Origin of the sequence: Bradyrhizobium sp. 521_C7_N1_3 (assembly GCF_052075975.1) — a bacterium.
Lineage (GTDB): Bacteria > Pseudomonadota > Alphaproteobacteria > Rhizobiales > Xanthobacteraceae > Bradyrhizobium > Bradyrhizobium japonicum.
This window is the reverse complement of sequence record NZ_CP197232.1, coordinates 5,466,405-5,520,767: the sequence shown is the minus strand read 5'-3', so window position 1 is coordinate 5,520,767 and position 54,363 is coordinate 5,466,405. Positions and strand designations below refer to the sequence as shown.

General features: G+C 65.1%; 56 protein-coding genes and 2 tRNA genes (1 of these 58 cut by a window edge). 22 read left to right on the top strand and 36 right to left on the bottom strand.

From position 1 onward, the window contains the following. Window positions 1-1,136, bottom strand: the 5' portion of a protein-coding gene (locus AB7008_RS25695; protein ID WP_244464147.1) for an efflux transporter outer membrane subunit. It extends 316 nt beyond the left edge of the window; only the first 1,136 of its 1,452 coding nucleotides appear in the window; its start codon is at window positions 1,134-1,136; the stop codon falls past the left edge of the window. A gap of 648 nt (window positions 1,137-1,784) precedes the next feature. On the opposite strand from AB7008_RS25695, the gene AB7008_RS25690 reads away from it, so the two are divergent. Both AB7008_RS25690 and AB7008_RS25685 read left to right on the top strand, forming a co-directional pair. Continuing rightward, on the top strand, window positions 1,785-3,014 hold the full coding sequence (locus AB7008_RS25690; protein ID WP_304489741.1) for an SAM-dependent methyltransferase: 1,230 nt from the start codon (window positions 1,785-1,787) through the stop codon (window positions 3,012-3,014). Window positions 3,015-3,110: 96 nt separating this feature from the next. Continuing rightward, window positions 3,111-4,145 carry a cysteine synthase A gene (locus AB7008_RS25685; protein WP_304489740.1) on the top strand — a complete coding sequence of 345 codons (1,035 nt, stop codon included), beginning with the start codon at window positions 3,111-3,113 and terminating at the stop codon, window positions 4,143-4,145. 102 nt (window positions 4,146-4,247) lie between these two features. Here AB7008_RS25685 and AB7008_RS25680 read toward each other — a convergent pair whose 3' ends face one another. Genes AB7008_RS25680 through AB7008_RS25665 form a run of 4 tightly spaced genes read right to left on the bottom strand, consistent with a single transcriptional unit; the run spans window position 4,248 to window position 8,755 of the window. Then, window positions 4,248-4,985 (bottom strand): amino acid ABC transporter ATP-binding protein, encoded by a 738-nt coding sequence (locus AB7008_RS25680; RefSeq protein ID WP_014495414.1) that lies wholly within the window; start codon window positions 4,983-4,985, stop codon window positions 4,248-4,250. 11 nt (window positions 4,986-4,996) lie between these two features. Then, window positions 4,997-6,517 (bottom strand): amino acid ABC transporter permease, encoded by a 1,521-nt coding sequence (locus AB7008_RS25675; protein WP_304489739.1) that lies wholly within the window; start codon window positions 6,515-6,517, stop codon window positions 4,997-4,999. Continuing rightward, entirely contained in the window at window positions 6,514-7,719 is a 1,206-nt protein-coding gene (locus AB7008_RS25670; protein ID WP_304489738.1) for an amino acid ABC transporter permease, read from the bottom strand. The genes AB7008_RS25675 and AB7008_RS25670 overlap by 4 nt, the downstream gene beginning before the upstream one ends. A 19-nt stretch (window positions 7,720-7,738) precedes the next feature. After that, on the bottom strand, window positions 7,739-8,755 hold the full coding sequence (locus AB7008_RS25665) for an amino acid ABC transporter substrate-binding protein (RefSeq protein WP_014495417.1): 1,017 nt from the start codon (window positions 8,753-8,755) through the stop codon (window positions 7,739-7,741). A 393-nt stretch (window positions 8,756-9,148) separates the two neighbouring features. On the opposite strand from AB7008_RS25665, the gene metC reads away from it, so the two are divergent. Both metC and AB7008_RS25655 read left to right on the top strand, forming a co-directional pair. Then, window positions 9,149-10,333, top strand: coding sequence for a cystathionine beta-lyase (gene metC / locus AB7008_RS25660; protein WP_304489737.1), 1,185 nt, complete (start codon window positions 9,149-9,151; stop codon window positions 10,331-10,333). 177 nt (window positions 10,334-10,510) lie between these two features. Further along, window positions 10,511-12,199, top strand: coding sequence for a Na/Pi cotransporter family protein (locus AB7008_RS25655; RefSeq protein WP_304489736.1), 1,689 nt, complete (start codon window positions 10,511-10,513; stop codon window positions 12,197-12,199). A 9-nt stretch (window positions 12,200-12,208) separates the two neighbouring features. Here the strand turns inward: AB7008_RS25655 and AB7008_RS25650 are convergent, their stop codons facing one another. The 7 genes from AB7008_RS25650 to AB7008_RS25620 all read right to left on the bottom strand — a co-directional run bounded on the left by AB7008_RS25650 (window position 12,209) and on the right by AB7008_RS25620 (window position 23,628). After that, window positions 12,209-12,547: a lipid-A-disaccharide synthase N-terminal domain-containing protein gene (locus tag AB7008_RS25650; protein WP_248883263.1), complete on the bottom strand. Its 339-nt coding sequence runs from the start codon at window positions 12,545-12,547 to the stop codon at window positions 12,209-12,211. Next, complete coding sequence (locus AB7008_RS25645; protein WP_014495421.1) at window positions 12,544-13,281, bottom strand: glycosyltransferase family 2 protein; 738 nt, start codon at window positions 13,279-13,281, stop codon at window positions 12,544-12,546. The genes AB7008_RS25650 and AB7008_RS25645 overlap by 4 nt, the downstream gene beginning before the upstream one ends. Before the next feature lie 65 nt (window positions 13,282-13,346). Then, window positions 13,347-14,192 carry a phosphatase PAP2 family protein gene (locus AB7008_RS25640; protein WP_304489735.1) on the bottom strand — a complete coding sequence of 282 codons (846 nt, stop codon included), beginning with the start codon at window positions 14,190-14,192 and terminating at the stop codon, window positions 13,347-13,349. Window position 14,193: 1 nt separating this feature from the next. Then, window positions 14,194-15,936: an ArnT family glycosyltransferase gene (locus AB7008_RS25635; RefSeq protein WP_028151725.1), complete on the bottom strand. Its 1,743-nt coding sequence runs from the start codon at window positions 15,934-15,936 to the stop codon at window positions 14,194-14,196. Window positions 15,937-15,986: 50 nt separating this feature from the next. Further along, entirely contained in the window at window positions 15,987-18,176 is a 2,190-nt protein-coding gene (pbpC, locus tag AB7008_RS25630) for a penicillin-binding protein 1C (RefSeq protein WP_441259723.1), read from the bottom strand. A gap of 8 nt (window positions 18,177-18,184) precedes the next feature. Further along, entirely contained in the window at window positions 18,185-23,389 is a 5,205-nt protein-coding gene (locus tag AB7008_RS25625; RefSeq protein ID WP_441259722.1) for an alpha-2-macroglobulin family protein, read from the bottom strand. Further along, window positions 23,386-23,628 (bottom strand): hypothetical protein, encoded by a 243-nt coding sequence (locus AB7008_RS25620; RefSeq protein WP_248883257.1) that lies wholly within the window; start codon window positions 23,626-23,628, stop codon window positions 23,386-23,388. Before AB7008_RS25620 ends, AB7008_RS25625 begins: the two co-directional genes overlap by 4 nt. Before the next feature lie 163 nt (window positions 23,629-23,791). Here AB7008_RS25620 and AB7008_RS25615 point away from each other — a divergent pair. Both AB7008_RS25615 and AB7008_RS25610 read left to right on the top strand, forming a co-directional pair. Then, window positions 23,792-23,868, top strand: a tRNA-Arg gene (locus AB7008_RS25615). 272 nt (window positions 23,869-24,140) lie between these two features. Then, window positions 24,141-24,395, top strand: coding sequence for a hypothetical protein (locus tag AB7008_RS25610; RefSeq protein ID WP_441259721.1), 255 nt, complete (start codon window positions 24,141-24,143; stop codon window positions 24,393-24,395). 128 nt (window positions 24,396-24,523) lie between these two features. Here the strand turns inward: AB7008_RS25610 and AB7008_RS25605 are convergent, their stop codons facing one another. Together AB7008_RS25605 and AB7008_RS25600 are read right to left on the bottom strand one after the other, a co-directional pair. Beyond that, complete coding sequence (locus AB7008_RS25605) at window positions 24,524-24,742, bottom strand: hypothetical protein (RefSeq protein ID WP_304489731.1); 219 nt, start codon at window positions 24,740-24,742, stop codon at window positions 24,524-24,526. A 268-nt stretch (window positions 24,743-25,010) separates the two neighbouring features. Beyond that, a complete protein-coding gene (locus AB7008_RS25600) occupies window positions 25,011-25,163 on the bottom strand; it encodes a hypothetical protein (protein WP_014495428.1) in 153 nt (50 codons plus the stop codon). A gap of 189 nt (window positions 25,164-25,352) precedes the next feature. On the opposite strand from AB7008_RS25600, the gene AB7008_RS25595 reads away from it, so the two are divergent. Continuing rightward, window positions 25,353-25,511: a hypothetical protein gene (locus AB7008_RS25595; protein WP_028161343.1), complete on the top strand. Its 159-nt coding sequence runs from the start codon at window positions 25,353-25,355 to the stop codon at window positions 25,509-25,511. 100 nt (window positions 25,512-25,611) lie between these two features. Here AB7008_RS25595 and AB7008_RS25590 read toward each other — a convergent pair whose 3' ends face one another. The 3 genes from AB7008_RS25590 to AB7008_RS25580 form a co-directional block, all read right to left on the bottom strand. Then, complete coding sequence (locus tag AB7008_RS25590) at window positions 25,612-26,394, bottom strand: hypothetical protein (protein WP_304489730.1); 783 nt, start codon at window positions 26,392-26,394, stop codon at window positions 25,612-25,614. A gap of 173 nt (window positions 26,395-26,567) precedes the next feature. Further along, entirely contained in the window at window positions 26,568-26,804 is a 237-nt protein-coding gene (locus AB7008_RS25585) for a hypothetical protein (protein WP_441259720.1), read from the bottom strand. Window positions 26,805-26,874: 70 nt separating this feature from the next. Further along, entirely contained in the window at window positions 26,875-27,102 is a 228-nt protein-coding gene (locus AB7008_RS25580) for a hypothetical protein (RefSeq protein ID WP_028161340.1), read from the bottom strand. Between the two features lie 267 nt (window positions 27,103-27,369). Here AB7008_RS25580 and AB7008_RS25575 point away from each other — a divergent pair, with 267 nt between their 5' ends. Then, window positions 27,370-27,717: a DUF6481 family protein gene (locus AB7008_RS25575; RefSeq protein WP_028161339.1), complete on the top strand. Its 348-nt coding sequence runs from the start codon at window positions 27,370-27,372 to the stop codon at window positions 27,715-27,717. A gap of 152 nt (window positions 27,718-27,869) precedes the next feature. On the opposite strand, the gene AB7008_RS25570 is transcribed toward AB7008_RS25575, so the two are convergent. Beyond that, window positions 27,870-28,112, bottom strand: coding sequence for a pentapeptide MXKDX repeat protein (locus tag AB7008_RS25570; protein WP_441259719.1), 243 nt, complete (start codon window positions 28,110-28,112; stop codon window positions 27,870-27,872). A 296-nt stretch (window positions 28,113-28,408) separates the two neighbouring features. Between AB7008_RS25570 and AB7008_RS25565 the strand changes: the two genes are divergently transcribed. The 3 genes from AB7008_RS25565 to AB7008_RS25555 are packed head-to-tail and all read left to right on the top strand — an operon-like array spanning window position 28,409 to window position 31,337. Next, a complete protein-coding gene (locus tag AB7008_RS25565; protein WP_028161338.1) occupies window positions 28,409-29,431 on the top strand; it encodes a TRAP transporter substrate-binding protein in 1,023 nt (340 codons plus the stop codon). Then, the gene (locus AB7008_RS25560; protein WP_304489727.1) at window positions 29,428-29,982 is read left to right on the top strand and encodes a TRAP transporter small permease; all 555 of its coding nucleotides are present in this window, start codon (window positions 29,428-29,430) and stop codon (window positions 29,980-29,982) included. The genes AB7008_RS25565 and AB7008_RS25560 overlap by 4 nt, the downstream gene beginning before the upstream one ends. Next, a complete protein-coding gene (locus AB7008_RS25555; RefSeq protein WP_014495436.1) occupies window positions 29,979-31,337 on the top strand; it encodes a TRAP transporter large permease in 1,359 nt (452 codons plus the stop codon). Before AB7008_RS25560 ends, AB7008_RS25555 begins: the two co-directional genes overlap by 4 nt. Window positions 31,338-31,478: 141 nt before the next feature. On the opposite strand, the gene AB7008_RS25550 is transcribed toward AB7008_RS25555, so the two are convergent. Further along, window positions 31,479-32,168: a GntR family transcriptional regulator gene (locus AB7008_RS25550; RefSeq protein ID WP_304489726.1), complete on the bottom strand. Its 690-nt coding sequence runs from the start codon at window positions 32,166-32,168 to the stop codon at window positions 31,479-31,481. A 213-nt stretch (window positions 32,169-32,381) separates the two neighbouring features. On the opposite strand from AB7008_RS25550, the gene AB7008_RS25545 reads away from it, so the two are divergent. From AB7008_RS25545 to AB7008_RS25530, 4 genes are all read left to right on the top strand, one after another. Then, window positions 32,382-32,990 carry a TRAP transporter small permease gene (locus tag AB7008_RS25545; RefSeq protein ID WP_304494194.1) on the top strand — a complete coding sequence of 203 codons (609 nt, stop codon included), beginning with the start codon at window positions 32,382-32,384 and terminating at the stop codon, window positions 32,988-32,990. After that, entirely contained in the window at window positions 32,990-34,255 is a 1,266-nt protein-coding gene (locus AB7008_RS25540; RefSeq protein ID WP_441259718.1) for a TRAP transporter large permease, read from the top strand. Before AB7008_RS25545 ends, AB7008_RS25540 begins: the two co-directional genes overlap by 1 nt. 24 nt (window positions 34,256-34,279) lie before the next feature. Continuing rightward, window positions 34,280-35,263: a TRAP transporter substrate-binding protein gene (locus AB7008_RS25535; protein WP_441259717.1), complete on the top strand. Its 984-nt coding sequence runs from the start codon at window positions 34,280-34,282 to the stop codon at window positions 35,261-35,263. A gap of 73 nt (window positions 35,264-35,336) precedes the next feature. Beyond that, window positions 35,337-36,263, top strand: coding sequence for a dihydrodipicolinate synthase family protein (locus AB7008_RS25530; RefSeq protein ID WP_041958197.1), 927 nt, complete (start codon window positions 35,337-35,339; stop codon window positions 36,261-36,263). 127 nt (window positions 36,264-36,390) lie between these two features. On the opposite strand, the gene AB7008_RS25525 is transcribed toward AB7008_RS25530, so the two are convergent. Genes AB7008_RS25525 through AB7008_RS25510 form a run of 4 tightly spaced genes read right to left on the bottom strand, consistent with a single transcriptional unit; the run spans window position 36,391 to window position 42,068 of the window. After that, window positions 36,391-37,302: a hydroxymethylglutaryl-CoA lyase gene (locus tag AB7008_RS25525; protein ID WP_304489725.1), complete on the bottom strand. Its 912-nt coding sequence runs from the start codon at window positions 37,300-37,302 to the stop codon at window positions 36,391-36,393. 1 nt (window position 37,303) lies between these two features. Continuing rightward, complete coding sequence (locus AB7008_RS25520; RefSeq protein ID WP_441259716.1) at window positions 37,304-39,307, bottom strand: acetyl/propionyl/methylcrotonyl-CoA carboxylase subunit alpha; 2,004 nt, start codon at window positions 39,305-39,307, stop codon at window positions 37,304-37,306. Window positions 39,308-39,311: 4 nt separating this feature from the next. Continuing rightward, entirely contained in the window at window positions 39,312-40,916 is a 1,605-nt protein-coding gene (locus AB7008_RS25515; RefSeq protein ID WP_014495444.1) for a carboxyl transferase domain-containing protein, read from the bottom strand. 24 nt (window positions 40,917-40,940) lie between these two features. Further along, window positions 40,941-42,068, bottom strand: coding sequence for an isovaleryl-CoA dehydrogenase (locus tag AB7008_RS25510; protein ID WP_085971460.1), 1,128 nt, complete (start codon window positions 42,066-42,068; stop codon window positions 40,941-40,943). A 147-nt stretch (window positions 42,069-42,215) separates the two neighbouring features. On the opposite strand from AB7008_RS25510, the gene AB7008_RS25505 reads away from it, so the two are divergent. Beyond that, window positions 42,216-43,244, top strand: coding sequence for an AraC family transcriptional regulator (locus AB7008_RS25505; protein ID WP_304489723.1), 1,029 nt, complete (start codon window positions 42,216-42,218; stop codon window positions 43,242-43,244). 75 nt (window positions 43,245-43,319) lie between these two features. Here the strand turns inward: AB7008_RS25505 and AB7008_RS25500 are convergent, their stop codons facing one another. The 3 genes from AB7008_RS25500 to AB7008_RS25490 form a co-directional block, all read right to left on the bottom strand. Further along, window positions 43,320-43,619, bottom strand: coding sequence for a DUF3551 domain-containing protein (locus AB7008_RS25500; protein ID WP_028161328.1), 300 nt, complete (start codon window positions 43,617-43,619; stop codon window positions 43,320-43,322). Window positions 43,620-43,916: 297 nt separating this feature from the next. Next, window positions 43,917-44,408, bottom strand: coding sequence for an Lrp/AsnC family transcriptional regulator (locus AB7008_RS25495; protein WP_304489722.1), 492 nt, complete (start codon window positions 44,406-44,408; stop codon window positions 43,917-43,919). Between the two features lie 312 nt (window positions 44,409-44,720). Then, the gene (locus tag AB7008_RS25490; RefSeq protein WP_014495449.1) at window positions 44,721-45,026 is read right to left on the bottom strand and encodes an ETC complex I subunit; all 306 of its coding nucleotides are present in this window, start codon (window positions 45,024-45,026) and stop codon (window positions 44,721-44,723) included. Between the two features lie 257 nt (window positions 45,027-45,283). On the opposite strand from AB7008_RS25490, the gene AB7008_RS25485 reads away from it, so the two are divergent. Then, window positions 45,284-46,459 (top strand): OpgC domain-containing protein, encoded by a 1,176-nt coding sequence (locus AB7008_RS25485; protein ID WP_028161326.1) that lies wholly within the window; start codon window positions 45,284-45,286, stop codon window positions 46,457-46,459. A gap of 43 nt (window positions 46,460-46,502) precedes the next feature. On the opposite strand, the gene AB7008_RS25480 is transcribed toward AB7008_RS25485, so the two are convergent. Continuing rightward, on the bottom strand, window positions 46,503-46,694 hold the full coding sequence (locus AB7008_RS25480) for a hypothetical protein (RefSeq protein ID WP_441259715.1): 192 nt from the start codon (window positions 46,692-46,694) through the stop codon (window positions 46,503-46,505). Window positions 46,695-46,998: 304 nt separating this feature from the next. On the opposite strand from AB7008_RS25480, the gene AB7008_RS25475 reads away from it, so the two are divergent. Continuing rightward, entirely contained in the window at window positions 46,999-47,157 is a 159-nt protein-coding gene (locus tag AB7008_RS25475) for a hypothetical protein (protein ID WP_196236629.1), read from the top strand. A gap of 601 nt (window positions 47,158-47,758) precedes the next feature. Further along, entirely contained in the window at window positions 47,759-47,920 is a 162-nt protein-coding gene (locus AB7008_RS25470) for a hypothetical protein (protein ID WP_014495453.1), read from the top strand. A gap of 52 nt (window positions 47,921-47,972) precedes the next feature. On the opposite strand, the gene AB7008_RS25465 is transcribed toward AB7008_RS25470, so the two are convergent. The 5 genes from AB7008_RS25465 to AB7008_RS25445 form a co-directional block, all read right to left on the bottom strand. Continuing rightward, entirely contained in the window at window positions 47,973-48,701 is a 729-nt protein-coding gene (locus AB7008_RS25465; protein ID WP_441259714.1) for an outer membrane protein, read from the bottom strand. 371 nt (window positions 48,702-49,072) lie between these two features. Further along, window positions 49,073-49,149: transfer RNA gene (locus AB7008_RS25460), tRNA-Pro, on the bottom strand. 92 nt (window positions 49,150-49,241) lie between these two features. Next, complete coding sequence (locus AB7008_RS25455) at window positions 49,242-49,724, bottom strand: DUF192 domain-containing protein (protein WP_441259713.1); 483 nt, start codon at window positions 49,722-49,724, stop codon at window positions 49,242-49,244. A gap of 147 nt (window positions 49,725-49,871) precedes the next feature. Beyond that, window positions 49,872-50,504, bottom strand: a complete 633-nt coding sequence (locus tag AB7008_RS25450) for a cold-shock protein (RefSeq protein WP_028161321.1) — start codon at window positions 50,502-50,504, stop codon at window positions 49,872-49,874. A 199-nt stretch (window positions 50,505-50,703) separates the two neighbouring features. Beyond that, window positions 50,704-51,465 carry an SIR2 family NAD-dependent protein deacylase gene (locus AB7008_RS25445; protein ID WP_441259712.1) on the bottom strand — a complete coding sequence of 254 codons (762 nt, stop codon included), beginning with the start codon at window positions 51,463-51,465 and terminating at the stop codon, window positions 50,704-50,706. A 285-nt stretch (window positions 51,466-51,750) separates the two neighbouring features. Between AB7008_RS25445 and AB7008_RS25440 the strand changes: the two genes are divergently transcribed. After that, a complete protein-coding gene (locus tag AB7008_RS25440) occupies window positions 51,751-51,915 on the top strand; it encodes a hypothetical protein (RefSeq protein ID WP_166096472.1) in 165 nt (54 codons plus the stop codon). 69 nt (window positions 51,916-51,984) lie between these two features. Here the strand turns inward: AB7008_RS25440 and AB7008_RS25435 are convergent, their stop codons facing one another. Next, window positions 51,985-52,272, bottom strand: a complete 288-nt coding sequence (locus AB7008_RS25435; RefSeq protein ID WP_014495458.1) for a hypothetical protein — start codon at window positions 52,270-52,272, stop codon at window positions 51,985-51,987. Window positions 52,273-52,516: 244 nt separating this feature from the next. Here AB7008_RS25435 and AB7008_RS25430 point away from each other — a divergent pair, with 244 nt between their 5' ends. Both AB7008_RS25430 and AB7008_RS25425 read left to right on the top strand, forming a co-directional pair. After that, the gene (locus AB7008_RS25430; RefSeq protein WP_253571044.1) at window positions 52,517-52,783 is read left to right on the top strand and encodes a hypothetical protein; all 267 of its coding nucleotides are present in this window, start codon (window positions 52,517-52,519) and stop codon (window positions 52,781-52,783) included. A gap of 78 nt (window positions 52,784-52,861) precedes the next feature. Then, on the top strand, window positions 52,862-52,987 hold the full coding sequence (locus tag AB7008_RS25425; RefSeq protein WP_135213555.1) for a hypothetical protein: 126 nt from the start codon (window positions 52,862-52,864) through the stop codon (window positions 52,985-52,987). On the opposite strand, the gene AB7008_RS25420 is transcribed toward AB7008_RS25425, so the two are convergent. From AB7008_RS25420 to AB7008_RS25410, 3 genes are all read right to left on the bottom strand, one after another. After that, window positions 52,984-53,181, bottom strand: a complete 198-nt coding sequence (locus tag AB7008_RS25420; RefSeq protein ID WP_304489677.1) for a hypothetical protein — start codon at window positions 53,179-53,181, stop codon at window positions 52,984-52,986. The two genes, AB7008_RS25425 and AB7008_RS25420, sit on opposite strands and share 4 nt — an antisense overlap. A gap of 334 nt (window positions 53,182-53,515) precedes the next feature. Then, window positions 53,516-53,644, bottom strand: coding sequence for a hypothetical protein (locus AB7008_RS25415; RefSeq protein ID WP_283842825.1), 129 nt, complete (start codon window positions 53,642-53,644; stop codon window positions 53,516-53,518). Between the two features lie 289 nt (window positions 53,645-53,933). Further along, the gene (locus AB7008_RS25410) at window positions 53,934-54,071 is read right to left on the bottom strand and encodes a hypothetical protein (protein ID WP_014495463.1); all 138 of its coding nucleotides are present in this window, start codon (window positions 54,069-54,071) and stop codon (window positions 53,934-53,936) included. Window positions 54,072-54,363 lie beyond the last annotated feature (292 nt).

Sequence of the window (54,363 nt, the reverse complement as noted above, 5' to 3'; positions counted from 1 at the left end):
GTCTGAAGCAACTCGTCCTGCCGCGCCTTGGCGAATTCGAAATTGCCGAGGATCTTGCCGCCGTCGAAGATCGGCTGCGTGGCGCTGCCGACGAGCTGGAAGAAGGCCGCATGCGGCTGGAACAGCGAGACCAGCGCCGAGCTCTGATAGCCGCCATTGCCGGTGAGCTGGATGGTCGGAAAGAACTGCGCGCGGGCATTGCCGATGTTCGCGGTCGCCGAGGCGAGCTGTGCCTCCTGCCGGCGGATGTCGGGCCGCTGCGTCAAAAGCTCCGACGGCAGGCCGGGCGTGACGCGCGGGATGGCGATCTTGTTCAGTGAGCCGCCGAGCACGCGGACGCTCTCCGGCGGCCGCGACACCAGCACGGCGAGTGCGTTGACGTTCTGGTCGAGCGTCTGGCGCAGCGGCGGCACCAGTGCCTTCTGGTTGGCGACCACGCTCTCCTGCTGGGCGACGTCGAGGTCGGTGCCGGTGCCGGCCTTGCGGCGCTCGCGGATCGCATCGAGGATGCGCTGCGCGCTGGCGATGTTGCTCTGGGCGGTCCGCAGGCGATCCTGCGAGGCCAGCACCTGGAAATAGGCGTTGGCGACGCCGGCGAGCGTCGTCAGGGCGACGACGTCACGATCGAAACGGTTGGCATTCGCCGTCTCTTCCGCCGTTTGCAGCGCATCGCGGTTCTGGCCCCAGAAGTCGAGCTGGTAGCTCGCGCTCAGCGACGCCGAATAGTTGACGACCTCGCGGCCGCCGATGGACAGGCCCGAGGCGCTCGAACCCGAAGTGCGTGAATAGGTTTCCGATCCGCCGCCCGACAGGCTCGGCAGCAGCGCCGCGCCCGCCTGCCGCGCCTGGGCGTCGGCCTGGACGATGCGCGAGACGGCGGCGGCGATGTCAAGATTGACGGTCTGCGCCTCCTCCATCAGTTGCGTCAGCTCCGCGGAGCGAAAGCCGCGCCACCAATCCAGCGACGGCGGCGCATCCGGCTTGCCCGCGTATTTGTACTGCGCGGGAACATCGAGTGCGGGATCGGGCAAATCCTGCGTCAGAACGCAGGCGCCTGAACTGGCGGCAAGGCAGGCCACGGCAGCCCATCGCGCCGCACGCGACGCCCGGAACGTAAGGCCGGGAGATCGCCCCATGGCGACCGCAGGACCATCCTGTGTCACATCCACCCCCCGCCGGGCAGATCGATCCGCCACCGCAGAGCCGGATTAACCGATTCGTGGCGGGACGGCCGGGGGCGTTTGTGTAACTCGTTCACAGCCGTGATGCTTTCTGCGGAACCTGAAGTTCATACTAGCGGGGCGCGGAACAGGGGGACAGTCCCGCACCTGCGAAATGCCGCCCCGAATGCGCCGATGTCGAACTCACGAAAATACAAAATATGCCTGTCTCACAAGGGCTTTTTGTATTCCAACCTTGCTCCGCGGCGCATTCAAGCTTACCAAGATTTCATGTGATATTGCTGCCACGCCGACGCCAGCGCCACCGGTCCCGGCGGGCGCTCCACCGAAACCTGCGCCGCGGCGCACCGCAGCTTTCCCGGCCTTGGCTGAGCGCACGGCGCGCTATGATCGGGGGCTGGCCTGCAATTGCGCTGTGCACACGGCGGTGGACTGCCGGAGGTACCCCGCCAGCACCTTGGCGACCGGCGCAGCGCGCACCTATATCATTCAAATGATTCGACGCTGACCGTTTGCGGGGCGCCCTCGGGTCCAGCGATATGAGGCGTAGGGGGGCGCCTGGCTCGCGGTCGGACTGCATCCGTTCAGGTGATGGATCCGCCGATGTCGCATACCATTTCGGTGACGTCAGACACCATAGACACAGTGCTTGCCGATCTGCCGCGCATTGTTCGGCTCGCGCTCAGTTTTGGCGCGCGGCTGCGGCGAGGCACGCTCGACGTCACCCTGCCCGACGGACGCGTGATCCGCCTCGGCGGCCAGGAGCCGGGCCCGAATGCGGCGATGCGGCTGCATAATTACGGTTTCGCTTCGCGCCTCATCAACGGCGGCGACATCGGTATCGCTGAGGCCTATCTCGCCGGCGACTGGGACACGCCGGACCTGACGCAATTCCTCTACCTGTTCTGCGTCAATCACGATCTGATCCAGGCCATGCTGAACGACAAGCCGCTGATGCGGTTCGTCCAGCTGCTGCAGCACTGGTTCAACCGCAACACCCGCCGTCAGGCGCGGCGCAACATCCACGCCCATTACGACATCGGCAATGCGTTCTATTCGGCCTGGCTCGATCCCGGCATGACCTATTCCTCGGCGCTGTTCGAGGAGAGCACTTCCGATCTCACGGCAGCCCAGACCAACAAATACCGCCGGCTCGCCGAGGCGCTCGACCTGAAGCCTGGCCAGACGCTGCTCGAGATCGGCTGCGGCTGGGGCGGCTTCGCCGAGTTTGCCGCAAAGACCTTCGGCACGCGCGTGGTTGGCCTCACGATCTCGACCGAGCAGCGCGATTTTGCGCAGAAGCGCATTCACGAGGCGGGTCTTGCCGAGAAGGTTGATATCCGTCTTCAGGATTATCGCGACGAACGCGACCGCTACGACCGCATCGCCTCGATCGAGATGATCGAAGCCGTCGGCGAGCGGTTCTGGCCGAAATATTTCGCCCAGTTGCGGGACCGGCTGCTGCCCGGCGGACTCGCCGGCATCCAGGCGATCACCATCCAGGACGGGCTGTTCCAGGGCTACCGGCGCGAGGTGGACTTCATCCAGCGCTACGTCTTTCCCGGCGGCATGCTGCCCTCGCCCGCCGTCCTCAAGTCGCTCGGCGACAGGTTCGGCCTGCCCGTCGTTCGCGAGCGCATCTTCGGGCAGGATTATGCCAAGACGCTGGCCACCTGGCGGAATAACTTCCAGACGGCCTGGCCGGGCCTCGTGCCGCTCGGCTTCGACGACCGGTTCCGGCGGCTGTGGGAGTATTACCTGTCCTATTGCGAGGCCGGATTCCTGTCCGGAAATATCGACGTCCGGCAAGTCATCTTCGCAAAGCAGCAATAAGGGTTTGCGGGGGCGGCCTGTAAGGGTCGCTTGTAAGGCCCGCCACCCTACTTTAGGGTCGCGCCCACCCTATGATCCAGCCGGTAATTGCCTGACATGACCATCAAAAATGACGTTGTCGAAGCCATCGGCAACACCCCGCTCATCAAGCTCAAGCGCGCCTCCGAACTGACCGGCTGCACCATTCTGGGCAAGGCCGAGTTCATGAATCCGGGCCAGTCGGTGAAGGACCGCGCCGGCAAATGGATGATCTTGGAGGCCGAGAAGCGCGGCGAGCTCAAGCCGGGCGGTCTCGTGGTGGAGGCGACCGCCGGCAACACCGGAATCGGCCTCGCGGTCGTGGCGAGCGCGCGCGGCTACCGCACGCTGATCGTGATCCCAGAGACGCAGAGCCAGGAGAAGAAGGATTTTCTGAAGCTGTGCGGCGCCGAGCTGATCGAGGTGCCGGCCCTGCCCTATGCCAATCCCAACAATTATCAGCATGTCGGCCGCCGGCTCGCCGACGAGCTGCGCAAGACCGAGCCCAATGGCGTCCTGTTCGCCGACCAGTGGAATAACCTCGACAACGCCAAGGCGCACTACGAATCGACGGGTCCCGAGATCTGGGAGCAGACCGGCGGCAAGGTCGACGGCTTCGTCTGCTCGGTCGGCAGCGGCGGCACGCTCGCCGGCGTCAGCCGCTATCTGAAAGAAAAGAACAAGGGCGTCCGGATCGCCTGCGCCGATCCGCATGGTGCCGGCATGTTCGAATATTTCCGGAGCGGCGACGCCAAGGCGACGCCGGGCGGCTCGATCACGGAAGGAATCGGCCTCAACCGTGCGACCGCAATCGTCGAGAGCGCCAAGGTGGATGACGCCTATCTCGTTCCCGACGCGGAAGCCGTCACGATGATCTACGAGCTGCTCCAGCACGAAGGCCTGTGCCTCGGCGGTTCCACCGGCATCAACATCGCCGGCGCGATACGGCTCGCGAAACAGCTCGGGCCCGGCAAGACGATCGTCACCGTGCTCTGCGATTCCGGCAGCCGCTATCAGTCGAAGCTGTTCAACGCGGATTTCATGCGCGCCAAGAACCTGCCGGTGCCGGAATGGCTGGAGAAGCGCAGCAACATCAAGCCGCCGTTCGTTTAGCTGCCTTGTAGGGTGGGCAAAGCGAAGCGTGCCCACCACAACTGTCTCGATCGCGGAAAGACGGTGGGCATAGCGCAAATGCGCCTTTGCCCACCTACGAGATCACCGCAGGATCTGGCTCAGGAACAGCTTCGTCCGCGCGTGCTGGGGAGCGGCGAAGAATTCGTTCGGCGTATTGGCCTCGATGATCTGGCCGGCGTCCATGAACACGACGCGGTTGGCGACCTCGCGGGCGAAGCCCATTTCGTGGGTGACAACCAGCATGGTCATGCCCTCCTCGGCGAGGTCGACCATGGTGTCGAGCACTTCCTTGACCATTTCGGGGTCGAGCGCCGAGGTCGGCTCGTCGAACAGCATCACCTTGGGGTTCATCGTCAGCGCGCGTGCGATCGCGACGCGCTGCTGCTGGCCGCCGGACATCTGCCCGGGAAACTTGTTGGCCTGGTGCGGGATCTTGACCCGCTCCAAAAACTTCATCGCGGTCGCCTCAGCGTCCCTTTTGGGGATGTTGCGCACCCAGATCGGCGCCAGCGTGCAATTGTCCAGCACTGTCAGATGCGGGAACAGATTAAAGCTCTGGAACACCATGCCGACTTCGCGACGCACCGCGTCGATGTGCTTGAGGTTGGGCCCGAGCTCGATGCCGTCGACGACGATCTCGCCCTCCTGAAACTCCTCCAGCGCATTGATGCAGCGGATCAGCGTCGACTTGCCGGAGCCCGAGGGGCCGCAGATCACGATGCGCTCGCCCTTGCGGACCTCGAGGTCGATGTCGCGCAGGACGTGGAACTCGCCGTACCATTTGTTGAGGCCGGAAATCTTGACGATGGGGTCGGACATGATGAGCTCGATCAGTTGCGACGGTGGGCGTTGAGGCGATGCTCGACGAAGAGCGAGTAGCGCGACATTCCAAAGCAGAAGATGAAGTAGATGATCCCGGCGAAGGCAAAGCCGGTGAACGCGGTCGACGGCGTCGACCATTTCGGATCCGAGAACGACGCCCGGAGCGAGCCCAGCAGGTCGAACAGCGCCACGATCGAGACCAGCGACGTGTCCTTGAACAGCGAGATGAAGCTGTTGACGAGGTTCGGAATGACGTGGCGCAAGGCCTGCGGCAGCACGATCAGCGAGGTCGTCTTCCACCAGGACAGGCCCAGGGCGGCCGCCGCCTCGCCCTGCCCGCGCGGGATCGCGGCCAACCCGCCGCGGACGTTCTCGGCCTGATAGGCGCCCGTGAACAGCGCAATGCCGATCAGCGCGCGCACCAGTCCGTCGACCGTGAAATTGCCCGGCAGGAACAAAGGCAGCATGTAGGTCGCGAAGAACAGCACGGTGATCAGCGGCACACCGCGCCAGAACTCGATGAAGGCGATCGAGAAGATCCGGATCAGCGGAATGGTCGAGCGGCGGCCGAGCGCCAGCGCGATGCCGATCGGCAGCGAGGTGACGATGCCGGTCACGGAGACCACCAGCGTCACCAGGAGCCCGCCCCACAGATTCGTGGTCACGACCGGCAGGCCGCCGTGATCGAGCTTCATCAGCTTGATCACGACCGCGATGGCGATGAAGGTGCCGATGCTGGATGTCAACGCCCGGCCGCCGGTGCGAACGCCGCCACCGACGACGAAGGCGATCAGGGAGACGATCGCCGCCGTGATGGCGAAATCGGCCCAGACCGACTGGCCCGTTCCCTGGAGCTGGTCACGGAGCCAGGTCAGCGGAAAGATCAGCCAGTAGATCGCAGTGCCGACCAGCACGATGAGATTGCCGGCAACCCAGAAGAGCGGTGCGATGGCCGAGGTCTTGGCGAGACTGAGCAGAGCCTGCCCGGCGCCGATGATGCTGTCGTCGAACAATTGCAGCAGGCCGGCCGTCCAGCTCAGGCCGAACCCGGTGATGCCGCCGCCGTGCAGCAGAAAGAACGCCACCACGGGAAAGGCGAAGAAGAAGAGACTTGCGTTCAGTCCTTTCGCCGGCAGGCGCGGAATGAGCAGCGGCAGGAGCAGAACCGCCGCCAGGATCAGCGAGAGGTTGACCCGCCAGCGCTCGGCCTCGGGATAGAAGCCGTAGATCAGCTGCGGCAGCTTGGCCTGGATGTAGGGCCAGCAGGCGCCGACCGTAAAGCCGGCATTCTCGGTCAGGCACGCCGTGCGATCCTTGCCGGTCCAGACCGCATCGACCATCAGGAACCTGACGGAGGGAACGATGGTGAACCAGAGCAGCAAGGCGCCGACGATCGTGAGCAGGATGTTGGTCGGTGAATTGAACAGGCGGGTGCGCACGAGGCCAATGAAGCCCGTGGTCTTCACGGGCGCGGGACGCTCGGTGAGCAGGTCCCGGCGGACGTAGGCGGACGAGGTAATGTCGCTCATGCGCCGAGGCTCCGGCTGACGCGCCAACCGTACACGCTCATGATGGCGCTCGTGAGCAAGGAGATCAGGAGGTAGACGCCCATCGTCATGGCAATGATCTCGATCGCCTGCCCGGTCTGGCTCAGCGACGTGCCGGCGAACACCGACACCAGGTCAGGATAGCCGATCGCGACCGCTAGCGAGGAATTCTTGGTGAGGTTGAGGTACTGGTTGGTCAGCGGCGGCACGATGACGCGCATCGCCTGCGGCACGACGATCAGGCGGAGCGTGGTGCCGCGGCTTAGGCCAAGCGAGGAGCCCGCCTCCATCTGCCCCTTGTGGACGGACAGGATGCCGGCGCGCACGATCTCGGCGATGAAGGCGGCGGTGTAGGTCGAGAGCGCCAGCGCCAGCGCCACGAATTCCGGGATGATCCGCGAGCCGCCGGCGAAATTGAAGCCCTTGAGCTGCGGCACCTCGAAGGTAAAGGGCACACCTGTTACCAGCATGGTGGCGAGCGGCAGGGCGAACAACAGGCCCAGCACATAGGGCCAGATCCGGATCATCTGCCCCCGCTGAAACAACGCGCGCCGCGCGTAGACACGCAAGGCCAGCGAAGCCACGATTCCGAACGCCAGCACCGCCAGGAACGCCTCGAAGCCGCTCTCGCCGATCGGGCGCGGAATGACAAGGCCGCGATTGCTGACGAAGGCGAGGCCGAGCAGCGAGATGCTCTGCCGCGGATTTGGCAAGGCCGCGAGCACCGCCAGGTACCAGAACAAGATCTGGAACAGCAGCGGCAGGTTGCGGATGATCTCGACATAGATCTCGCCGACGCGCGACAACAGCCAGTTGGGCGACAGCCGGCACAGCGCGACGATGAAGCCGATCACGGTGGCGAAGAAGATGCCCACCACCGAGACCACGAGCGTGTTCAAAAGCCCGACCACGAACACGCGCAGGAACGTGTCCGAGCCGGTGTAGGAGATCAGCGTCTGGTTGACGTCGAAGCCGGCATTGTTCCGCAAGAAGCCGAAGCCGGCGGCAATGTGCTGGTTTTCGAGGTTGGCCCGGGCGTTGGAGACGATCTCATAGCCAATCCAGCCCAGGATCGCCGCGAAGGCAAACTGGACCGCGACGCCGTTCCAGCCTGCCTTGCCGCCCAGAATGCGCCTGATCTTCAGCGCGATCTGGGCCGGCGGTTTTCGAGCCTCGGTGCTCATCGCCGCGGATCAGGCGGGATCAGCGGATCGGCGGCGCGTACTGAAGACCGCCCTTGTTCCAGAGATTGTTGAGGCCACGGTTGATGCCAAGCGGCGAACCGGCGCCGACGTTGCGGTCGAACACCTCGCCGTAATTGCCGACGGCCTTCACGATCCGCACCACCCAGTCCTTGGTCAGGCCGAGCTGTTCGCCGAAATTGCCGTCGCTGCCGAGCACGCGCTTCAGCTCCGGATTTTCCAGTTTCGCCTTCTCGTCGACGTTCTTCGAGGTCACGCCGAGCTCTTCGGTGGTGACCAGGGCGAACAGCGTCCATTTCACGATGTCGAACCACTGGTCGTCGCCGTGGCGCACCATCGGCCCGAGCGGCTCCTTCGAGATGATTTCGGGGAGCACCATATGGTCGTTGGGATTGGCAAGCTTGAGGCGGTTGGCGTACAGGCCCGACTGGTCGGTGGTGAAGACGTCGCAACGCCCGGCTTCATAGGCCTTGACCGTTTCGTCGTTGGTGCCGAACGCGATCACCTCGTACTTCATGTTGTTGGCCTTGAAGTAGTCGGCGAGGTTCTGCTCGGTGGTGGTGCCGGTCTGGACGCAAACCGAGGCGCTGTTGAGCTCGAGCGCCGAATTCACTTTGAGCGACTTCTTCACCATGAAGCCCTGCCCGTCATAATAGGTCACGCCGGTGAAGTTGGCGCCGAGCGAGGTGTCGCGCGAGATCGTCCAGGTGGTGTTGCGCGAGAGCACGTCGATTTCGCCGGATTGCAGCGCCGTGAAACGATCCTTGGCGGACAACGGCACATACTTGACCTTGGTCGCATCGTTGAAGATCGCGCCAGCGATCGCGCGGCAAAGGTCGACGTCAAGCCCGGTCCAGTTGCCCTTGTCGTCGGGCGAGGAGAAGCCGGGCAGGCCCTGGCTGACGCCGCAGGACAGCATGCCCCGGTCCTTGATTGTCTTGAGCGTTTGCGCATCGGCGGCCTGGGCGGAGAGGCCGGCGGCGAGAGCGAGGGTGAGAGCCAGAGTTACGCGTTTCATGGGCTGAAGGCCTTTCAAAGTCGTCTCAAGGTCAGGAATGGCGTCTTTGGGATCGTCTCCGCCAGGGCTAGCCGCATCAAGACTAGCCTTGCAAGAGTCATGCTGGAAAACCTTGCCGAACACTCGCCCATCCCGGGAGGCCATACCTTAATCCCCGCCGCAGGCGCCCGCCGTTATGGCTGTGACGCAAGGTTCGGTCAGACGATGGATCGAAGGTCGCGGCAGCCCCTCAACATGCGGCGACTGAATAGCACCCGCGCATCTCAGAACGACTGGCGTGCCGGGTCAAGGGGTTGACGGGACTCTTCTGTGTTCTGTTATTAACGGCAGCGGCCTTCGGCCGGCCCGCGGGCGCGGCGCGCCCGGTGGAAACGCGGTTTTGAAAGCAGACGCATGGATTCCTCGCACCCCTCCCAACAGCACGCCGAAACCCGGCTGGTGACCTCCGGCCGCGACACCAAGGCGCAGAAGGGGTTCGTCAATCCGCCGGTGTTTCACGGTTCGACCGTGCTCTATCCGACCGCCGAGGACCTGCACGCCCATCGCGGCGAGTTCCAGTACGGCCGCCACGGCACCCCCACCACCAGGGCGTTCCAGGAGACGCTGATGGCGCTGGAGGGGCCGCAATGCGCCGGCGTCGGCATCGTGCCGTCAGGCCTGTCGGCGATCTCCACCACCCTGCTCTCGGTGCTGAAGACCGGCGACCATCTGCTCGTCTGCGACAACGTCTATCGGCCCTCGCGCAATTTCTGCAACGGCATGCTCGCGCGCCTTGGCATCGAGACCACCTATTTCGATCCGCTGATCGGCGCGGGCATCGACAAGCTCTTCAAGCCCAACACCCGCGCGGTGCTGGTGGAGGCGCCGGGCTCGCAGTCGTTCGAGATGCCTGACATCCGCGCCATCGCCGAGGTCGCGCACGCGCGCGACGCGCTCGTCATCGACGACAACACCTGGGCGACGCCGCTCTATCATCGCTCGCTCGACCAGGGCGTCGACATCAGCATGCAGGCCGCCACCAAATATATCGGCGGCCATTCCGACATCATGTTCGGCACCATCTCGGCCAACGCCAAGGCCTGGCCGCAGATCGCCGAAGGCATCCGCCTGCTCGGCGTCTGCGCCGGCCCCGACGACGTCTTCCTCGCGCTGCGCGGCCTGCGCACGCTGTCGGTGCGATTGGCGCAGCATCATCGCTCGGGGCTCGACATGGCGCGCTGGCTCGCGGCCCGACCCGAGGTCGCGCGCGTGCTGCATCCGGCGCTCGAAACCGATCCGGGCCATGCCATCTGGAAGCGCGATTTCACCGGCGCGTCGGGCCTGTTCAGCATCGTGTTGAAGCCGGCACCGCAGAAGGCCGTCGACACCATGCTCGACACGCTCAAGCTCTTCGGCATGGGCTTCTCCTGGGGCGGCTTCGAGAGCCTCGTGATTCCCTTCGATTGTGACGCCTATCGCACCGCCACCAAATGGTCGCCGGGCGGCCCGACCCTGCGTCTCCACATCGGCCTCGAGAGCACCGACGACCTCAAGTCCGATCTCGATCGCGGCTTCGCTGCCCTCAAGGCGGCAATGTGAGCCTGCTCACAAGGCATCGCGCCTCGGGACGCGGCAATCGCGCCGGCGGACGCGCAAAACGCGCGCCGCGGGAACGTGCAGCCGCAGCAAACGTTAACGCCGATGCGCCAACAAAGGGTTTGAACCGCTGACGTTTGGCGCTAGCCTCACCAATCGACTCCAATCCGGACGCGGAGCATGGGAACGTTGGTTCTGCTCGATCTGATGGGCGGCGTGGCGCTGTTGCTGTGGGGCCTGCACATGGTCCACAGCGGGATTCTGCGCGCCTTCGGCCCGGACCTGCGGCGGCTGCTCGGCAAGGCGCTCGGCAACCGATTCAACGCGTTCGCCGCCGGGCTAGGCCTCACCGCGCTGCTCCAGAGCAGCACGGCGACGGCGCTGATCACCAGCTCATTCGCAGCAGAAGGCCTCGTCAGCCTGGCCGCCGCGCTCGCCATCATGTTGGGGGCCAATGTCGGCACGACGCTGATCGTGCAGGTGCTGTCGTTCAACATCGCAGCCGTTGCGCCTGTCCTGTTCGTGCTGGGGCTCGTCGCCTTCCGCTCCGGACCGCGGTCGCGGATCAAGGATATCGGCCGCGTCTTCATCGGGCTCGGCTTGATGCTGCTGTCGCTGCACATCCTGCTCGACACGCTGGCTCCGGCGGAGAACGCGCCGGGTGTTCGCGTCATGATGTCGGCGATCACGGGCGATCCCGTGCTCTGCATCGTCATCGCCGCGCTCGTCACCTGGGCGGTGCATTCGAGCGTCGCCAGCGTGCTGCTGATCATGTCGCTGGCCTATTCGCAGTTCATCACGCCTTACGCAGCGCTTGCGCTGGTGTTGGGGGCCAATCTCGGCAGCGCCATCAATCCCATGTTCGAGGGCGCCCGGCGCGACGATCCCGCGAGCTACCGCCTGCCGCTCGGCAATCTCGTCAACCGCGTGATCGGGATCGCGCTGGTGCTCCCGTTCCTGAGCGCGATCGCCGAGCACATGCACACCTGGCAGCCCGATCTCGCCAGGATGACGGCGGCCTTCCACATCGCCTTCAACGTGGGCACGGCCGTCATCTTCATCGGCCTGCTCGACATCATGTCCCGGCTCCTGACCCGGCTGCTGCCTGATCGCGTCCGGGAAGACGATCCGGCCCGGCCGCGCTATCTCGACGAGAGCGCGCTGGAGACGCCGTCACTGGCGCTCGCCGACGCCGCGCGCGAGACCTTGCGCATGGGCGATCTCGTCGAGGTCATGCTGCGCAAGGTGATGGCGGCGATGATGACCGGCGACCGCGCGCTGGTCGACCAGGTCACGAAGATGGACAATGTCGTCGACAGCCTCGACGAAGCCATCAAGCTCTATGTGACGAAGCTGATGCGGGGCAGCCTCGACGAGAGCGAGGGGCGGCGCGCGATGGAGATCATCTCCTTCGCCATCAACCTCGAGCATATCGGCGACATCATCGACAAGAGCCTGAGCGAGCTCGCGACCAAGAAGATCAAGCGCCGCTTCCAGTTCTCGGCCGAAGGCGCCGAGGAGCTCGCCGCCTTCCACAAGCGCACGATGGACTCGCTGCGGATCGCCTTCGGCGTCTTCATGTCGGGCGATGCCAACGAAGCGCGCAAGCTGCTGGTGGAGAAGACCACGCTGAAGAACACCGAGCTCGCCGCCGTCGAGCGTCATCTCGACCGCCTGCGCGAGGGCCGCCCCGAGACCATCGAGACCACCTCGCTGCATCTCGACGTGCTGCGCGACCTGCGCCGCATCCACTCGCATATCTGCTCGGTCGCCTATCCCGTGCTCGATGCCGCCGGCGAGCCATATCGCAGGAGCGAGGCGGATACCGCCCTGCCCGCCTCCGGCGCGGCCTCGGCGTTGCCGCGCTAGCGGCGTGCCTCAGCGCTCCAACGTCTTCGAGGCGCGGCTGCGGTTCTTGATGATCAGCATGATGTTGCGGATATAGATGATGGTCGCGAGCGCCTGTCCGAGGATGATGACGGGCTCGCGCTTCACGACGCCGTAGACCAGCGTCATCAGGCCGCCGCCCATCGAGCAGAACCAGAACGCCATCGGCACCACGCTGTTGCCGGCCCGCTCGCTCGCGATCCACTGCACCAGGAAGCGCGCGGTGAAGAACAGCTGCGCGACGAGGCCGAACGCCAGCCAGAAATCAAACTTGGCGACGAAGACGTCGTAGAGATAGTTGCTCAGCGCCTGACCGTATTGGATGATCATGCCTTCACCTCAGTCACATCTGGTGTCGGCTTCTTGCGGCGGATCAGCCACCATACGCCGACGAGATCCATGATGCCGATCCACAGCCGGTCGAAGAAGCCATAGTTTGACACGCCGGAATGGCGCGGCCGGTCGATCACGTCGACATAGGCGATGTCGTAGCCCTCCCGGCGCACCAGCGCCGGCAGGAAGCGATGCAACCCGTCGAAATAGGGCATCATCAGGAACACGTCGCGCCGGAACGCCTTCAGGCCGCAACCGGTATCGCGCGTTCCGTCCTTCAGGATCGCATTGCGGACGCCGTTCGCCACCCGCGACTGGAATTTCTTGAAGCCGGTGTCCTTGCGTCCGACGCGCTGACCGGCCGCGAGACCGACGCGCCCTGCCCCCTTCTCGACTGCCGCGATCAGGTCAGGCAGGAAGGCGGGATTGTTCTGCCCGTCGCCGTCGAGCGTCGCCACGATCGTGCCCCGCGCTGCGCGCACGCCACTGCGCACTGCTGCCGACTGGCCCCCTGATCTGGCATGGCGAAGCTGCCGGAGATTGTCGCGCTGCTGCATGACCGCGCCGAGCCGTTCGCCGGTCGCGTCCGTCGAGCCGTCATTGACGTAGATGATTTCATAGGCCCAGCGGCCGTCGAGCGCCGCGCCGATCTCCTCGATCAGCGGCGCGATGTTGTCGGCTTCGTTGCGCACGGGAACGACGATGGAAACCGAAGGCTGGGACGACGACAAATCGAAAGCTCGTGGTTGGAATTGGCCTGCCCCGGGGAACCGGCGGTCCCGGCAGGCAGCCGCTTTTATGGGGCGGATGCCCCGTGGGCAACCCTTTTGAGGCGGCCCGAGACCGCCCCCGCAAGAGGCACAATGGTGCCGTCGGCGCGAATGGCGAAGCCGAGCCTCCGGGCCGCGAACCAGTAGCGCACCGCCATGGCGCCGACCATCCCGACCAGAGCGCCGGCCACGACGTCGCTCGGATGATGCGCGAGCAGCACCAGCCGGGTCAGCAGGATCACGATTGCGTAAGTGAACATGAACACGCGCAGGCGCGGCCACAGCGCCGAGACCGCAAACGCCAGCGCAAACGCCGTCACCGCATGACCCGACGGCAGGCTGGCATAAGCCCCCGTTCCCTCGAACGGGATGAAGTTGAACGGATCGGCCTTGCCGCCCACGAACGGACGTCCGCGACCGATGAGATATTTGAGGATCTCGGCAACGAACACGGACAGGGCGACAGACAGAAACATGAACTGCAGCCGCGTACCGAGGCCGAGCAGCAGCCCACGACGGGTGCCGTGCAATCCCGCTGCAACGAACGCCAGGACCACCAGCGTCCCCCCGAGCACCGAGAGCACATACTCGTCCTTGCCGAAATCGGTGAGGATGCGGATCGGCCACAGGCTCGGCGTGCCGCGCGCCGGCATCAGCTGGATCTCGGTCTGATCGAACGCGAGCATCAGCGCGATAATCAAGGCCGCACCGGTCGCGCTGAGCCACAGCGAATGCCGCGCCAGCTTTCGCGCGGCTTCGGCGCGGCGCGAATGCGAAGGCGTACGAACGAGCTGCGCCAGGGCATGGCCCGACACCGCGAGCAATTGCGCGGGATAGCCCGGGCGCGGCGTGACGTCGGCTGGCGCCGGCATCCTACTCAGTGCCTTCGGAGCGGAAGATCGAGATCGAGATCGCGCGCCCTTGCGAGAAATTATAGCCGTCGATGCGCGTACCGACCTTGTAGCGCAGCCCGATCGCCTCGGCGCGCTGCACGAAGCTGCGCTCCGAGCGCTGCTCGATCAGCGCGAAGCGACAGCTCCCCTGCCGCAGGAAATCCGCCGCGCCCGAGCCGTCGGTGAGCAGCGTCTGCGTGCCCGTCAGGAACACAAGGCTCGGCTCGTGATAGCCGGCGGCGGCTGCCTTCGGCCCGACGCAGGTGACGTTGCGAAGCGCGCGCGCGATCTCGATGCTCGGAAACAGCGGTGTCAGCGACGGCAGCACGATGCCGTAGACCACGACCGCGAGCATCAGCGCTGCGACCAGTGCGTTGAGTAGCGAGCGCTCGGCGCGATTGGTGTCGAACAGCCACCAGGCGAACAGACCGAAAATGAGCGAGGCCGCAATGAACGGCCAGGCCACGAAGGCCGGTTGCCGCGTCAGCATGACCGCGCCGACCACGGCGATGATCGAGGCGGCCGCGGGAATCGCGAACCACCAGGCCGAGCCGCGCGCGAGCCACGAGCGCGACAGGACGTTGCGCTCCAGCGCACCGACGGTGAGGATCGCGATCGCCGGATACAGCGGCAACACGTAATGCGGCAGCTTGGTCAGCACCGCCTCGAACACGATCCAGGACGGGATCAGCCAGGCCAACAGGAACTGCGCGCCGGGCTCGCGCCGGGCCCGCCACACCGCCGGCGCCGCCATCGCCGCAAGCGGCGCGCCCGGCCAGAACGTGATCCAGAACAGCGCCAGATACAGTCCGGGCGGCGCGCCATGGGATTCCTGGGCGCCGATTTTGCTCAGCATATCGCCGCCGACGGAATCGGCGAAGAAGGCATCACCCGCGCGCCAGAAGATCGCGACGAACCAGGGCAGCACCAGCACCAGCATCCACATCAGGCCCCAGAGCGGACGCAGCTTCCACAGCCACGAGGCATCACGGTCCTGGATCGCGAGCGCGACGATGGTCAGGCCCGCGAACATCAGGATCAGCGGACCCTTGATGAGGATGCCGACGGCGAGCGCGGTCCAGAAGATCGCGGGCCAGCTCCAGGGCGGATGGGTCTCATCCTCTGCGCGCTGCCACGACAGATAGGCGCGCGACATCGCGCCCATCGCGGCGGTCACACAGAACAGCAGCATCGCATCGGTCTTCGCCAGCCGTGCCTCGACGCCGAGCAGCACGGAGGCACACATCAAAAGCGCGGCAAGCACAGCGGCGCGCCGCGTGACGAAGCCGAGCGCGGCCCAATAGGTCATCAGCACGGCGCCGATGGCGCCGATCAGCGACGGCAGCCGGTACACCCAGATCCGCAATTCGGCCTTCGGCAGCTTGAGCGCGGACGCGGCTTCAACCGCGGCCGATTGCAACCAGTAGATGCCGACCGGCTTCTTGTAGCGAACGTCTTCCTGGAAACGGATGTCGACATAATCGCCGCTCTCGACCATCTGCTTGGTCGCTTGCGCAAAGCGCGCCTCGTCGCGATCGACGGGCGGGATCGTGAAGAAGCCCGGGAGGAATAGCAGTAGCGCGCACAGCAGCAGGAAGCCGACCGCGCGGGCATGACTGGCCGTGGCGTAGTCCAGCATAAGCACGAGCCGGCTGCCCGGATTCACGGGCGCTTTCGGCTCGCGGGGTGCTCCAAAACGGGGGCTGGGATAGGTCTCGGCCATTGGTTCCGCTTACGCTGAAACCGTCATTCCGACAACCGGTTAAGGCGGGGTCATTGAATTCGAATGACAACTGTGTCCGCGGCGCCAGTGGCGTCTATCACGGTCAGCCGCGCAAAGCCCGGACCGGGCGGATCGATCAGGCGCTGGCGGCGCCCGTCGATCTCGCCGAGTGATGTTCCATTAACCATGATGGTCATGGGAAGGACGCCGCCGGCGACCTTCACCGGCATGGCTGCGCTCCCCTCGCCGCCGGAACGGTCGACATCGATCCGCGAGCCGTTCAGCGGGAACTGGATGTGCAGCGCCTGCTCGCTGCCGGTCCGCACCAGGTCTCCGACCGGGCGGAACCGTTTCAGCGGCAATGGCAACTTGGCGTTGCTGGCAACCAGGGTTCCCTTCGGCGGCTTCGGCAACGGAACCAGCGTCTTGCCGGTGCGGGAAAAGGCGTCGAACAGGATCGGGGCTGCGGCCACGCGGCCGATCAACCCGGGAACCGGCGCGCCGTCCGGCCGGCCGACCCAGACGCCGATGGTCATGCGGCCGTCGAAGCCGACCGACCAGGCATCGCGATAGCCGTAGGAAGTTCCGGTCTTGAACGCGATGCGGTTGTGGGCGGCATTTTCGGGCGGCGGCGTGCCCAGAAGCACGTTGCCGACCTGCCAGGCCGCGACCTGATCCAGCAGCCGCAGCGGTTCGCGATCATCTCGGCCGGTCATGAGGTCGCGCAACGGCATGGTGGTGCCGAGCCGGGCGAAGCCCGTATAGAGCTGGGTGAGGTCCTGCAGTGTCACACCGACGCCGCCGAGTCCCATCGCGAGCCCCGGTGCCTCGTCCTTGGGCAGAACCAGATTGCCGCCGGCCTGTCGCAGCCGCGACGACAACCGGCTCGCGCCGACGCGGTCGAGCAGCACGATCGCCGGAACGTTCAGCGACAATTGCAGCGCCTTCTTCACCGGCACCGTGCCTTGAAACGTCATGTCGAAATTTTCCGGCGCGTAGGAGCCGAAGCGGACGGGCCGGTCGTCGATCAAGCTGTCGGGGTGGACGAAGCCGTCCTCGAAGGCGAGCCCGTAGATGAAGGGCTTTAACGTCGACCCCGGCGAGCGGACGGCGCGGGTCATGTCGACCTGCCCCGCCCGGCTCTCGTCGAAATAATCGGCCGATCCGACGCGGGCGAGCACGTCGCCGCTCTCATTGTCGACCACGATGATGCCGACCGAGATGTTGGGCCCGAGCGCAATGGCGCGGTCGCGCGCGAGCGGCTCGAGCACCTTCTGCAGATTGGCATCGAGCGTCAGCTTGATGACCGGCGTATCCTTGACCGTCGACAGCGCCGTGTCGGAGGCGTGCGGCGCGAGGATCGGCATCGGCTTGCGCAGTTTTGGCACGGGCACGGCCTTGGCCTGTTTCGCGTCATCGAGGCTGACCACATGCTCCTCGACCATGCGGTCCAGCACGCGGTCGCGGGCTTTACGTGCCGCCTCGGGATAGCGATCGAGCCGGCGCGTCTCCGGCGATTGCGGCAGCGCGACCAGCAGCGCGGCCTCGGCCAGCGAGAGCCGCTTCGGCTCTTTGCCGAGATAGGCGATCGAGGCCGAGCGGATGCCTTCGAGATTGCCGCCATAGGGCGCCAGCGCGAGATAGAGGTCCAGGATCTCGGCCTTGCTCATGCTGCGCTCGATCTCGATCGCCCGCACGATCTGCCGCAGCTTGGCATAGAGCGAGCGCTGTCGCCGCGGCTCCATCAGGCGCGCAAGCTGCATGCTGATGGTCGAGCCGCCCGAGACGATGTGGCCGCGCGTGGTCAGCTGTAGTGCGGCGCGCCCGAGAGCGAGCGGGTCGAGACCGTTATGCGCGTAGAAGCGCTGGTCCTCATAGGCGAGCAGCAGCTTGAGATAGGTCGGATCGACGTTGGCCCTGGCATCGACCGGCAGCCGCCAGCGGCCGTCGGCCATGGCATAGGCGCGTAGCAGTTTTCCGTTACGATCGACGACCGTGGTGGAGACCTGGCGCGCCTCGTCGAGCGGCAGCGGGCCGAGGGAGTAGACCCAGGCGACGAAGCTGACGATGGCGAGGATGAAAGCGACGGCGGCGGCCGAGAGGACGCGAAGCCCTCCGCCGCTCGCTCCACTGCCGTCATTCCGGGATGGTCCGAAGGACCAGACCCGGAATCTCGAGATTCCGGGTTCGGCGCTTCGCACCGCCCCGGAATGACGAGATACTTGATTGGCCTCGCTCATCTCTCCACTCACTTCGCCGTCCGCACCTCGACGTTACCCGTCCCGGTCCGGCCGTAGCGCGAGGGATTGTACATGTCCTCGACATAGGCCTGCGGCAGCACGTATTTGCCGGGCGCGACCGCACGCACGATGTAAGCGACGGTGAAGACCGACTTGGAGTCCGATGCGCGATCGACCGCCGCCGTGAAGCGGTCGTCACGGAACTCGGTATCCTCGGGCTCCTCGCCGTCCTCGATCCAGTCCAGCGTGCCGCTGTCGCCCGACGACACCAGCTTCGGATTGTCGATCTCGAGGCCCGCGGGCAGATAATCGGACACCATGATGTGGCCGTACTCGGGCTTCGCCTCGGTGATCTTCAGCACCACGGCGAAACGCTGGTTCTGCTTGACCTTGCTGATGTCGGCGGGCTTGCCGTCGAGCGTGAAGTAATTGCGCTCGATCTTGAAGCCGTTCGATGCAGCCGGCTCCGGCGTGACCGGCGAGCCCGACACCGAGACCACCGCCTGAACCGGCGCATCGCCGGTGTTGGTGATCTTCAGCGGCTTGCCCTCCAGCGTCACGGCCTTGTAGCTGCGGTACAGCGCAGTCTTGACCGGCTGGCCGTCGACGTCCATCGACAGGTTCTCCTTGGCGAGCGCGCGCGCCGCCAGCACCAGCCACGCATTCTCCTGCGTCGAGGTGTAGGGCGTCAGACCGCGCGCGGTCTCGACCCGCGACACCGCCTGCGTCAGCGTCGCCTTCGGCGCGTTGCCTTCGCTGGCGAGCGAGACCAGCGCTGCGGCATCGCGCAGCTGCGAGCCGTAGTCGGTACGGCCGAACTCCAGCACCGGCTTCGGCGCGAGGCTGTCGAGCGCGGCACCATAGACCCGCTCCGCGCGGTTGCGGTCGCCGACCAGTGCGAGCGCCGCCGCAAGCTGCGACTTCGCGATCGGGGTCGCTAGGTTGGCGAGCTTGGTGTCGGCGAGATAGCGGAGATCGCCGATCGGCGCCGCGCCATTGCGTGCGAGCACGTAGAGGCCGTAGGCGAGATCGCGCCCGCCGTCCTTCTCCGGCTCGTTGCCGTTCACGACCGAGTTGCGGATACGGTCGAGCGCGTTCTTGAACAGCACGTCCGGCACCGCAAAGCCCTTTTCGCGGGCGCGGGTGAGGAAGTCCGTCACGTAGGCGTCGAGCCAGGCGTCGTCGCCTCCGGCCGACCACAGGCCGAACGAGCCGTTGGAGCCCTGGCGCGCCAGGAGCCGCTCGATCGCATCGCGGATGCGCTGGTCGACCTCGGCGTCCATGGCCAGATGCGCGCCGGCGGCGAGCTCGTTGACATAGAGCAACGGCAAGGCACGGCTCGTGATCTGTTCCGAGCAGCCATAGGGGTAGCGGTCGAGCGCCTTCAGGATCGTTGCGGCGTCGAGCGCCGTCGACAGGCTGGCCGAAACCGAGACGCTGCCGGTGCCCGGGACGAGATCGGAGAACATGTCCGAGGTTAGCGTCAGGCTTTCACCCTTCGCCAGCGTCCGGATCGAACGCCGCGCCAGCACCTGGGTCGCCGCCTTGACGTCGAGCGCATAGTGACGCGCCAGCGCAAGCCCGTTCGGTCCCTTGATGTCGACATCGAGCGTCGCCTGCCCCGCGGCGGTCGCGTCGACTGCGAGCGTAAACGCGTTGCGCTGCTTGGCGGCGAGCTTGACCGTGGTTGCGGGATTGCCGGTCATCTTCACCGGGCCGCCGGCCTTCACGTTGATGACGTAGTCGCCGGCCTGGCCCTCGACATTGTCGATCTCGAGATTGACCGTGCCGTGGTCGCCATTGAGCAGGAAGCGCGGCAAGGTCGTGGTCAGCACCACGGGATCGCGGATCACGACATCCGTGTTGGCGCGGCCGAGCTTTGTCGCGGTCCAGGCCACCGCCATCACGCGCGCGGTGCCGGCGAACTCGGGGATATCGAAGCTCACTTCGGCGGTGCCGTCGGCGGCGACCGTGACGATGCCCGAGTAGAGCGCGAGCGGCTTTTGCGCGGGCGGAGAGCCCTGCAATTCGCCGGCGCCGGCATCGCCGCCGGACTTGATCTGTCCGCGCGTACCCGACATGCCGTCGATCAGTTGCCCATAGAGATCGCGGATCTCCGCGCTCAGGCGGCGCTGGCCGAGATAGTAATCGTCCGGCGCCGGCGGCTTGTAATTGGTGAGGTTGAGGATGCCGACATCGACCGCGGCGATGACGACCTTGGCGTCCTCACCCGGATTGAGCCCGTCGAGCTTGACCGGGATCCTCAACGTTGCATTCGGCCGGATCAATGCCGGCGGCGTCAGCTTCACCTGGAGCGTGCGGGTCTGCTTGTCGATGCCGAACCATTTCAGGCCGATCGCCCGGCCCGGCATACGTTGCGCAGCCGCATCGAGCGGGCGGCGCAGCGTCGCCACCACATAGGCGCCGGTGCCCCAGTCCTTGCCGACCGGCAGCCTCACCTGCGCGGTACCTTCCTTGACGTCGATGGTCTGCGTCGTCAGCAGGCGGTCGCCGAGCACGTTGACGGTGAGCTTGCCGGCGCTGCGGACGTTCACCGACACCGTCATGGTGTCGCCGGATGCGTATTGCGGCTTGTCGATCGAGGTCTCCAGCAGGTCCGGCGTATCGGCGCTGCCGTCGGAATACCAGCCGACGTCGAACTGCACCGAGGTCACCGGACCGTCGGCATCATTCGACCTTACATCGAGCCGGTAGCGGCCGGGCTGCGGGCTGAGCGAAATCCGCGACGGCTTGTCGGCCGCGATCGTCACGTCGCCGTCGGAAACGCGCGACGTCGATTTGACCGGCTCGTACTCCCAGTAATTGTTCTGGCGGTACCACTGGTAGCGCGACTCCATCTTCAGGAGCTCGTAGCGCAGGCCATCGCGGCGCAGCCTCTCGCCTTCGGGCGAGACGAACACGACATCGAACTCCGCCTTGTCGCCCTCGGCGACGTTCTTGTCGCCGAACAGCGGCTTGATGCCGATCATGGCGTTGGCGGGCGCGACCGGCAGCACGATCTTGCGCTCGACCGCGCGGCCGCCGGTCTCGACCATGCGAACGAAGATCTGCGCCTCCTGCGGACGCGTCGAGGCGGGCTGCTTGTCCAGCGTCACCGGGAAGGTGGCAACGCCATTGGCGTCGGCCTCCGGCAAATTCTCCAGCGGCGTGCGCTCGTTCGAGGTGGTCTCCTCGTCGGCGACGCCGAACTGGTAGCCGGCAAAGCCCGGGCGTTCGCTCGCCGGCGCGACCAGCATGTCGCCTTCGAGCTGGAGACCGGCGGCCGGCGCGCCATAGAGGAAATGGCCATCCGCCTTAAGCTCCACCGGAGCGTTAGCTTTGATCAGCTTGTCCTTGGCGGACAAGTCGAATTCGATCCTGTCGGGGACGTAGTCCTCGACCATGAAGGTGGTTTCGCCGACCGACGAGCCCTTCGGATCAGTGAAGGCGCGGACCCGCCAGGTCCCGGTCGGGACGGCCGAATTGAGCGGCACGGACAGCGTGCGGCCGCCGGCGCCCTGGTCGGCCAGCACGGCGCGGCGGAATTCGACGCCGTCGGGGCGCTCGATCACCAGCGTCAGCGGCCCGCCGGCAACGGCATTGCCCTGCCCGTCGCGCAAGAGCGCGGTGAGATAGACGGTCTCGCTGGAGCGATAGACGCCGCGCTCGGCGTAGACGAACGCATCGGCGCCCGATGGCACCGCCCGGCCCGAAACACCGCGGTCGGACAGGTCGAAAGCCGAGGTCTTCAAGCTCAGAAAGGCATAGTCGGCCTTCTCGCCCGTGACCGTGAGCATCGCCGGCGACAGGCCGCCTTCGCCGCGCGCAAGGCCCGCCTCGAACAGCACATGGCCGCTGTCGTCGGTCTTGCGGGTCGCCAAAATCTCGTTGTTGCGGGCGACCAGCCGGACCTCGGCCTTGCCGACCGGGTCGGTCGAGGCCAGCGAATTGACAAAGACGTGGATGCCGTCATTGCCGGAATAGGCGGTGACCCCGAGGTCGGAGACGATGAACCACTGGGTCGCGAGCTGGTAGTCGTCGTCCGAGCCCGGCCCCTTGGCTGCGGCGGTCATCACATAGACTCCAGGCTGGAGCTCGCCCAGCGCCTGGTCGACCGGGAATGCGGTGATGACGTCCTGGTTCAGCGTCATCGCGGTCGCGAGCTCGCCGGTCCAGACCTTGACGCCGCGCTCGCCGCCGAGATCGGCGAGCTGGTAGCGCGACAGCGTCTTCTGGAAATCGCTGTCGACCACCGTGTTGATCAGGTTGCGATCGCCGATCCTGAAGACGTTGACGCTGACCGCGGGCGTGTTGACGCTGACCACGGGAATGCCGCGCTGGCCGGTCCGCGGCAGCACGTAGGCGCGGCTGGTGAAGCGCACGAACGGCTTGCGGTCGCGCACATAGACGTTGAACTCGGCCGATTTCGGCAGGCCCTCCTTCACGGTGGACGGCAGGCCGGCGCGCAGATTGATGTTGTAGCGCTCGCCGTGCTTCAGCCCGTCGACGCAGAGTTGCTTGCCTTCGGCCGACAGCGCCGGCTTGTCCTGACCCGCCAGCGCGAGGTACGGCGCGAAATCGGTGCGCTTGGCCAGCTCCTCCGAGAACTGGAAGCAGGCGCGCGGGCTCGCCGAATCCGAGTCCACGGTATAGTCGAGCAGCCGGAAGCCGTGCTCGTCGCGCATCTTCTCGTATTGGCCGCGGACGTCGGCGACCTCGCGCATGTCGAGCGACAGCCGCAGCACATCCAGCGCCGGCCGCCACAGCTTGCGTTCGGCCAGCGACTTGCCGAGCACGGCGAGCGCATCCGCCTCCTCGCCCGCATTGCCGGCGCGCTGGTAGGCGATGTAGGCGGCGGTCGAGGCCCGCTCCAGCAGGAAGGTCTGCTCGCTCGAGCTCTTCGGCGAGATCTGGAAGATCACCTTGGCGAGCCGCAGCCAGTTGCCGGTATCCTCCGGCGTGGTCGCGGCGATCTGGCCGAGCACCGACAGCCCGGTGCGGAGATCGTTGCGCCGGAAGGCGGCGTCGGCGTCCGTGCGCAGCGTCGCGCTGGTCTTGGCGACCGGCCCCGCTTCGCTCTTGATCTGGGCCTCCAGCTTGATCGCGGAATCGGCGAGGTCGTCGCGCTTGAACGCCTTGTCGGCGGCCAGCGCTGCGCTAAGGCCGAGCGCCAGCGTGGCGCAGAGTGTGACGGCGCGAACAAGAGCGATCATCGTGGACTCCCGGAAATCGCGGCGAACGCCGCGTGAGCATGAAATGCGCGGAAAGGTGACGGACTCAAGGCGATGGAACCAAAGGTGCAAATCGTCGCATTCGCCATGACAAGGCAAGCCCTGAGGAGACCGATCGAGATATCACCGCGCACGCCGTCCTGATGGCGCAGCCCTACCTGACCGATCGACCGGCGGTCGTGTCCCGGAAGCTGGCCAGCGTTCCCGGCGATGTAATCCATCGTCCAGTCCGCTGCCGCTCAACCCGGCACCCTGACACCCCACCGTTCCGCTTAGTCGCGGCGTTGAGGAAAACGGTTCGGTTCAGACTTGGCGGGAACGAGGATTTTTCATATTTGGCGTGTTAGAAGACCGGCAGGCGATAGCCGAGGCCGGCCTCAAGACGGTCCCATAGCTCAACTGGATAGAGTAGCGGATTTCTACTCCGCGGGTTGCAGGTTCGAGTCCTGCTGGGATCGCCAGTCATCACTGGATTGACGAAGCCGATGGAGCCGACTTGCGGTCGGCCGCCCGCTCACCGGAGACTTCTTCAAGAGCCTCGCTGTTCTCGTCGATCCCGTGGACGATTTCGATTCGCGCTGCCGGAATTTCGGGGCCGCTTGATCGACGTGACCGACGCACAGTTACCAATCCTCTTGCTTCACGAATACGTGGGTACCCTCGCCCCGGTCTTTGAACCGGACAGACGAACCCTATCTATGCGCCGGGCGACGTGCGCCCGATAGGGAATTCGATGCTGCCAACCGAGTGGACGAGAATAGCTATCGCATCTGCGGTTGCTGTGATCGCGATGTCGTATTTGGCAATCGACGCAGGCGTCGTGAATTCCAGCGTGATCACACAGCGCATCGAGACGGCGCGGGCTTCCATTGCGGACGCGGCGGCCAGCCAGCATCAACTCGCCTTCGCTATTCAGGCGTGGGCACGTCCAAGCCGCCAGAAGGCGGACTCGGAGCCACGCTTGGAGCACTGCCTGGCGATCGATTGAGTCAGGTGACGCCTAAGCGGCATTTCTTTGTTCACGGTCCGACTCCGCTTCGTTCCAAAGCCACGAATCGTCATCGCAAAAATCGGCAGCGCGCATTCATTAATGCCGCGTTTCGCTCGCCGGTTCGTTCACGCATCAGAGGTCACGAGCACAGGCCGCAACCGGTACGCGTCGATCGCGGCATTCGACAGCAGCAGCCTGCGCCGCTCGCCGCGCAGCATCATGCGATCGATCCTGTTCAGGATGAAGCGCGCTGAATCATTCGGCTCGCCGGTGAGCAGGCCGGATTGGTCGAGATATTTCCAGGCGATTTCGAAAGACTGCGCGCGTAATTCGGGGTCTGTCATGGCCGGCCAACGTCGGCGGGGAACGGATGTTCCTAACCGCGCAACGTCAGCCGCAGCGAGCCGTGGCGCGACGAAATGCGCAGCGCCGCGGAACGAGATCACGACCAGCACGTTGGCCGCAACGGAATGGAGTGGTGCCGACCCGCCAGCCCCGGTCGGCTTTGAAGGGCCCCGTGCTTGTCCCCCCGAGCACGGGGCTTTCTCATGCAGGCCAACCAGCGTCCCGACCTCGGCCGTCCCTTGACGCGAGATCTCGCCGAGGATGCGATTAGTCCGTCTGCTCGTCGCGCCGGTCGCGGGCGAGCTGATGCCAGGCCAGAGCGAGTTGAATCAGCCTCTGCCGGTCGGCGCCGTCGGCCGACGCCGCGGCCCGCTTCATCGCCGCCTCGGCTTCGTGCTGTGGGTCGTACTTGGGACACATGACGCCGAACCTAACCGACCGATATGGACGGGCTCATGGCAATTTCGTCCGTATGAATGCGGGGTCGTTTTCTCGTCGTCCGGCTCCCCAAGACCCATCTGTGAACTGCGTCACAGCCTGCCCCCGGCGTCTCGGCTAAACATCGCTTCAACCGCTCGCACCGCCGCGAGAGGGCATGGGTGGTCCGTCATGACACAGGAAGCAGCAGCCGAGGCTCACGTCCCGACGCGACGCGCAAGGCCCGACCTGTTCGGCGCCACGTTTCTTGCCACCATCGGTATCGTGATGCTGGCCTGGATCGCAGGCCTGGTCTGGGCCGCGATCGCGTTCTTCAACTGGCTGGTGTGACGCGCGAAGCGATCAGTATCGCTTCAGCCAACAATACGCTGCCCCAACAAAAAGAGACGGGCCTGCGCCCGCCTCCTTGTTCCAGACCTTGCCTGGAGCCTCAGTAACACGCGCGAGGATCGGCCTGCACATACTGGCCGCTCGGATAGCGGTAGTAGCAATTGCCCTGCGCCAGATAATAGCCGGGCCGCGAGGCAGCCGTGGCGCCGGCGATCGCGCCGGTGGCGCCGCCGATCACCGCACCTGCGGCCGCGCCCGTGGCATTGCCCGAGATCAGGCCGCCCAGCACGCCGCCGACGATGGCGCCGCCAAGCGCGCTTGCGCCGGGATCAGCCGGTGGCGGAGGCGGCGGCGGTTCGTAGGCGACGGGAGGCGGCGCCGGGGCGTAGGCCACCGGCATGTCGTCGATGTAATCCTCGGAGATGTAGGCCGGCGGGCCGGCCATCCGCTGCGGATAATAGTACCAGACACCGCCGACGTCCCACCACCAGCCGGAGCGGCCGTTGCGGACCTCGTGGCGCCAGCGCCCGCCATCCCAGGCGCGATTGCCGCGATAGGCGTGTCCGCCCCAGTCGCGCTCCGGTGCGGGGCCCCTGGCGTAATTGCGTCCGGGCGGCGGGCCGCCTGCTCCGTGCGGACCGGGACCGGGGCCGCCGGCGTGGGGCTGGCCGCCGGGCTGTTGCGCGGGCCGGGCCGCCTGCTGCGGCGGGGGTCCCTTGCGCATGTTCTGATTGTTCTGGGGCGGCGCACCGGCGCCGGGCCCCGCCGGCGCCTGGGCCGGGGGTCTTGGCGGCAATGAGTCCTGTGCCTGCGCCGAAAGCGCGACAAGGGACATGGCCGAAACCAAGGGAATAATGATCTTCATGCGGCTGGACGCACTCATGCGTGCTTAACCCCCTACTCTCGCGATTGCCGTGGTGCCTAGCGCGATAGACGATTCGCCTCGCGCCTGGCTGATGCCGGCGGGCATAACTGACCTGCTTTGGTCGGCTAAGTCCCGTTACAAATGATTAAGATCACGGCAATTTTCGGCCCTGGGGGCGCGGCGGAACCGTTCTAGCGCGCCGGCTCGATCACATTGCAGTTGGTCCGCCCCGACATCAGGCAGTCCTGCATCTTGCTGGCCGCGGTGAGATCGCGGGCGAGCCACCAGCCGACACCGAGGATCACGAGCGCGATGATCAATCCGGCAATCGCGCCACGACGGTTGTCGCCGGATTGAGATTTGGCGAGGGATTTGGGCTTTTTGCCCGGTTCGGACTTGGGTTCGGACTTGGACTCAGACTTGGACATGACTGGCCGATCGCAGGGGTGAGCCGGCTTTACCACCTCTGCGACGTCGCGTCACATCCCGGTCGATCGTTCAGCCCCGGGTCTGCCGGATCGCATCCTTGCGCGATGTTTCGACCGCCGGGGTGGCCCGCGGTGCGCAGGTCGTCAGCAAGAACGCGGTCTGGGTGCATTCCCAATCCGCGCCGAGGACGGCACTTTCGATCGGCTTCGGGCGGGCGAGCAACAGCGCGACGCCGGCCAGGGCGACCACCGCGACGGCGATTGCGAGCGCCTTCGGGCTCAGTCGGAAGATCATCATGCCCGTGCTCCGTCTCGTACCGGGCGGACGCTAGGCGCCGCTCCGTGTGGTCCTCTATGAAGGACATCACAATTCGGCAGTTTTTCGGGGCTACGAGAGATCGTCGGGGGTGGCGATTTTTCGTCTACCTGATCGGCTGCGATTATGGGTGGCTTCGCGACGCGCGCCGATGTACACGCTTCTGCGTCGCGTGGTGCCCGCTATGCCCAGCCGACGTACCAACAGGCAATGATGTAAGATCGGAAGCGAGGAAGACAAGGCTCGTCGATGAGTGGATTCAGGGAACCCGGCTTCGCAGACCGGCAAAAGGCGGCGCAGGACGCGCGCAAAAATCTTTTGAACAAATTCAAGTCGCAGCCCGGGCTGGATGATCCGGCGGTGGCGGCACGTCGTGCTGAGCGCGAGGCGCTTGCGGCCAAGCGCGCCGAGGCGAAGGCCGCGCGCGAAGCCGAGAAGGCCGAGCAGAAGCGTATTGCGGAAGAAGCTGCAGCCGCCGAAGCGGCGCGTATCGCCCGCGAAGCGGAAGAAGCGATCGCCAGGCAGGCCGAGATCGAGGCCGAGCAAAAGGCCAAGCGCGACGCCCGCTACGCGGCCCGAAAGGCCAAGCGGAAGTAACGTTCGCAAGTCACGTCCAACTCAAATCACGTTCAACTCACGTCACGTTCAACTGAAGTTGAACTGAAACATCACCGGGGCGGTCCATGTGACCGCCCTTGGACTTTCAAGCGCGCGTCTGCCTTCGCGGACGCCGCGACGACGGCGGAAGGTCAGTTCTTCTTCATCATCCCGTCGTCCTTCTTCATCCCGTCCTTCGACATGTGGTCCTTCTTCATGCCGTCGTCCTTGGACATGGTGTCCTTCTTCATTCCGTCCTTGGACATCGTGTCCTTCTTCATCATGCCGTCTTCCTTGCCCATCTTGTCCTGGGCAAGAGCGGCAGGCGACAGCGCGAGGCCAAGCGACAGAGCGGCAGCCGAGACGCCGAGCACGATGCGGGTGCGAATGGTCATGAGTGATTTCCCTTCGAGATGGTGTTTGTCAGCGACGGACGCCGCTATCTGATCCCGACGGATTGCCCGCTGGCGTTGTTACGCGCCCACTGACAAAATTTCTGCGGGCCGGCTACGCAAGCGGTAAGTGTGCACCGCAGCAAAGTCGGCACTTGCCGCGGCATTCGGTCTCGAACTATCAGATGAGAGAATATTGGGTGAAAGACCGGCTAGGATGGACTACGCGCCGGTCTCAAGGACCCAGCCCACCTCACACCAAACAAGAACCGGCCAAGACCGTCCAAGGGGATACCGCCATGCTCACGCGCCGTCATCTGATCGCGACCGCCGTCGCCGCACCCGCCATTCTTCGCTTCGGCACTGGTACCGCGCATGCCGCGACCACGCTGAAGATCTCGCATCAATTCCCGGGAGGGACCATCGACAAGGGAGACTTCCGCGACCGGCTCTGCCGCATGTTCGCGGCTGAAGTCGCCAAGCGCAGCAAAGGCGACATCGCCGCCGAGATCTATCCGAACTCCTCGCTGATCAAGACCAACGCGCAGTTCTCCGCGATGCGCAAGGGTGCGCTCGACATCAGCCTCTATCCGATGCCTTACGCCGGCGGCGAATTGCCGGAGACCAATATCGGCCTGATGCCCGGCCTCGTCACCACCTACGATCAGGGCCTGCGCTGGAAGAAGGCGCCGGTCGGCAAGGCGCTGACCGACTTCCTCGCCGACAAGGGCATCATCCTGCTCACCTGGGTGTGGCAGGCCGGCGGCGTCGCCAGCCGCTCCAAGCCGATCGTCGCCCCTGAAGATGCCAAGGGCATGAAGGTGCGCGGCGGCTCGCGCGAGATGGACATGGTGCTCCAGACCGCCGGCGCCTCGGTGCTCTCGGTGCCGTCGAACGAAATCTACGCGGCGATGCAGACCGGCGCCTGCGATGCCGGCATCACCTCCTCGACCAGCCTGATCTCGTTCCGGCTCGAAGAGGTCGCGAAGTCGCTGACCTCGGGTGCGGGCGCCTCCTACTGGTTCATGCTCGAGCCGCTGATGATGTCGAAGGTGATCTTCGACAAGTTGCCGAAGAACCAGCAGGACGTCCTGCTCGCGGTCGGCACCGAGCTCGAAGCCTTCGGCCGCAAGGGTGCGCAGGACGACGACGTCGAGGTCGCCAAGGTCTACGAGAAGGCCGGTGCCAAGGTCAGTGCGCTCGATGCCGCCACCGTCGGCAAATGGCGCGACATCGCCCGCGACACCGCGTGGAAGGACTACGGCGCCAAGACCGCGACCGCCGCCAACCTGCTCAAGCTCGCCTCCGACGTCGGCGCATGAGCCACGGTCCGCTTCCGGATCGTGACGACCAGGCGAACGCTGCCGCAAGGACCGGCCTTGCGGCGGCGATTGATCGCGGTCTCGCCGTCCTCAACAGCATCATCGTCGTGTTCGCAGCGATCGCGCTGATCGCGGCCTGCGCCATCCTGAGCTACAGCGTGCTCAGCCGCGCTCTGTTCAAGGCCGCCAATTACTGGCAGGACGAGGCCGCCGTATTCCTCCTGGTCGGCGCCACCTTCATGACGGCGGCCTATGTGCAGCAGAAGCGCGGCCATATCGGCATCGAGGCCTTTGTCGGCCTGCTGTCGCCGCTCGCGAACCGGATCAGGCTCTGGCTGGTCGATGCCGCGACGTTCCTGTTCTGCGCCTTCTTCACCTGGAAGTCCTGGACGCTGACCCATGAAGCCTATGTCGACGGCCAGGTCTCGAACTCGATGTGGTCGCCGCCGCTCGCCATTCCCTATTCGCTGATGGCGCTCGGGATGAGCCTGCTCTGCATCCAGATCCTCGTGCAGCTTGCGCTGCCTTTCGCAGGAGCCAGGCGTCCATGAGCGTCTTCGGTATCGGCCTCGCCTACGGTATCGCGACGCTGGTCGTGATGTTCTCAGGCATGCCGATCGCGTTCGCGCTCGGCGCGGTCGCGGTCGTGTTCATGGGCATCTACATGCCGGCTGCGTCCCTGGATACGGTGACGCAGAACGTCTACGAGGAAATGGCCTCGATCACGCTGCTGTCGATCCCGCTCTTCATCCTGAAGGGCGCCGCGATCGGCAAATCGCGCGCAGGCCAGGATCTCTATTCGGCCCTGCATGCCTGGCTGCATCGCGTGCCCGGCGGCCTCGGCGTCGCCAACGTGTTCGCCTGTGCGTTGTTTGCGGCGATGGCGGGCTCCAGCCCAGCGACCTGCTCGGCGATCGGATCGGCCGGCATCCCCGAGATGCGCAAGCGCGGCTATTCCGGCGGTTTTGCCGCCGGCATCATCGCGGCCGGCGGCACGCTCGGCATTCTGCTGCCGCCCTCGATCACGATGATCCTGTTCGCGGTCGCCGCCGAAAAATCGCTCGGCCGTCTCTTCCTCGCCGGCATCGGGCCCGGCCTGCTGCTGGTGTCCCTGTTCGGCGCCTATGCGGTGATCCGCTTCCGCCAGGAATATGCCGCGGCCCAGGCAATCTACGAGAAAGGCGGCCCTGAAGCCGCGATCCTGGCCCGCGATGAATACACGCTCGCCGAACGCTTCAGCGTGCTGCCGCGCGTAATCCCCTTCGTGCTGCTGCTCACCGGCGTCATGATCGCGCTCTATGGCGGCTACGCGACGCCGTCGGAAACCGCCGGCCTCGGCGGCCTCCTCGCGCTGGCGCTGATCGCGGCGATCTACAGCGTGTGGCGGCCGAGCGATCTTGCGCCGATCATGATGTCGACGATCCGGGAATCGACCATGCTCATGATGATCATCGGCATGTCGCTGCTCTATTCCTACGTGATGAGCTATCTGCACATCTCGCAATCGGTCGCCGAATCCATCGTCGCGATGCATCTCCCGCGCTGGGAGCTGCTGTTCGCGATCCTGGTCATGGTCGTCGTGCTCGGCTTCTTCCTGCCGCCGGTCTCGATCATCCTGATGACCGCGCCGATCATCCTGCCGCCGCTCCGCGCCGCCAATTTCGACATCATCTGGTTCGGCGTGGTCATGACCATCGTGATGGAGATGGGGCTGATCCATCCACCGGTGGGATTGAACATCTTCGTCATCCGCAACGTCGCGCCCGACATTCCCCTGCGCGAGGTGATCTGGGGCACCCTGCCCTTCGTGCTGCTCATGATGCTGGCGGTGCTGCTGCTGTGCTTCTTCCCGGGAATCTCGACCGGGCTGCCGGACCTGGTGATGGGGCCGGACGGGAGCAGGTAGAGGCGATCGCAATTGCCGTAGGGTGGGCAAAGCGACTCGTCCGCCGTAGCTCGAAGAGCGAAGGCGGAAGCGTGCCCAGCAAATGCGAGCGCGGAGGGATGGTGGGCACGGCGCAAGTGCGCCTTTGCCCACCCTACGAAGTTATTCGCTCTTCCGCCGCGGCTTCGGCGCGATCGCACTGCCGCCAACGACCTGCAACAGATCCTTGCGCACGGCCTCGATGTGCCGCTCCAAAAACCGGCAGGCTTCCTCGACCTTCTCCGCGCGACAGAGCGCGATCAGATGGGCGTGCTCCTTCTCGGCCGTCCCCATCGCCTTGGTATTGGAGAGCTGGAGGCGCGTGTAGCGATCGCTGGTCTGGAGCAGTGACAGCACGATCGCGCGCGTACGCGGCTGCGGGGCGTGAACATAGAGCGCCATGTGGAAGTCGGCGTTGAGCTGCCCCCATTCGCTGACATTACGCGCCTTGATCGCCTTCTCGAACTGCTTGTGGATGTCGTCGAGCCCTTCGAAATCATCGCCGGTGAAACGCGGCGCCGATTGCGCCAGGAGGCGCGGCTCCAAAATCCGGCGCAGATCGAACACGTCGTTGATCTCGTCCAGCGACAGCTCCGAGACGATCGCACCCTTCTGCGGGACGATGCGCACCAGGCCTTCGGCCTCGAGTTGGAACAGCGCTTCGCGCACCGGGATGCGGCTGACGCCATAGGCCTCGCCAAGCGCGTCCTGCCGTAGCTGCGAGCCGGCCGGATAGGTGCCGTCGAGGATCGCCTGCCGGAGCTGGTCGACGATCGCGGCCGACAGCGTGCGATGCTTCAGAGGCTGTTTCATCTGACCTTCTGTTGTCCTTCCCGACTCATCCGGCCGAAGCGGTCCCTCTCTTGCATGTTGCGCGGCCCGGCAAAGGCCGGTGCCCAGCAAAAGCGCGTCCTGCCGCCGAAATGACCGCAATCTCCGTTTGACATGCAAAATGTATAAATTATACATTTGCCGATAGCACGAGATTTCTCAGGGGTCGGGGCCTCTTTCATGATCGAGCAGACGATGCCGGCTACGCGCGCATTCGGCGTTCGACACATGGTCGTCCGCGCGTCCAGTGGCCTGCTCGCCGTCGAGCGCGTCGCGCTGATGGGCCTGATGTACCTGCTCACCGGCCTGATCCTGGTGAACGTCGTCACCCGCTACGCGCGCTTCCCGATCTACTGGATCGATGAATCCGCGGTCTATTGCGTGGTCTGGCTGACCTTCGTAGGCGCCTCCGCGATGACGCGGCTGCGGCTCGATTTCGCGGTCACCATGCTGACGGAGCGTCTTTCGCCGCGGCACCAGAAGATCGCAAAGGTGATCTCGACCGGAATGGTCGTCGTGTTCGGCATCGCGCTGATCGTGACCTGCGTGCTCTGGATGGACCCGATTGGTCTTGCGCGCGCCGGCTTCGACGGGCGCAAGCTCGCGGCCGAAACCTTCAACTTTCTCTACACCGAGCACACCCAGACGCTGAACTGGCCGACCTGGGTGCTCTATTTGACGCTGCCGATCTTCGCGGTCTCGATGACCATCCACGGCCTCGCCAACCTGCTGGAAGATCTCGAGCTGGTCCCGCGCACGCCGCCGAAGGGCTTTGCGCTCTCAGAGCTCGACGGGGTCAACTGATGATCACGTCAGCCGCCTTCGTCGCGATCATGCTGGTCGGCGTGCCGATCGGCCTCTGCCTGTGCCTTGCCGGCCTCGTCTACATCGCAGCGTCCGGCAATCCGGTGCTGTTCCAGTCTTATCCGCTCCAGCTGTTCGGCGGCGTCGACAGCTACGGTCTGATCGCCATTCCGCTCTTCATCCTGATCGGCGAGATCATGAACGGCGGCGGCATCACGCGGCGCATCGTCGACATGGCGATGGCGTTCGTCGGCTCGCTCAAGGGCGGGCTCGCCTACGTCAACATTCTCGCCAACATGTTCATCTCCTCGATCCTGGGATCTGCCACCGCACAGGTCGCGATCATGGCGCAGATCATGGTCCCGGAGATGGAGAAGAAGGGCTACGACAAGACCTTCGCGGCGGAATTGACCGCCTATGGCGGCATGCTCGGCCCGATCATTCCGCCCTCGGTGATGTTCGTGGTCTACAGCGTGCTCGCGCAGGTCTCGGTCAGCGACATGCTGATCGCCGGCATCGTGCCGGGCGTGATCCTCACGGTGATGTTCTGCCTCGTCATCGCGCTGATGGGATATGTCTACAACTATCCCCGCGCGGATTATCAGACGCCGCGCCAGCGCGTCATGACGATCCTGCGGACGTCACCCACCCTGCTGATTCCGATCGTCATCGTCGGCACCATCCTCAGCGGCCTCGCCAATGCGACGGAATCCGCAGCGGTCGGCGCGGTCGCCGCCGCACTCGTCGGGAAATACTGGACCAAGGAATTCGAGTTCTCGCAGCTGCCGCAGATGATGCTGCGCAGCGCCATCTATTCGGCGATCGTGCTGTTCCTGGTCGCGGCCGCGGCGGTGTTCTCCTGGGTCCTGATCTTCGGCAAGGTGCCGCAGGAAACCGCCGGCTGGATCCAATCCGCCGCCAAGGACCCAGTCAGCTTCATGCTGATCTGCAACGTCATCCTGCTGATCATCGGCACTGTCATCGACGGCATTCCCGGCCTGATCATGACGGTGCCGATCCTGCTGCCGGTTGCAACCGACGTCTACCACATCGATCCCCGGCATTTCGGCGTCGTGGTGGTGATCAACCTCGTGCTCGGCCTGCTGTCGCCGCCGGTCGGGCTCTGCTTCTTCGTCGCGGCCGCCGTCACCGGCGCCAAGCCCGGCAAGATGTTCATGGTGACGCTGCCGTTCTTCGTCATCTCCTGTGTCCTGCTGGTGCTGCTCTCGCTTTACCCGTCGCTCTCGCTGATCCTCATCAAATAGGCCCGTTCAAAAGGAAGCCCGACCATGCCGCTTTCACGCCGCCGCTTTCTCGCCGCCAGCGCCGCCGCCTCGGTGTTCGCGCCCTCGCTGGCGCTTGCCCAGGCCAAGGAATTCCGCCTCGGCCTGATCACGCCGAACGGCCATTCCTGGAACAAGGCGGCGCTCAAGTTCGGCGACGATCTCAAGGCCGCCACCAACGGCCGGCTCACCCTGACCGTGTTCCATTCCGGCCAGCTCGGCAACGAGCCCGCGATGATGCAGCAATTGCAGTCCGGCGCGCACGACATGGGCTTCATCCAGGCCGCCGAGCTCGGCTCGCGCGTGCCGCACATCGCCGCGATCAACGCGCCCTACATCGTCCGCTCGACGCCTGCGGTCGCGAAATTCGTGCGGCATCCGGCGGCGGTGAAGCTGTTCGATGTGCTGCCGCAGGAGACCGGCACCATCGGCCTCGGCTGGGGCATCACCGGCATGCGCGCGGTGTTCTCCTCGAAGGACCTGAACTCGCTCGCCGACATCAAGGGCATGAAGCTGCGCATCAACCCGACGCCGGTCTATCGCGACTTCTATTCCTCGCTCGGTGCCGCGCCGACGCCGATCCCGACGCCGCAGGTGTTCGACGCGATGGCCAACGGCCAGGTCGATGGCCTCGAGGCCGATCTCGAATTCTCCTGGAATCAGCGCTTCGACAAGGTCTCGAAGGTGATCCTGCAGATGAACGCCGTCTTCATGCCGATGGCGGCGGTCGTTTCCGGCCGGGTCTGGCAGACGCTCCCCGCAGCCGACCGCGAGCTGATCGCCAAGACGGTGAAGTCGACGCTGGACGCGCAGATCGACGAACTCGCCGGCAACGAGCCCGCGCTGATCGAGAATTTCAAGAACGCGCCGATCCCGATCCGCCAGGTCCCGGCCGGCGACACCGAGGCCGTCATCGCCGAGTTCGACAAGATCTGGCTGCCCAAGGCACCCGTTCTGGCCGAGCTGCGCAAGGTCGGCGCGACGCTCTGATCCCATTCGCCATCCTCTTCACAACAGCCGGCGGCCCCAGCCCCCCGCCGGCAAACTCACTTGGAGTCAATTCATGAGCCGCCGCGTTTCCTGGGAAGGCGTCTTCCCGGCCGTCACCACGCAATTCCATGACGATCTCTCGCTCGACATCGACGCGACCGCCAAAGTGATGGACGGTCTGATCCGCGACGGCGTCTCCGGCCTGATCGTCTGCGGCTCGGTCGGCGAGAACACCTCGCTGGAGCGCAAGGAGAAGGTCGCGATCATGGAGACGGCGAAATCCGTCGCGAAAGGCCGCGTGCCGGTACTGTGCGGCATCGCCGAGTTTACCACGGCCTTCGCGGTCGAAACCGCCAAGGAAGCCGCGCGCGTCGGCATCGACGGCGTGATGGTGATGCCGGCCCTGGTCTATTCGTCCAAACCGCACGAGACCGCCGCGCATTTCCGCGCCGTCGCCTCCGCGACCGATCTGCCGGTGATGCTCTACAACAATCCGCCGATCTACAAGAACGACGTCACCCCCGACATCCTGGCCTCGCTCGCCGACGTCGAGACCGTGGTGTGCTTCAAGGATTCCTCGGGCGACACGCGGCGCTTCATCGACACCAGGAACATGGTCGGCGACCGCTTTGTGCTGTTCGCAGGGCTGGACGACGTCATCGTCGAGAGCATCGCCATGGGCGCTGTAGGCTGGGTCTCCGGCATGTCGAACGCCTTCCCGCGCGAGGGCGAGACGCTGTTTCGTCTTGCCAAGGCCGGCCGCTTTGCGGAAGCCATGCCGATCTACGAATGGTTCATGCCGCTGCTGCACCTCGACGCGCGGCCGGACCTCGTCCAGTGCATCAAGCTGTGCGAGCACATCATGGGCCGCGGCACCGCGCTGACCCGCCCGCCCCGCCTCGCGCTGCTGCCGCAGGAGAAGGCCGAGGTCGAGGCCATGATGGTCAAGGCACTCAAGAACCGGCCGCGCCTGCCGGATGTCGGGCTGAAGGCGGCCTGAAGGCAGGTCTCGTAGGGTGGGCAAAGCGAAAGCGTGCCCACCTTCTGCCAACGATTGCGAAAGATGGTGGGCACGGCGCTTCGCGCCTTTGCCCACCCTACGGCACCTGAATGCGCCGCAAGCGGGCCTACGTCGCCGCGCGCTTCTTCTTCGCGTTCAGCGCCGATGCCACGCGACTGACGGGCGGCTTGCCAAGCACGCCGCTCATCTCGTTCGTGGCCGCGAGCAGCTTGTCCATGTCCACGCCGGTCCTGACGCCCATGCCTTCGAGCATGTAGACGACGTCCTCGGTCGCGACGTTGCCGGTCGCGCCCGGCGCGTAGGGGCAACCGCCGAGGCCGCCGGCGGCAGCATCGATGACGCGGACGCCCTCCTCCAGTCCGGCATAGAGATTGGCGAGCGCCTGGCCGTAGGTGTCGTGGAAATGCATCGCGAGTTTTGCGGGCGGGATATTGGCGCTGACCGCGCGCAGCATCTCCTTGGCCTTATCAGGCGTGCCGACGCCGATGGTGTCGCCAAGCGAGATCTCGTAACAGCCGAGCTCCCACAGCGTGTTGGCGAGATCGGCGACCGCCTTCGGCTTGATCTCGCCGTCGAACGGGCAGCCCAGCACGCAGGAGATATAGCCGCGGACCCTGACGCCATCGGCCTTGGCGCGCGCCAGCACCGGCTTGAACCGCTCGATGGACTCCGCGACCGTGCAGTTGATGTTGGCGCGAGAAAACCCTTCCGACGCCGCCGCGAACACCGAGACGACTTGCGCGCCGGCACCGCGCGCGGCGTCATAGCCCTTCTCGTTCGGCACCAGCACGTGGAATTCGGCACCCTTGACGTGGCTGACGCCACGCAGCACGGCGTCCGAGCTCGCCATTTGCGGGATCGCCCTGGGCGAGACAAAGGCGCCGACCTCGACCGTGGTGAGGCCGGCGGCTACGAGCGCCTCGATGAAGGCGATGCGGGCCTCGACGCTGACGGGCGTCTTCTCGTTCTGGAGGCCGTCGCGCGGCCCCATTTCGATGATGCGGACCGGATCGCTCATCTCACTCTCCCGATGGCTCGACCACGGCGAGCTCGACGCCCTCCTGGACGATGTCGCCGACCTTGCATTTGATCGATGTCAGCACGCCGGCATAGGGCGCACGCAGCGTCTGCTCCATCTTCATCACTTCCAGGGTGAGGATCGGCGCGCCCTTGTCGAGCTTGGCGCCCTCCTCGGCCAGCACGGCGACCACCGTGCCCGGCAAAGGCGCCGCGATCTTGTCCGCGCCGGTCTGCTCCTCGGTCTCGCCGCCGAATGGATCGACCCAATGCAGGTCGAAGCGGCCATTGCGTGTGCGCAAATACAGCTCATGGCCGTCGATCACCGCTGCGACCGAGGACTTGACGCCATCAACCGTCAGATCGAAGCCGCCATCCTTCGGCACGACGACAAACGCTAGTTCGCGCTCGCCGGTCACCAGCGTCGACGGACCGCTGCCGTAGTTCAGCGTGATCTTCTGCTCAGGTCCATGGCCGACGCGGAAGGCAAAGTTGCGCTGGCGGCGGCCGACCGGCATCCAGCCAAAGGTCCGCCAGGGCGAACTTGCCTCGTTCTGCGCGGCCTGCCGCTCGTCGTTGACGATCGCCGCGACTGCCGCGCACAGCTCGAGCTCGCCGGGTGCCGGCGCGGCCTGCGTCAGGCCCGCCAGCTCGCGCTCGATGAAGCCGGTATCGATCGCATTGGTCCGCACCTTCGGATGCGTCATCAGCGCCGACAGGAACGGGATGTTGGTCACGATGCCGCGGACGTCGGAGTCTTGCAGCCCGCGATTCAGCCGTTCGATCGCGACGTCCCGCGTCGGCGCCCACGCGATCATTTTTGCGAGCATCGCATCGTAATAGGGCGAGACAATATCGCCTTCGCGATAGCCGGCGTCGATGCGCAAGCCGCCGGTTTCCGCCGGCAGCCGCCAGGTCGAGATCCTCCCGACCGACGGCATGAAGTTCTTGGTCGGATTTTCCGCGTAGACGCGTGCCTCGACCGCATGGCCATTGAGCTTGATCTCGTCCTGCTTCAGCGGCAGCGCCTCGCCGAAGGCGACGCGCAGCTGCCACTCGACGAGGTCGATCCCGGTGATCAGCTCGGTCACGGGATGCTCGACCTGGAGACGCGTGTTCATCTCGATGAAGAACACGTCCTTGCCGTCGGAGACGAACTCGATCGTGCCGGCACCGACATAGTTCACCGCGCCGGCCGCCTTTCGCGCGGCGGCGCAAACGGTCTCGCGCTGGGCAGGATTGAGCGTCGGAGACGGCGCCTCCTCGATCACCTTCTGGTGCCGGCGCTGCAGCGTGCATTCGCGCTCGAACAGCGACAGCAGATTGCCGTGGCTGTCGCCAATGATCTGCACCTCGATGTGGCGGGGATTGTCGACATATTTTTCGATCAGCATGCGGTCGTCGCCGAACGCGGCCTTGGCCTCGCGCTTGGCGCTAACGATCGCCGGTCCAAGCTCGTCCGCCGAGCGCACGATGCGCATGCCGCGGCCGCCGCCGCCGGCGGACGCCTTCACCAGGATGGGGAAGCCGATCTTGTCCGCCGCCTTCGAAAGCGTCGCGTCGTCCTGGGCCTCGCCGTGATAGCCGGGCACCAGCGGCACGCCGGCCTTCTCCATCAGCGCCTTGGAGCCGGACTTCGAGCCCATCGCCGTCATCATCGCGGCGGTCGGGCCGACGAACACCAGGTCCGCCTCCAGGCACGCCCGCGCGAACTCGGCATTTTCGGACAGGAAGCCGTAGCCGGGATGCACGGCCTCCGCGCCGGTCTTTCGCGCGGCCTCGATCAGCCGCTCGACACTGAGGTAGCTGTCGCGGGCCCGCGCCGGACCGAGCAGCACGGCCTCATCCGCGAGCGCGACATGCATGGCGTCGCGGTCGGCCTCGGAATAGACCGCGACCGTGCGCAGGCCCATGGCTCGCGCGGTGCGGATGACGCGGCAGGCGATCTCGCCGCGGTTGGCGATCAGGAGCGTGCGGAAACGGCGGTAGAGCATTGAGCGGTCCATCGCATCACATCCTGAACAGGCCGAATTTCGTAGGCTCAATCGGCGCATTCGACGCCGCGGAAAGGCCGAGGCCGAGCACGAGGCGCGTGTCGGCGGGGTCGATCACGCCGTCGTCCCACAGGCGCGCGGTCGCGTAATACGGGTGCCCCTGGCTTTCATATTGCGCGCGGATAGGCTCGCGGAACTTGTCTTCCTCTTCCTTGGACCAGCTATCGCCCTTGGCCTCGATATTGTCGCGCCGGACCTGGCTCAGCACCATCGAGGCCTGCTCGCCGCCCATCACCGAGATGCGCGCGTTCGGCCACATCCACAGGAAGCGCGGCGAGTAGGCGCGGCCGCACATGCCGTAATTGCCGGCGCCGTAGGAGCCGCCGATCACGACGGTAAATTTCGGCACCGAGGCGGTCGCCACCGCCGTGACGAGCTTGGCGCCGTCGCGGGCGATGCCGCCGGCCTCGTACTTCTTGCCGACCATGAAGCCCGTGATGTTCTGCAGGAACACCAAGGGAATGCCGCGCTGGCAGCACAGCTCGATGAAATGCGCCCCCTTCAACGAGCTCTCGCTGAACAGGATGCCGTTGTTGGCGATGATGCCGACCGGATAGCCCCAGACGTGGGCGAAGCCGCAGACCAGCGTCGTGCCGTAGAGTTTTTTGAACTCGTCGAACTCCGAGCCGTCGACGATGCGGGCGATGATGTCGCGGACGTCGAACGGCTTTCTGCCGTCGACCGGCACCACGCCGTAAATCTCTTCCGCGGCAAACAACGGATCGCGCGGCTTGTGCATGTTGAGGTTCGGCCGTACCGACGGCTTCAGCGTGCCGACGATGCGCCGGGCGATGCCGATCGCATGGGCGTCGTTCTGGGCGTAGTGGTCGGTCACGCCCGATTGCCGCGAATGCACGTCGGCGCCGCCGAGCTCCTCGGCACTCACCACCTCGCCGGTCGCGGCCTTCACCAGCGGCGGGCCGCCGAGGAAGATGGTGCCCTGGTTGCGCACGATGATGCTCTCGTCCGACATCGCGGGGACATAGGCGCCGCCGGCGGTGCAGGAGCCCATCACGATCGCGATCTGCGGGATGCCCTGCGACGACATCTGGGCCTGGTTGTAGAAGATGCGGCCGAAATGGCGCTCGTCCGGAAAGATCTCGTCCTGGAGCGGCAGGAAGGCGCCGCCGGAATCGACCATGTAGACGCAGGGAAGGTTGTTCTGCCGCGCCACGTCCTGCGCGCGCAGATGCTTCTTCACCGTCATCGGATAATAGGTGCCGCCCTTGATGGTGGCGTCGTTGGCGACGATCACGCATTCGCGGCCCGCGATGCGCCCGACGCCTGTGATGACGCTCGCCGAATGCACGTCACCACCATAGAGGCCGTACGCCGCCAGCGGCGACAGTTCCATGAACGAGGTGCCGGGATCGACCAGCAGGTCGACGCGCTCGCGCGCCAGCATCTTGCCGCGCGAGGTGTGGCGGTTGCGCGAGACCTCGCCGCCGCCGCCGGCGACCTGGCTCAGCTTTTCGCGCAAGTCCGCGACAAGCCCGCGCATGGCCTCGGAATTGCGCGCAAAGTCTGATGAAGACGTATCGATGCTGGAATGGAGCGGCATGTTGATTCCAATGAGGTGAAGGTTTCAGGCCGTCTCGGACATCAGCTCGCGGCCGATCAGCATGCGACGCACCTCCGAGGTGCCGGCGCCGATCTCGTAGAGTTTTGCGTCGCGCCAGAGACGTCCGACCGGGAATTCGGAGGTATAGCCGACGCCGCCCAGTGCCTGGATCGCCTCGCCCGCCATCCACGTCGCCTTCTCTGCGGAATAGAGGATCGCGGCCGCCGCGTCCTTACGCAGCGTGCGGGCGTGGTCGGCGCGGTCGCAGGCGCGCCCGACCGCATAGACATAGGCGCGCGCCGACTGCCAGGTCGCATACATGTCGGCGAGCTTACCCTGCATCAGCTGGAAGTCGCCGATCGGCTGGCCGAACTGCTTGCGCTCGTGCATGTAGGGAACGACGGCGTCCATGCAGGCCGCCATGATGCCGAGCGGGCCGCCCGACAGCACCGTGCGCTCGTAATCGAGGCCGGACATCAGCACCTTGACGCCCTCGCCGACCTTCCCGAGCACGTTCTCCTCGGGCACCTCGCACTCGTCGAAGAACAAGGGATAGGTGTTGGAGCCGCGCATGCCGAGCTTGTCGAGATGCTGGCCGTGGGTGAACCCCTTGAAGCCCTTTTCGACCAGGAAGGCGGTCATGCCGCGCGGGCCCGCCTCCGGATCGGTCTTGGCATAGACGACCAGCACGTCGGCGTCGCCACCATTGGTGATCCACATCTTCGAGCCGTTGAGCACGTAACGGTCGCCGCGCTTGTCGGCGCGCAGCTTCATCGAAACGACGTCGGAGCCCGCGCCGGGCTCGGACATAGCGAGCGCGCCGACATATTCGCCGGAGATCAGCTTTGGCAGATAGCGCGCGCGCTGCGCGTCGTTGCCGTTGCGGCGGATCTGGTTGACGCAGAGGTTGGAATGCGCGCCGTAGGACAGCCCCACGGCGGCGGAGCCCCGCGAAATCTCCTCCATGGCGACGATATGGGCAAGATAACCCATGCTGGAGCCGCCATATTGCTCCGGCGCGGTCATGCCGAGCAGGCCGAGGTCGCCAAAGCGCTTCCAGAGGTCGGCCGGGAACAGATTGGCCTTCTCGATCTCGGCTGCGCGCGGCGCGATCTCCGCCTCCACGAAGGCGCGCAGCGTGTCGCGCAGCATGCCGATGTCTTCGCCCAGATCGAAATCGATGCTCGGGATGTTCAAGGCGATTCCTCCGTATTCTTGTCGGGTCCGAACCTACCCCCGCCCGGGCGCCCCAGCGGTCGAAAAGGTTGCATTTTCCGCCAAGTTTGGCGAGGATTTTTCATGCCCTTTCAAGCCGCGACCGCGACGCCCCGCCGCGCCATGACCCCCGCCGCCTTCGTCCGCGGCGTGGTTGCCGCTTATGTCGTTTACGGACGGGATCCAGCGGAAGCATTGGGCAAGGGGCAGGTCACCGAGGACCTCGTTCGATCCCGGGACGGCCGGGTGACGGCGGCCCAGTTCGAGGCGCTGGCCGGCCACGCCATGCGCGAGCTCGACGACGAGGCGCTCGGCTGGTTCTCGCGCCGGCTGCCTTGGGGAACCTATGGCATGCTGTGCCGCGCCTCGATCACGGCCCCCAATCTCGAAGTCGCGCTAAAGCGCTGGTGCCGGCATCATCGCCTGCTGACCGAGGACGTGCTGTTCGAGCTCTCGCTTGGTGATGAGACCGCGACCATCTCCATTCGCGAGCAGCGCGACCTTGGCCCGTTGCGTGAATTCTGCCTCGTCACCCTGCTCCGCTATGTCCTCGGCTTCTCCTGCTGGGCCGTCGATTCCGCGATCGCGCTGCGTGCGGCCGAGTTTCCCTATTCCGAGCCGGGCCACGTCTCGGTCTATCCGACGATCTTCTGCAGGCATTTGAGCTTTGATGCGGACGGCGCCCGCATCGTCTTCGACAAGCATTATCTCTCTCTGCCGCTGACCCGCAGCCCCGCCGATCTCGACAGCATGCTCAAGGGCGCGCTGCGGCTCACCGTGCTGCCCTACCGGCGCGACCGGCTGCTGGTCGAGCGGGTCCGCCGCGTGCTGCGCAATGCACGCGGACGCATTCTCGGCGCCGAGGATGTCGCAAGCGAGCTGGCGCTCTCCACCCGCACCATGCATCGGCGCCTGCGCGAGGAAGCGACCTCGCTGCGCGATCTCAAGGAAGAGGCAAAGTTCGAGCTCGCCAAGCAGGAGCTGATGCGCGGCCGCGCGCCCATCAAGCGGATCGCGGAGATCGCCGGCTTCCGCAACGAGAAGAGCTTTTCGCGCGCCTTCCGCACCTGGACCGGCGCCAGCCCGCGTGAATTTCGCGACCGGTATCGCTGAGGCTTGCAAGCAAGCACGGCCTCCGCGATCGAACGCAGAGGCCGCACCATTTACGCCGGAATTGGCGATCGCGACTTAGTTCGAGGACGCATTCTTGCCCGGACGCGCCTTGGTGCGCGAGTGCGGCTGCTTCGGCTGGAAGGCGAGCGCATCGTTGGTGGTCTTCGCGCCAGGGGCCTGCGAGCACATGCCGCCGATGCCGCCGGAAGCGGCCCGGCAGGCTTCCATCGTCGGATAGCCGCAGCCGTGTGCAGCCTGGGAGCCGTTGGTGATGCAGTAGTCGTCCGCCTTCGCGGCCGGAGCGGTGATCATGAGAAACGCAGAGGCGAACAGCGTCGCAGCGGATGCGACGAACGTCTTCGAGGTCGAGGTCATGTTGTCTTTTCCTGCTTCAGGGTCCCACAAAAGCATCCCCAGCGTGCGACGCAGGCTGAGGCTCACACCTCGCATGTAGGCCGGCGCCCCACCCCGGCAATCACGATTCAGCGCATTGCAGGGCTTCGTAAATCACATGTCACAGTAAGGTGAGTTACTCATGTAAATGGCGACCCTGGATTCGGCTTTTATGAATCGTCGGGCGGGTCGCGAGGGGCGCGCAGCTCGCAAGCCCGGCCATGACGCTGTGGAAACTTAGGCGTCCCAAAGCTCTCGCGTCATATGCGATTGCCCCGCCTATCCCGCCGACGCTGCCACGACATCCTCCACAGGCAGCGGCACGTCCTTCGCGACACCCAGCACCGGAAAGCTGCGGACGTTCTTCACATCAGGCATCGCAGCGAAATGCAGCAGCTGCTGGCGCATGCTCTCGACGCTCGGCGCGACGCATTTCAGCAGGTAGTCGGTGTCGCCCGAAATCCGCCAGCACTGCTGGATACGCGGGATCGCGGCGATCGAGCTCTCGAACGCCTCCAGCACCGGCTGGGCCTGGCTGCCGAGCTGGATCGAGACGAACGACACCACCTCATAGCCGAGCAGCCGCTCGTCGATGACGGCGCGGACCGCCCGGATCACGCCGCGGCTGAACAGCAATTTCAGCCGCCGCAGGCAATTGGGCGCGGACACGCCGACCCGCAGCGCCAGCTCGTTGTTGCGCACCCGCCCGTCCTGCTGCAATTCGGAGAGTATCTTCAGATCGACGCCGTCGAGCTGGTCACGCCCGGCCATCCCCCACCTCGCCATGATCCCGTCACGACGTCAGCGAAGCACGCGGCGGAATCGCTGCCAAGGGGCCGGAGCCCGGCGCAACAGCTGGTCCGTGGATCGGGGTCATCGGACGCGACGTCATGTTTGCGGGCGGGTTAGCCCCCGCCGTGATGCCGGGGCTTGTCGCGGCCATCGGCGCTCTTTCACCCGGCCCCAAAGACGTGGATGCCCGGGCCTTCGCCTCGCCGAAGCGGCTTCGGCCGCGCAGGCGGGACAAGGCCCGGGCATGACGAGTAAATCACGTCGTATGACGTCGGAGCAGCGAGCCGCCCCTCAATGCGTCCAGGGCTCGCCGCGCCGGAACGAGAAATTGTCGGCATAGGCGACCGGGCGGCGGATCGAATCCTGCGGCTCGATCACCTGGTAGGCGATGCCCTTGCGCTCGCAATAGGCGACCGCCTCTTCCTTGCTGTGGAAGCGCAGCGTGATCTGCTGCTTCATGTCGCCGGACGAGGTCCAGCCCATCAGCGGCTCGACCGAGCGCGGCTGCTCGGGCTCGTAGTCCAGCTGCCATTCCTTGGTCTTGGACCGGCCGGATTGCATCGCGTTCTTGGCGGGCTTGAAAATGCGTGCGGTCATGGGTGGTCCGGGCCTCTTCGTCTTTTCGTTCGATTCAGATGCGTCACGGTAGCAGTTGGTGGAAACCGCGGGCATAGTATAGAGACACCTATTGGGAACTGATCGGTGATTCCGGTCCCCTAGGGTGCCTTGCCGACGGGTATAGTCATTATGCTGCACCGTGACAATTGCGTACCCGCCTTCCGCGCCGGGATCCCGCCCGGTGGCCCTGCCTCGCCGACACCAGCGTGTCCGCCCCCTCCGAAAGCTCCCGTCGCATGGCCTTCCTGAACATCAACGCCACGCTCCCCGAGAAAGGCCGCGACCTCAGGCTCGACCTGTTTCGCGGCATCGCGAACTGGGCGATCTTTCTCGACCATATCCCCGACAACGTGGTGAACTGGATCACCACCCGCAACTACGGCTTTTCCGACGCCGCAGACCTGTTCGTCTTCATCTCCGGCTACACCGCCTCCTTCGTCTATGCGCGAATGATGCTCGAGCGCGGCTTCATCGTCGGCGCCACGAGGCTGACCAAGCGGGTCTGGCAGCTCTACGTCGCCCACATCATCCTGTTCGTGATCTACATCGCCTCGATCAGCTATCTCGCGCTGCGGTTCGGCGATTCCGACATGATCAACGAGTTCAACGTCGCCGGCCTCGTCGACAACGCTACCGAGACGCTGCGCCAGGGCCTGTTCCTGCGCTTCAAGCCGCTCAATCTCGACGTGCTGCCGCTCTACATCGTGCTGATGGGCCTGTTTCCGCCGATCCTGTGGTTCATGCTGCGCAAGCCAGACCTGACGATGGTGCTCTCCATCGTGCTTTGGCTCGCCGCGCGCCACTTCGGCTGGAATCTGACGGCCTATCCGGCCGGCCAGTGGTACTTCAACCCCTATTGCTGGCAGGTGCTGTTCGTGTTCGGCGCCTGGTGTGCGATGGGCGGGGCGCGACGCTCCGGGGCGCTGATCAATTCGCCGATCACGCTGTGGCTTTGCCTCGGCTATCTCGCCTTCGCGCTGGTCATGACCATGGCCGGCCGCTTCCCCACCCTCGGCGGCATGTTCCCGGGATGGCTGTTCTCGGCCTTCAACCCCAACGACAAGACCAACCTCGCGCCCTACCGCTTCCTCCATTTCGTCGTGATCGTGATCCTGGTGATCCGCTTCGTGCCGAAGGAATGGCCGGGCCTGGAGTGGAAGGTGTTCGATCCCTTGATCGTCTGCGGCCAGCAGTCGCTCGCCGTGTTCTGCGTCGGCGTGTTCCTGTCCTTCGTCGGCCATTTCGAGCTGTCGATGAGCTCGGGCTCGCTGTTCGCGCAGATCTTCGTCAGCATCGCCGGCATCGCGATCATGACGACGGTGGCGTACTACATTTCCTGGTCGAAGAAGCAGGACAAGCCGCTGAAGCCGCCGGCCAAGCCTGCGGCCGCCCCGCCCGCAAAGGCCGCCTGAGCCGGACGGCAGCGGTCCCGCGCCTGACGGCAGCGATGCGGTATCAGGCCGCTTCGCTGTCGAACTCGGTGAACTTCTTGTAGATCCAGTCGCGGCCGTCGTGGCGGCGCCAGACCTTTCCATAGACGAGCTGCCCGTTGAACGAGCGGCGCGGCACGATCACGGTCCAGAGGTGCCAGATCTCGGTCCAGCTCGACTGCGGGTGGACGGTTCGGACGTTGCGATCGAAAGACATGACGCAAAACTCGCAGGATATGAGCGCCGCGACGAACTGTGACCTGTGTGAGCACGGATTGCAGGCAGCCCATCGCGAGCCTTGCCGACCTGATATCAGCCACGAAGGCGGCCGCAACAACCACTCGTGCTTAACCTAACCGGTCAACCTTACCCCTCGTGGGTACCTGCCAAGAGCCGTTGAAAGCCGGCGCCAATCTTTCTATGATACGTGCACAATTTGAGAATGAGCGCGCCGTTTTGGACGCGTGGCAATTGCGAACTGATTTTCCATTTTCCAAATGACTTGCTGACTGGGGCCCACGATGAATATGCAATGCGGACGTTTGCGCCTGGCGGTGCGCTCGATGCCGCCTGCGCCGCTCGTCAAGGCACCCGTCGCTGAACCGCCGAAGGCGGCCAACGACAATCATCTGGCGTGGCCGTTCCTGCCGTTTCCGCTCGGCTGGTACGCGACGAACTGATCCCCGGAATAGCGCGACGCCGCTCAAGCGGAATATCATCGCTTGGCGGCGTCCGTTTAGGCATTGGGCGCTGAAATCCCCAATGGTCATATGTCTCTGGCGACAGCCAAAGGTTCGAAGCAATTTTGCCAATTCCGCGTTGGGCCGGCCGGCGCAATGCCTTGAAAAATCGCGCGGAAGTGGCGTTGGGTGAAGAACAAGCGCCAAGGCTTCAGGCAAGGCTTCAGGCAAGGTTTCAAGCAAGCCTTCAGGCAATGTGCGCGCGGTTCAGGTCGCGCTAGGCCGCCTGCCCCATGCCCCGCAATCGCGCCGGCTCGGAAGCGCGACGTGCTCCGCGCATTGACGCTGAGCGCGCCCTGCGCGTTGTAGGTCTGTCCCGCCTGGTTGCCATGTTCCCGCCTCTGCGGTCGCAACCAATCACCGCGCCATGAGTTGCAGGTTCTTCCCGTCCGTCCGGGGAAGCCGCGTGGCTGCGATCCGTGCCCGCGCGATGTACGGACGGTCATCTCGCCTCACGACCGCGTGAGCAGGAGCGCGGCCGGTGAATTTTCACGAGCGAGCAGAGACCAACGAACAGCAGGCCGCAAGCCAAGGGGATGCAGTGAGTCACATCGATACGACCGAGAAACTCTCTGGCACGCCGGAGACTGAAAGTTCGCTGTTCGCGCTGTGCGGGCTTGGCGTCGCCGGGATCGCAATGCTGGGCTGGATCTGCGCCCTCGCCTGGATCGGCTGGCGCCTCGCCAATTGGCTGCTGTTCTGACACCTGAACGCGCAGCCACGATCACGGCTGCGACGTCCCATCTACGATCCCATCAATAATGGTAGTTCACGCCGACCGTCGCGGCATGGATCGTGTCCTTGAGGTGGGCCACGGTGATGCCTTCGACCGGACTGATCAGCTGGATCGGGCCCTTCGTGCCGAAGTCGTGGTAATCGTACTCGACATTGGCCGACCAGTTTTGCGCAAACGCCCATTCCACGCCGGCGCCCAATGTCCAGCCGGTCCGCATCACCGACGCGCTGGGGTCGATCGCGAAGCCGGCGGCCGGACTGACATACGCATCATCGACCTTCTCGTGCGTCCAGGCGACGCCACCCCGCGCGTAGATCAGCCAGCCCAGCCCATAGGCGTAGCCGAGCCGCCCGGTGACCGAGCCGAGAAAATCGTTCTTGAGGCCGAACTGCGATGGCACAGTGAGGTTGCCGAGCGCGGGAAATCTGACACTGCTGCCGTGATGGCTCGAAAGGCTCGACCCTGCGGCGCGGCCTTCGACGCCGGCAACCCAGTTGGATGCGAATTGATGGTCGCAGCCCACCTGTCCGCCGCCGACAAAACCGGCCGCGTTGAAATCGACCGTCGCACCGAGGGGATTTATCGTGCGATCATCGCCCGCGACGCCGCCGAGATGACCGCCGATGTAGCAGCCGGTCCAGTTGAAGGTAACCGAAGCCACTGGAGGCGCCAGCGACGCGAGATCAGCCGCAGATGCGGCCGTGACAGACAGAGCGGCGAGCGCCGCGCCGGCGAGACCTTTCAACATGTCCTGATATTCCCCATTGCCCGTGCAGGGGTCGTAGCAGGTCAGGCTGTCGCAGAGGTTGTGGTGCGGCCGCATTTCGCGGCAATGTTCCGCCGGCCGCACCAACGCCGGCGGCGGAAGGCATCACCGGACGCAATTAAACTGAAACCCGTATTTGTCGCTGAACGGCCAATGCTCTTTCCAGGCCTTACCACTTGGCGCGAGCTGCGGCCGGCCCTCGCGCAATGAGCTTGGGCTTGATCCGCTGCAAGCTGGTCGGAACTCTCGCCGCTTGCCGAAGCGAGCAAGCGGCGCGCGATGGCGATCGAACGCGCAAGAAAACCGTGTGTCAGAATCGCGGAAAAAAACCCTAGGAGAATCAAGGTCGGGACTGGTCGGGGCAGCTGGATTCGAACCAACGACCTGCAGTACCCAAAACTGCCGCGCTACCAGGCTGCGCTATACCCCGAATGTCCAGCGAGCCCCGTCGATACACGCTTCCCAAAGCGCCATCAAGCTTTCAAGCCGCCAGCAAGGCGCCAATACCCCCGCCGGGTCGCCCTACTTGGTGCCGAACAGCGGGTGGCCGACGCGGTCGCCGGGACGGATGCCGTATTTCTGCGCCGTTCCCGCCACCACCTCCAGCACGGCCCGCGCGGGCCCCTGGGACGAGATGATCTTGGTCGACAGCGGCTCGGTGTTTTCGGCGATGCGCAGGATGCGGCCGTCGGCGCGGATGAAGATCATGTCGAGCGAGACGTAGGTGTTCTTCATCCACATCGACACTTCCTGCTCGGGTTTGAAGTCGAACAGCATGCCTTTGCCGTCGGCCAGTTCCTTGCGGTACATCAGCCCGGTCTGCTTCTCCTCCTCGGTCGTCGCCATTTCCACCGAGAACACCTGCACGCCGTTCCTGGTGACGATCTCGAGCGGCTGGGAGCTGGCGGCGCGCACTGGCGCGCTCGCGACGGCACAGCCGACGACGAGGATGGCGGCCAGCCAGCCCCTTGCAATGGACCAGACGGCCTTTCGGTCAAAATTCATGGGACGATACTCAAGGGGGCGTGGGACTGGACCAGTCCTTACGCGGCGACCGCGACAAAAGCCAGAGGCGCGCCGGACGGGCGGCGCGCCTCTTGTCACGATTGCGGGAGCTGGCGATCGGCAGCCGCTAGTGCGACTGCAAGCTTTCTAGTGCGAAGAAAGCCCTGGCGATCCCGTCTCGGGATGGATCTCGGCCGCCATCATGCCCTTGGAGCCGGGCCCGAAGCGGACCAGGACATATTGGCCGGGCCTGAGCTCGGTCATGCCGAAGCGGCGCAGCGTCTCCATGTGCACGAAGATGTCGGGCGTGCCCTCGCCGCAGGTCAGGAAGCCGAAGCCGCGCAGGCGGTTGAACCATTTGACCTGAGCCCGCTCCAGCCCGCTGGTCGCGGTGACCGTGACGTGGGTGCGCGGTGGCAGCATCTGCGCCGGATGGATCGCGGTCGACTCGTCCATCGAGACCACGCGGAAGGCCTGGTAGCCCTTGGCGCGCTGGATGCACTCGACGACGATGCGGGCGCCCTCATAGGCGGTCTGGAAGCCGTCGCGCCTGAGTACGGTGACGTGCAGCAGCACGTCCGGCCAGCCATTGTCGGGAACGATGAAGCCGTAGCCCTTTGAAGCGTCGAACCATTTGATGACGCCGTGAACCTCGACGAGGTTGGCACTGCCTTCACCAAGTCCGCTGAACGGACTTAGCGCGTTATCGCGACCGCCGCCGTGCTCGCCCACAGCGGGAACTCCGATCTTCTTGGACTCAAATCCGTCCGACGACCCCATAACCCCGGACCCCACACTGCCCATTGCAACCCGCCTCAGCGGCGGCGTCGAATCACGCGTCTTAAGAGAATATTCTCAATTCGACGCGACGCGAATCTTTCGACTCAAAAGATAACACTCCCGGTTGAGACGCATAGATAAAAAAGAGATTCGCCGGAACCTATGAACAGCTTGCACAGCCGCGAATCAAACTGCTGCCTCAATTTGCGACAAAGGGCCCGAGGGTCTCGCCGATGTCGTGGCGGATGACGAGGTCGGCGATGTCGTCCTGATCGGTCGGCTCGCGATTGATGATCACCAGACGTGCACCGGCGTTCTTCGCCATCATCGGAAAGCCCGCCGCCGGCCACACCACGAGCGAGGAGCCGATCGCGATGAAGAGGTCACAGGCTTGCGACAGCGCGGTCGCGCGCTGCATTTCGTCGTCGGGCATCATCTGGCCGAACGAGATCGTCGCGGTCTTCACCGGCTCGTCGCACGTAGTGCAGTTGGGAGCGCCGCCATCTTCATCGAAGCGGCGCTTCACCCAGTCGAGCTGATAGGCCTGCCCGCATCCGATGCAGCGCGCATAGGTGGTATTGCCGTGAAGCTCGATGACGTGCTCGGCGGCAAAGCCCGAGGCCTGGTGCAGATTGTCGATGTTCTGGGTGATGACGGCGGGAACCTTGCCGGCGCGGTAGAGCGAGGCGAGCGCGCGATGACCACGGCCGGGCCTGGCCGCGGCAAAGACCGATTCCATCGCAAAGCGGCGGCGCCAGGATTCGTCGCGAGCTTCCTGGCTGGCGACGAATTCGTCAAACGGGATCGGACGGTTGCGCGTCCAGATTCCGCCCGGCGAGCGGAAGTCCGGGATGCCGCATTCGGTGGAGATGCCCGCGCCGGTGAACGGCACGATGGTCCTCGACTCGGCGATCATGTCGCCGAGTCGTTCGACGCCGCTGTGAAGATCCGATGCAATCACTTGCGGCCTCCCGGGCTGGCCTTGCGCCGGCTGCACCATGCGCAGGCGGCAAGATCGTTGACGCTGTTATCCACTGCCGCGCGAGAATCGCGCAAGCCGCGGTCGGCAATTTTTTCCGACCTTCGCTTATCACAATCCTGCAATGCCTCCTCCCCATTGACGCCCCAATCAGAAGCGCCAATGCATGTGTTAACGCGACTCAACGTGATTGCGGCGGCAGTGCGTGAGTTCGGCCGTGCACACATATTGAAGTGCACACATACTGACGTGTAGAGGGGATTTGACATGACCGAAGACGAACAACGCAAAATCCGCGAACGCGAAGAGATCGCCGCCCGTGTTGCCGCCTTCCGTGCCACGCAGGAAAGATTCCAGCGCGAGCGCGAAGAGTATTTCGTGTCGACGCTCGACAATGCGCGCAAGGTGGAGCGGCCCTCGCTCTGGCCATAAGGCGCCTCCGATCGCCACGCATGAAAAAAAGCCCGGAGCATCGCTCCGGGCTTTTCACTTGGTCAGCCGTTACCAGCCGCGGTAGTAGTGGCGGCGGTGGTAGTAGGGCCCATCGCCGTAATAGGCATACGGGCCGGGGCTGTAATAGGCGGGCCCGCCATAATAGCCGTAGCCCGGACCATAATAGCCGTACGGATGCGACGCAGCGATCGCGCCCGCGGTGATCGCGCCGGCGGCGAGGCCGAATGCGAGGCCCGGGCCAATGCCGCGACCGCGCGCCTCTGCGGGCGCAGGCGCCGCGACCGCGGTCACGCCGACGGCCGCAACGGTGGCCAGAACTGCCAGTGTCTTCTTCATGACTCTTCTCCTTCGCGTCTCGTAGGGACAACGTCGGGAGCCCGCGATGGTTGCGCGCGAGGGGTGGAACCAGGACGGCAGAAAAATATCGGCACGATCGGAACGAAAGCCGGTTCGGCGGATTGCATCTGCGAGTGCGGAAGCCTCCGCTATCCGGTTGAGGCGACAGCACGATGCCCCGTCAGCGTCTCCGCGATGCTGGCGGGGTTTTTGGTTTCGTCAAAAGAAATGGCAGCAGACATCAATGGCTGCCAACGGGACGGATGCCGAGGAGGACCCATTGCCGTTATCCGCTTTGCTGGGGCGCATCCGCAGGCTCGTCCCCAAATCGCGCGACCAGCACTACGACGAAATCGTGCGCAACTTCGGTGTCGGCGCGCTGCGCCCGCCGCCGACGCCGATGAGCGACGGCGAACTGGCGCGGGCCATCGCCGAGTTCCTCAAGGAGCAGCCCTCGAGCGCGTCCGTTGCGACCCTCGGCCGGCGGCTGGACCCCTCCTCTCCGCTGTAAGCGGGTTTGTTTCTGGCGAGCACGGAACAAATGTTTCCCGCGCACGTTGAGTCCTCTTCACGCAAGAAGGGACCCGACATGCCCGCGTGGCTTGAAGTTCTGCTCAACCTGTCCGGCTATGCCGGCTTCGTCGCGCTTGCGCGCCGCGGCACCGCGTGCCCGGACCATTCCGCCGACGACCGCATCTACGGCGACGAGCGCTAATTGGTGTGGGGCGCGTGGCCTGCCGTGCGCACCAGCCGGTCGGCCTTGACCGCGACGCGCGTGTCCTCGAGCTGCGGCCGCAGCGAGAAGCTGATCATCACGAAGGCGAGGCAGAACAGCGAGCCGACGACGGCGACGCGCCGGTAGGTGTGGCGGTCGCCTTGATAAAAGGATGGTTCTGAAAAAGGTGTCATGCAAACTTGCTTCTGGGCAAAGTCGTTTCTTGTCCTTGCCAGACACCTATCCCAAGCAGCGGCAAGCGCAACGCGATTGGGGTTTTAACCTAACCGAATAGGGTTATCGGCTTTCCCGCAAATTTTCGTTAGGAGTTTGCGCAAGCCTTGAGATCCCGCGCGCCGCTTCAGACCACGTCACCAAAACTCCTGAACGGGTACGGCTTTGTTCCAGCTTCGCCTGCGTTTCGTTCTCGAAGAACGAATCGGAATCGAAGAAATCGGCGCGGAGCGTCTCTTAACAAGTGGTGTCGATCGCGACGAAAGCGAACGCGCGATCACAAGGAAAGCCCGATCACTCCGTGTCGTCGCACTTCAGTGGCGGCGGCACCTGCGGCACCGAGGGCCTACCTTTGCGCAGCCGCTTGTGCCTGTCGGACCAGAACACCTTGACGATCTCGGCGAGAAACCAGCACGCATCCATGTCGCTCTCCCTCGCCTCTTTCGATAGCGATGACACGAGGACGGGACCGTGCGAAGCATCACGCTTAGTTGCGGCGACAAGGCCTGTCCCGCATCGACACAGAAGGCACGCCTTGTTCTGCATCCGACTCCATTTCGTTCGCAAGGAACGAATCGGAGTCGAGAAAATCAGCGCGGCGCGACTCCTAACGATCGATGAAGGCGCGCGCCGTCACGACTTCATCGGCAGGATTTTCAACGGCGGACGAGATCGCGCTGACTGGGTCGCCGTCGTGGCCCGCCGGCGCGCCTCACGCCGCTCGCTTGGCGTTGGCCTTCTCGGAAAAACATTCGAGGATCTGGATGCGGAGCTCTTCCGCGGCCGGCCCCTCGACCTTCCTCAGCTGATTCCAGAGCCGGATCACTTCGCGCTGTTTCTCGATGGTCATGCGTCACCTCCAACGTGATGCCCAACTAGAACAAAATGAGAACAAAAAGTCCAGCCCCTCGCGCGCGATTTCCCCACACACATCGCCTCGAGCCTGACGGGAGCTGCGGGGGTCCCTGAAAGCAGGCGATTTCCGCGCCCGCTCACGTGGAAAGCCGTCTGACCAACACTTAGTCGCCACGGCGGGTTGCTTTTTGGATTTTCAACCTTAAGTTCGAGGCGCTGGCGGCCAGGCGCTGAAATCCCATCGCCGCCGGCCAAGAGAGCCCCGTGCGCAAGCGCGGGGTTTTTCT

Bases quoted from the DNA above. Each gene is read 5' to 3' on its own strand.
- AB7008_RS25690 (WP_304489741.1), top strand. From the start codon at position 1,785: ATGTCGCATACCATTTCGGTGACGTCAGACACCATAGACACAGTGCTT.
- AB7008_RS25685 (WP_304489740.1), top strand. From the start codon at position 3,111: ATGACCATCAAAAATGACGTTGTCGAAGCCATCGGCAACACCCCGCTC.
- AB7008_RS25680 (WP_014495414.1), bottom strand. From the start codon at position 4,985: ATGTCCGACCCCATCGTCAAGATTTCCGGCCTCAACAAATGGTACGGC.
- AB7008_RS25675 (WP_304489739.1), bottom strand. From the start codon at position 6,517: ATGAGCGACATTACCTCGTCCGCCTACGTCCGCCGGGACCTGCTCACC.
- AB7008_RS25670 (WP_304489738.1), bottom strand. From the start codon at position 7,719: ATGAGCACCGAGGCTCGAAAACCGCCGGCCCAGATCGCGCTGAAGATC.
- AB7008_RS25665 (WP_014495417.1), bottom strand. From the start codon at position 8,755: ATGAAACGCGTAACTCTGGCTCTCACCCTCGCTCTCGCCGCCGGCCTC.
- metC (WP_304489737.1), top strand. From the start codon at position 9,149: ATGGATTCCTCGCACCCCTCCCAACAGCACGCCGAAACCCGGCTGGTG.
- AB7008_RS25655 (WP_304489736.1), top strand. From the start codon at position 10,511: ATGGGAACGTTGGTTCTGCTCGATCTGATGGGCGGCGTGGCGCTGTTG.
- AB7008_RS25650 (WP_248883263.1), bottom strand. From the start codon at position 12,547: ATGATCATCCAATACGGTCAGGCGCTGAGCAACTATCTCTACGACGTC.
- AB7008_RS25640 (WP_304489735.1), bottom strand. From the start codon at position 14,192: ATGCCGGCGCCAGCCGACGTCACGCCGCGCCCGGGCTATCCCGCGCAA.
- AB7008_RS25635 (WP_028151725.1), bottom strand. From the start codon at position 15,936: ATGGCCGAGACCTATCCCAGCCCCCGTTTTGGAGCACCCCGCGAGCCG.
- pbpC (WP_441259723.1), bottom strand. From the start codon at position 18,176: ATGAGCGAGGCCAATCAAGTATCTCGTCATTCCGGGGCGGTGCGAAGC.
- AB7008_RS25625 (WP_441259722.1), bottom strand. From the start codon at position 23,389: ATGATCGCTCTTGTTCGCGCCGTCACACTCTGCGCCACGCTGGCGCTC.
- AB7008_RS25620 (WP_248883257.1), bottom strand. From the start codon at position 23,628: ATGGATTACATCGCCGGGAACGCTGGCCAGCTTCCGGGACACGACCGC.
- AB7008_RS25610 (WP_441259721.1), top strand. From the start codon at position 24,141: ATGCTGCCAACCGAGTGGACGAGAATAGCTATCGCATCTGCGGTTGCT.
- AB7008_RS25605 (WP_304489731.1), bottom strand. From the start codon at position 24,742: ATGACAGACCCCGAATTACGCGCGCAGTCTTTCGAAATCGCCTGGAAA.
- AB7008_RS25600 (WP_014495428.1), bottom strand. From the start codon at position 25,163: ATGTGTCCCAAGTACGACCCACAGCACGAAGCCGAGGCGGCGATGAAG.
- AB7008_RS25595 (WP_028161343.1), top strand. From the start codon at position 25,353: ATGACACAGGAAGCAGCAGCCGAGGCTCACGTCCCGACGCGACGCGCA.
- AB7008_RS25590 (WP_304489730.1), bottom strand. From the start codon at position 26,394: ATGAGTGCGTCCAGCCGCATGAAGATCATTATTCCCTTGGTTTCGGCC.
- AB7008_RS25585 (WP_441259720.1), bottom strand. From the start codon at position 26,804: ATGTCCAAGTCTGAGTCCAAGTCCGAACCCAAGTCCGAACCGGGCAAA.
- AB7008_RS25580 (WP_028161340.1), bottom strand. From the start codon at position 27,102: ATGATGATCTTCCGACTGAGCCCGAAGGCGCTCGCAATCGCCGTCGCG.
- AB7008_RS25575 (WP_028161339.1), top strand. From the start codon at position 27,370: ATGAGTGGATTCAGGGAACCCGGCTTCGCAGACCGGCAAAAGGCGGCG.
- AB7008_RS25570 (WP_441259719.1), bottom strand. From the start codon at position 28,112: ATGACCATTCGCACCCGCATCGTGCTCGGCGTCTCGGCTGCCGCTCTG.
- AB7008_RS25565 (WP_028161338.1), top strand. From the start codon at position 28,409: ATGCTCACGCGCCGTCATCTGATCGCGACCGCCGTCGCCGCACCCGCC.
- AB7008_RS25560 (WP_304489727.1), top strand. From the start codon at position 29,428: ATGAGCCACGGTCCGCTTCCGGATCGTGACGACCAGGCGAACGCTGCC.
- AB7008_RS25555 (WP_014495436.1), top strand. From the start codon at position 29,979: ATGAGCGTCTTCGGTATCGGCCTCGCCTACGGTATCGCGACGCTGGTC.
- AB7008_RS25550 (WP_304489726.1), bottom strand. From the start codon at position 32,168: ATGAAACAGCCTCTGAAGCATCGCACGCTGTCGGCCGCGATCGTCGAC.
- AB7008_RS25545 (WP_304494194.1), top strand. From the start codon at position 32,382: ATGCCGGCTACGCGCGCATTCGGCGTTCGACACATGGTCGTCCGCGCG.
- AB7008_RS25540 (WP_441259718.1), top strand. From the start codon at position 32,990: ATGATCACGTCAGCCGCCTTCGTCGCGATCATGCTGGTCGGCGTGCCG.
- AB7008_RS25535 (WP_441259717.1), top strand. From the start codon at position 34,280: ATGCCGCTTTCACGCCGCCGCTTTCTCGCCGCCAGCGCCGCCGCCTCG.
- AB7008_RS25530 (WP_041958197.1), top strand. From the start codon at position 35,337: ATGAGCCGCCGCGTTTCCTGGGAAGGCGTCTTCCCGGCCGTCACCACG.
- AB7008_RS25525 (WP_304489725.1), bottom strand. From the start codon at position 37,302: ATGAGCGATCCGGTCCGCATCATCGAAATGGGGCCGCGCGACGGCCTC.
- AB7008_RS25520 (WP_441259716.1), bottom strand. From the start codon at position 39,307: ATGGACCGCTCAATGCTCTACCGCCGTTTCCGCACGCTCCTGATCGCC.
- AB7008_RS25515 (WP_014495444.1), bottom strand. From the start codon at position 40,916: ATGCCGCTCCATTCCAGCATCGATACGTCTTCATCAGACTTTGCGCGC.
- AB7008_RS25510 (WP_085971460.1), bottom strand. From the start codon at position 42,068: ATGCTGCGCGACACGCTGCGCGCCTTCGTGGAGGCGGAGATCGCGCCG.
- AB7008_RS25505 (WP_304489723.1), top strand. From the start codon at position 42,216: ATGCCCTTTCAAGCCGCGACCGCGACGCCCCGCCGCGCCATGACCCCC.
- AB7008_RS25500 (WP_028161328.1), bottom strand. From the start codon at position 43,619: ATGACCTCGACCTCGAAGACGTTCGTCGCATCCGCTGCGACGCTGTTC.
- AB7008_RS25495 (WP_304489722.1), bottom strand. From the start codon at position 44,408: ATGGCCGGGCGTGACCAGCTCGACGGCGTCGATCTGAAGATACTCTCC.
- AB7008_RS25490 (WP_014495449.1), bottom strand. From the start codon at position 45,026: ATGACCGCACGCATTTTCAAGCCCGCCAAGAACGCGATGCAATCCGGC.
- AB7008_RS25485 (WP_028161326.1), top strand. From the start codon at position 45,284: ATGGCCTTCCTGAACATCAACGCCACGCTCCCCGAGAAAGGCCGCGAC.
- AB7008_RS25480 (WP_441259715.1), bottom strand. From the start codon at position 46,694: ATGTCTTTCGATCGCAACGTCCGAACCGTCCACCCGCAGTCGAGCTGG.
- AB7008_RS25475 (WP_196236629.1), top strand. From the start codon at position 46,999: ATGAATATGCAATGCGGACGTTTGCGCCTGGCGGTGCGCTCGATGCCG.
- AB7008_RS25465 (WP_441259714.1), bottom strand. From the start codon at position 48,701: ATGTTGAAAGGTCTCGCCGGCGCGGCGCTCGCCGCTCTGTCTGTCACG.
- AB7008_RS25455 (WP_441259713.1), bottom strand. From the start codon at position 49,724: ATGAATTTTGACCGAAAGGCCGTCTGGTCCATTGCAAGGGGCTGGCTG.
- AB7008_RS25450 (WP_028161321.1), bottom strand. From the start codon at position 50,504: ATGGGGTCGTCGGACGGATTTGAGTCCAAGAAGATCGGAGTTCCCGCT.
- AB7008_RS25440 (WP_166096472.1), top strand. From the start codon at position 51,751: ATGACCGAAGACGAACAACGCAAAATCCGCGAACGCGAAGAGATCGCC.
- AB7008_RS25435 (WP_014495458.1), bottom strand. From the start codon at position 52,272: ATGAAGAAGACACTGGCAGTTCTGGCCACCGTTGCGGCCGTCGGCGTG.
- AB7008_RS25430 (WP_253571044.1), top strand. From the start codon at position 52,517: ATGGCTGCCAACGGGACGGATGCCGAGGAGGACCCATTGCCGTTATCC.
- AB7008_RS25425 (WP_135213555.1), top strand. From the start codon at position 52,862: ATGCCCGCGTGGCTTGAAGTTCTGCTCAACCTGTCCGGCTATGCCGGC.
- AB7008_RS25420 (WP_304489677.1), bottom strand. From the start codon at position 53,181: ATGACACCTTTTTCAGAACCATCCTTTTATCAAGGCGACCGCCACACC.
- AB7008_RS25415 (WP_283842825.1), bottom strand. From the start codon at position 53,644: ATGGATGCGTGCTGGTTTCTCGCCGAGATCGTCAAGGTGTTCTGGTCC.
- AB7008_RS25410 (WP_014495463.1), bottom strand. From the start codon at position 54,071: ATGACCATCGAGAAACAGCGCGAAGTGATCCGGCTCTGGAATCAGCTG.